This window comes from Thermococcus kodakarensis KOD1 (genome assembly GCF_000009965.1).
Taxonomy (GTDB): Archaea; Methanobacteriota_B; Thermococci; order Thermococcales; family Thermococcaceae; genus Thermococcus; species Thermococcus kodakarensis.
Genome location: NC_006624.1, coordinates 993,877 through 1,049,105 on the forward strand (window position 1 = coordinate 993,877; position 55,229 = coordinate 1,049,105).

57 protein-coding genes and 3 tRNA genes (2 of these 60 only partly in view) are annotated in these 55,229 nt (G+C 52.0%); 30 read left to right on the forward strand and 30 right to left on the reverse strand.

Annotated elements, in window-relative coordinates; genetic code table 11:
* Positions 1-212 carry the 5' portion of a hypothetical protein gene (locus TK_RS05590; RefSeq protein ID WP_232500627.1) on the reverse strand. Its footprint begins 874 nt before the window's first position, so the window shows 212 of its 1,086 coding nt (coding positions 1-212); its start codon is at positions 210-212; its stop codon lies beyond the left edge, outside the window.
* A 97-nt stretch (positions 213-309) separates the two neighbouring features.
* Between TK_RS05590 and surE the strand changes: the two genes are divergently transcribed.
* From surE to TK_RS05610, 4 genes are all read left to right on the forward strand, one after another.
* Positions 310-1,089 carry a 5'/3'-nucleotidase SurE gene (surE, locus tag TK_RS05595; protein WP_011250088.1) on the forward strand — a complete coding sequence of 260 codons (780 nt, stop codon included), beginning with the start codon at positions 310-312 and terminating at the stop codon, positions 1,087-1,089.
* Between the two features lie 106 nt (positions 1,090-1,195).
* Positions 1,196-1,281: transfer RNA gene (locus tag TK_RS05600), tRNA-Ser, on the forward strand.
* A 22-nt stretch (positions 1,282-1,303) separates the two neighbouring features.
* Positions 1,304-1,378, forward strand: a tRNA-Cys gene (locus TK_RS05605).
* 70 nt (positions 1,379-1,448) lie between these two features.
* Positions 1,449-1,913, forward strand: coding sequence for a phosphate-starvation-inducible PsiE family protein (locus TK_RS05610; RefSeq protein ID WP_011250089.1), 465 nt, complete (start codon positions 1,449-1,451; stop codon positions 1,911-1,913).
* A gap of 33 nt (positions 1,914-1,946) precedes the next feature.
* On the opposite strand, the gene TK_RS05615 is transcribed toward TK_RS05610, so the two are convergent.
* A complete protein-coding gene (locus tag TK_RS05615; protein ID WP_011250090.1) occupies positions 1,947-3,053 on the reverse strand; it encodes an ATP-binding protein in 1,107 nt (368 codons plus the stop codon).
* A 112-nt stretch (positions 3,054-3,165) separates the two neighbouring features.
* On the opposite strand from TK_RS05615, the gene serS reads away from it, so the two are divergent.
* Positions 3,166-4,533, forward strand: coding sequence for a serine--tRNA ligase (gene serS / locus TK_RS05620; RefSeq protein WP_011250091.1), 1,368 nt, complete (start codon positions 3,166-3,168; stop codon positions 4,531-4,533).
* Positions 4,534-4,593: 60 nt separating this feature from the next.
* On the opposite strand, the gene nth is transcribed toward serS, so the two are convergent.
* The gene (nth, locus tag TK_RS05625) at positions 4,594-5,334 is read right to left on the reverse strand and encodes an endonuclease III domain-containing protein (protein ID WP_011250092.1); all 741 of its coding nucleotides are present in this window, start codon (positions 5,332-5,334) and stop codon (positions 4,594-4,596) included.
* A complete protein-coding gene (locus tag TK_RS05630; RefSeq protein ID WP_011250093.1) occupies positions 5,303-5,731 on the reverse strand; it encodes an ATPase in 429 nt (142 codons plus the stop codon). Before TK_RS05630 ends, nth begins: the two co-directional genes overlap by 32 nt.
* A 96-nt stretch (positions 5,732-5,827) precedes the next feature.
* Between TK_RS05630 and TK_RS05635 the strand changes: the two genes are divergently transcribed.
* The 3 genes from TK_RS05635 to TK_RS05645 are packed head-to-tail and all read left to right on the forward strand — an operon-like array spanning position 5,828 to position 8,056.
* Positions 5,828-6,298, forward strand: a complete 471-nt coding sequence (locus tag TK_RS05635; RefSeq protein ID WP_011250094.1) for a PadR family transcriptional regulator — start codon at positions 5,828-5,830, stop codon at positions 6,296-6,298.
* Complete coding sequence (locus TK_RS05640) at positions 6,295-7,281, forward strand: ATP-binding cassette domain-containing protein (RefSeq protein ID WP_011250095.1); 987 nt, start codon at positions 6,295-6,297, stop codon at positions 7,279-7,281. Before TK_RS05635 ends, TK_RS05640 begins: the two co-directional genes overlap by 4 nt.
* A 4-nt stretch (positions 7,282-7,285) precedes the next feature.
* Entirely contained in the window at positions 7,286-8,056 is a 771-nt protein-coding gene (locus TK_RS05645; protein ID WP_011250096.1) for an ABC transporter permease, read from the forward strand.
* A gap of 14 nt (positions 8,057-8,070) precedes the next feature.
* On the opposite strand, the gene TK_RS05650 is transcribed toward TK_RS05645, so the two are convergent.
* Positions 8,071-9,306, reverse strand: a complete 1,236-nt coding sequence (locus TK_RS05650; protein ID WP_011250097.1) for a phosphoglycerate kinase — start codon at positions 9,304-9,306, stop codon at positions 8,071-8,073.
* Positions 9,307-9,402: 96 nt separating this feature from the next.
* On the opposite strand from TK_RS05650, the gene TK_RS05655 reads away from it, so the two are divergent.
* Positions 9,403-11,535 (forward strand): restriction endonuclease, encoded by a 2,133-nt coding sequence (locus tag TK_RS05655; RefSeq protein ID WP_011250098.1) that lies wholly within the window; start codon positions 9,403-9,405, stop codon positions 11,533-11,535.
* On the opposite strand, the gene TK_RS05660 is transcribed toward TK_RS05655, so the two are convergent.
* The 5 genes from TK_RS05660 to TK_RS05680 form a co-directional block, all read right to left on the reverse strand.
* Positions 11,536-12,147, reverse strand: a complete 612-nt coding sequence (locus tag TK_RS05660; RefSeq protein ID WP_011250099.1) for a hypothetical protein — start codon at positions 12,145-12,147, stop codon at positions 11,536-11,538.
* 123 nt (positions 12,148-12,270) lie between these two features.
* Positions 12,271-13,959, reverse strand: a complete 1,689-nt coding sequence (locus tag TK_RS05665) for an acyl-CoA mutase large subunit family protein (protein ID WP_011250100.1) — start codon at positions 13,957-13,959, stop codon at positions 12,271-12,273.
* Between the two features lie 88 nt (positions 13,960-14,047).
* Positions 14,048-16,261, reverse strand: coding sequence for a COG1470 family protein (locus tag TK_RS05670; RefSeq protein WP_011250101.1), 2,214 nt, complete (start codon positions 16,259-16,261; stop codon positions 14,048-14,050).
* On the reverse strand, positions 16,258-17,076 hold the full coding sequence (locus tag TK_RS05675) for an ABC transporter permease (RefSeq protein WP_232500628.1): 819 nt from the start codon (positions 17,074-17,076) through the stop codon (positions 16,258-16,260). The genes TK_RS05670 and TK_RS05675 overlap by 4 nt, the downstream gene beginning before the upstream one ends.
* A gap of 3 nt (positions 17,077-17,079) precedes the next feature.
* Positions 17,080-18,018: an ABC transporter ATP-binding protein gene (locus tag TK_RS05680; RefSeq protein WP_011250103.1), complete on the reverse strand. Its 939-nt coding sequence runs from the start codon at positions 18,016-18,018 to the stop codon at positions 17,080-17,082.
* A 63-nt stretch (positions 18,019-18,081) separates the two neighbouring features.
* On the opposite strand from TK_RS05680, the gene TK_RS05685 reads away from it, so the two are divergent.
* The 3 genes from TK_RS05685 (at position 18,082) to TK_RS05695 (ending at position 19,952) form a co-directional block, all read left to right on the forward strand.
* Positions 18,082-18,948: an MBL fold metallo-hydrolase gene (locus TK_RS05685; RefSeq protein ID WP_011250104.1), complete on the forward strand. Its 867-nt coding sequence runs from the start codon at positions 18,082-18,084 to the stop codon at positions 18,946-18,948.
* 117 nt (positions 18,949-19,065) lie between these two features.
* Positions 19,066-19,347 (forward strand): hypothetical protein, encoded by a 282-nt coding sequence (locus tag TK_RS05690; protein ID WP_011250105.1) that lies wholly within the window; start codon positions 19,066-19,068, stop codon positions 19,345-19,347.
* A gap of 119 nt (positions 19,348-19,466) precedes the next feature.
* Entirely contained in the window at positions 19,467-19,952 is a 486-nt protein-coding gene (locus TK_RS05695) for an Hsp20/alpha crystallin family protein (RefSeq protein ID WP_048053707.1), read from the forward strand.
* A 111-nt stretch (positions 19,953-20,063) separates the two neighbouring features.
* On the opposite strand, the gene TK_RS05700 is transcribed toward TK_RS05695, so the two are convergent.
* Entirely contained in the window at positions 20,064-20,480 is a 417-nt protein-coding gene (locus tag TK_RS05700) for a hypothetical protein (RefSeq protein WP_011250107.1), read from the reverse strand.
* Positions 20,481-20,906: 426 nt separating this feature from the next.
* Between TK_RS05700 and TK_RS05705 the strand changes: the two genes are divergently transcribed.
* Positions 20,907-23,297 (forward strand): CDC48 family AAA ATPase, encoded by a 2,391-nt coding sequence (locus TK_RS05705; RefSeq protein ID WP_011250108.1) that lies wholly within the window; start codon positions 20,907-20,909, stop codon positions 23,295-23,297.
* A 102-nt stretch (positions 23,298-23,399) separates the two neighbouring features.
* Entirely contained in the window at positions 23,400-26,780 is a 3,381-nt protein-coding gene (locus TK_RS05710; protein WP_048053708.1) for an Eco57I restriction-modification methylase domain-containing protein, read from the forward strand.
* Between the two features lie 109 nt (positions 26,781-26,889).
* Here the strand turns inward: TK_RS05710 and TK_RS12115 are convergent, their stop codons facing one another.
* On the reverse strand, positions 26,890-27,039 hold the full coding sequence (locus tag TK_RS12115) for a hypothetical protein (RefSeq protein ID WP_011250110.1): 150 nt from the start codon (positions 27,037-27,039) through the stop codon (positions 26,890-26,892).
* Between the two features lie 245 nt (positions 27,040-27,284).
* On the opposite strand from TK_RS12115, the gene TK_RS11915 reads away from it, so the two are divergent.
* On the forward strand, positions 27,285-27,686 hold the full coding sequence (locus TK_RS11915; protein ID WP_011250111.1) for a hypothetical protein: 402 nt from the start codon (positions 27,285-27,287) through the stop codon (positions 27,684-27,686).
* Positions 27,589-28,407 carry a dihydropteroate synthase gene (gene folP, locus TK_RS05715; RefSeq protein WP_011250112.1) on the forward strand — a complete coding sequence of 273 codons (819 nt, stop codon included), beginning with the start codon at positions 27,589-27,591 and terminating at the stop codon, positions 28,405-28,407. The genes TK_RS11915 and folP overlap by 98 nt, the downstream gene beginning before the upstream one ends.
* On the opposite strand, the gene TK_RS05720 is transcribed toward folP, so the two are convergent.
* From TK_RS05720 to sppA, 3 genes are read right to left on the reverse strand one after another with little or no spacing between them, the layout of a single operon-like run.
* Entirely contained in the window at positions 28,388-29,380 is a 993-nt protein-coding gene (locus tag TK_RS05720; RefSeq protein WP_011250113.1) for an AI-2E family transporter, read from the reverse strand. The genes folP and TK_RS05720 overlap by 20 nt on opposite strands.
* Positions 29,370-29,849: a PH1570 family protein gene (locus tag TK_RS05725; protein ID WP_011250114.1), complete on the reverse strand. Its 480-nt coding sequence runs from the start codon at positions 29,847-29,849 to the stop codon at positions 29,370-29,372. Before TK_RS05725 ends, TK_RS05720 begins: the two co-directional genes overlap by 11 nt.
* Entirely contained in the window at positions 29,850-30,854 is a 1,005-nt protein-coding gene (sppA, locus tag TK_RS05730; RefSeq protein WP_011250115.1) for a signal peptide peptidase SppA, read from the reverse strand. It abuts the gene before it with no gap.
* Between the two features lie 100 nt (positions 30,855-30,954).
* Between sppA and TK_RS05735 the strand changes: the two genes are divergently transcribed.
* The gene (locus TK_RS05735; RefSeq protein WP_011250116.1) at positions 30,955-31,761 is read left to right on the forward strand and encodes a sugar phosphate isomerase/epimerase family protein; all 807 of its coding nucleotides are present in this window, start codon (positions 30,955-30,957) and stop codon (positions 31,759-31,761) included.
* Here TK_RS05735 and TK_RS05740 read toward each other — a convergent pair.
* Genes TK_RS05740 through TK_RS05755 form a run of 4 tightly spaced genes read right to left on the reverse strand, consistent with a single transcriptional unit; the run spans position 31,751 to position 33,648 of the window.
* Positions 31,751-32,152, reverse strand: a complete 402-nt coding sequence (locus tag TK_RS05740) for a ribonuclease III family protein (protein WP_011250117.1) — start codon at positions 32,150-32,152, stop codon at positions 31,751-31,753. The genes TK_RS05735 and TK_RS05740 overlap by 11 nt on opposite strands.
* Complete coding sequence (locus tag TK_RS05745; RefSeq protein WP_011250118.1) at positions 32,152-32,436, reverse strand: DNA-directed RNA polymerase subunit L; 285 nt, start codon at positions 32,434-32,436, stop codon at positions 32,152-32,154. Before TK_RS05745 ends, TK_RS05740 begins: the two co-directional genes overlap by 1 nt.
* Entirely contained in the window at positions 32,426-33,055 is a 630-nt protein-coding gene (locus TK_RS05750) for a DUF2067 family protein (protein WP_011250119.1), read from the reverse strand. Before TK_RS05750 ends, TK_RS05745 begins: the two co-directional genes overlap by 11 nt.
* Entirely contained in the window at positions 33,052-33,648 is a 597-nt protein-coding gene (locus tag TK_RS05755; RefSeq protein ID WP_011250120.1) for an exosome complex RNA-binding protein Csl4, read from the reverse strand. The genes TK_RS05750 and TK_RS05755 overlap by 4 nt, the downstream gene beginning before the upstream one ends.
* 98 nt (positions 33,649-33,746) lie before the next feature.
* Between TK_RS05755 and TK_RS05760 the strand changes: the two genes are divergently transcribed.
* Complete coding sequence (locus tag TK_RS05760; RefSeq protein WP_011250121.1) at positions 33,747-35,627, forward strand: threonine--tRNA ligase; 1,881 nt, start codon at positions 33,747-33,749, stop codon at positions 35,625-35,627.
* Here TK_RS05760 and TK_RS05765 read toward each other — a convergent pair.
* The 4 genes from TK_RS05765 to TK_RS05780 all read right to left on the reverse strand — a co-directional run bounded on the left by TK_RS05765 (position 35,586) and on the right by TK_RS05780 (position 38,404).
* On the reverse strand, positions 35,586-36,143 hold the full coding sequence (locus TK_RS05765; RefSeq protein ID WP_232500629.1) for a hypothetical protein: 558 nt from the start codon (positions 36,141-36,143) through the stop codon (positions 35,586-35,588). The genes TK_RS05760 and TK_RS05765 overlap by 42 nt on opposite strands.
* A 201-nt stretch (positions 36,144-36,344) precedes the next feature.
* The gene (locus TK_RS05770; RefSeq protein WP_011250123.1) at positions 36,345-37,019 is read right to left on the reverse strand and encodes a TBP-interacting protein; all 675 of its coding nucleotides are present in this window, start codon (positions 37,017-37,019) and stop codon (positions 36,345-36,347) included.
* Between the two features lie 62 nt (positions 37,020-37,081).
* Complete coding sequence (uppS, locus tag TK_RS05775; protein WP_011250124.1) at positions 37,082-37,876, reverse strand: polyprenyl diphosphate synthase; 795 nt, start codon at positions 37,874-37,876, stop codon at positions 37,082-37,084.
* Positions 37,877-37,882: 6 nt separating this feature from the next.
* On the reverse strand, positions 37,883-38,404 hold the full coding sequence (locus TK_RS05780; protein WP_011250125.1) for a gamma carbonic anhydrase family protein: 522 nt from the start codon (positions 38,402-38,404) through the stop codon (positions 37,883-37,885).
* A gap of 70 nt (positions 38,405-38,474) precedes the next feature.
* Here TK_RS05780 and hjc point away from each other — a divergent pair, with 70 nt between their 5' ends.
* The 6 genes from hjc to TK_RS05810 all read left to right on the forward strand — a co-directional run bounded on the left by hjc (position 38,475) and on the right by TK_RS05810 (position 43,538).
* Complete coding sequence (gene hjc, locus TK_RS05785; protein WP_011250126.1) at positions 38,475-38,861, forward strand: Holliday junction resolvase Hjc; 387 nt, start codon at positions 38,475-38,477, stop codon at positions 38,859-38,861.
* On the forward strand, positions 38,862-40,442 hold the full coding sequence (locus TK_RS05790; RefSeq protein WP_011250127.1) for a COG1470 family protein: 1,581 nt from the start codon (positions 38,862-38,864) through the stop codon (positions 40,440-40,442).
* 84 nt (positions 40,443-40,526) lie between these two features.
* Positions 40,527-41,567 carry a lysyl aminopeptidase gene (locus TK_RS05795; RefSeq protein ID WP_011250128.1) on the forward strand — a complete coding sequence of 347 codons (1,041 nt, stop codon included), beginning with the start codon at positions 40,527-40,529 and terminating at the stop codon, positions 41,565-41,567.
* Between the two features lie 42 nt (positions 41,568-41,609).
* Positions 41,610-42,170, forward strand: a complete 561-nt coding sequence (locus TK_RS05800; protein ID WP_011250129.1) for an archaemetzincin family Zn-dependent metalloprotease — start codon at positions 41,610-41,612, stop codon at positions 42,168-42,170.
* Entirely contained in the window at positions 42,167-42,718 is a 552-nt protein-coding gene (cyaB, locus tag TK_RS05805) for a class IV adenylate cyclase (protein WP_011250130.1), read from the forward strand. The genes TK_RS05800 and cyaB overlap by 4 nt, the downstream gene beginning before the upstream one ends.
* A complete protein-coding gene (locus tag TK_RS05810) occupies positions 42,705-43,538 on the forward strand; it encodes a hypothetical protein (protein WP_011250131.1) in 834 nt (277 codons plus the stop codon). Before cyaB ends, TK_RS05810 begins: the two co-directional genes overlap by 14 nt.
* Here TK_RS05810 and TK_RS05815 read toward each other — a convergent pair.
* A complete protein-coding gene (locus TK_RS05815; protein ID WP_011250132.1) occupies positions 43,459-44,298 on the reverse strand; it encodes an energy-coupling factor ABC transporter ATP-binding protein in 840 nt (279 codons plus the stop codon). The genes TK_RS05810 and TK_RS05815 overlap by 80 nt on opposite strands.
* Positions 44,295-45,773: a TrkH family potassium uptake protein gene (locus tag TK_RS05820; RefSeq protein ID WP_011250133.1), complete on the reverse strand. Its 1,479-nt coding sequence runs from the start codon at positions 45,771-45,773 to the stop codon at positions 44,295-44,297. The genes TK_RS05815 and TK_RS05820 overlap by 4 nt, the downstream gene beginning before the upstream one ends.
* 91 nt (positions 45,774-45,864) lie before the next feature.
* Here TK_RS05820 and map point away from each other — a divergent pair, with 91 nt between their 5' ends.
* The gene (map, locus tag TK_RS05825) at positions 45,865-46,752 is read left to right on the forward strand and encodes a type II methionyl aminopeptidase (protein ID WP_011250134.1); all 888 of its coding nucleotides are present in this window, start codon (positions 45,865-45,867) and stop codon (positions 46,750-46,752) included.
* Positions 46,753-46,900: 148 nt separating this feature from the next.
* Here map and TK_RS05830 read toward each other — a convergent pair.
* Positions 46,901-46,987 (reverse strand) — tRNA-Ser (locus TK_RS05830).
* Positions 46,988-47,701: 714 nt separating this feature from the next.
* Here TK_RS05830 and TK_RS05835 point away from each other — a divergent pair.
* The 3 genes from TK_RS05835 (at position 47,702) to TK_RS05845 (ending at position 49,770) form a co-directional block, all read left to right on the forward strand.
* Complete coding sequence (locus TK_RS05835; RefSeq protein ID WP_011250135.1) at positions 47,702-48,004, forward strand: hypothetical protein; 303 nt, start codon at positions 47,702-47,704, stop codon at positions 48,002-48,004.
* The gene (locus tag TK_RS05840; RefSeq protein ID WP_011250136.1) at positions 47,959-48,453 is read left to right on the forward strand and encodes a putative toxin-antitoxin system toxin component, PIN family; all 495 of its coding nucleotides are present in this window, start codon (positions 47,959-47,961) and stop codon (positions 48,451-48,453) included. The genes TK_RS05835 and TK_RS05840 overlap by 46 nt, the downstream gene beginning before the upstream one ends.
* Before the next feature lie 141 nt (positions 48,454-48,594).
* Positions 48,595-49,770 carry a CBS domain-containing protein gene (locus TK_RS05845; protein WP_011250137.1) on the forward strand — a complete coding sequence of 392 codons (1,176 nt, stop codon included), beginning with the start codon at positions 48,595-48,597 and terminating at the stop codon, positions 49,768-49,770.
* Here the strand turns inward: TK_RS05845 and TK_RS05850 are convergent.
* The 3 genes from TK_RS05850 to TK_RS05860 are packed head-to-tail and all read right to left on the reverse strand — an operon-like array spanning position 49,745 to position 52,907.
* Positions 49,745-50,881 (reverse strand): DUF835 domain-containing protein, encoded by a 1,137-nt coding sequence (locus TK_RS05850; protein WP_011250138.1) that lies wholly within the window; start codon positions 50,879-50,881, stop codon positions 49,745-49,747. The genes TK_RS05845 and TK_RS05850 overlap by 26 nt on opposite strands.
* Positions 50,878-52,137, reverse strand: a complete 1,260-nt coding sequence (gene glmU, locus TK_RS05855; RefSeq protein ID WP_011250139.1) for a bifunctional sugar-1-phosphate nucleotidylyltransferase/acetyltransferase — start codon at positions 52,135-52,137, stop codon at positions 50,878-50,880. Before glmU ends, TK_RS05850 begins: the two co-directional genes overlap by 4 nt.
* Positions 52,134-52,907, reverse strand: coding sequence for an undecaprenyl-diphosphate phosphatase (locus TK_RS05860; RefSeq protein WP_011250140.1), 774 nt, complete (start codon positions 52,905-52,907; stop codon positions 52,134-52,136). Before TK_RS05860 ends, glmU begins: the two co-directional genes overlap by 4 nt.
* Before the next feature lie 177 nt (positions 52,908-53,084).
* Between TK_RS05860 and TK_RS05865 the strand changes: the two genes are divergently transcribed.
* A complete protein-coding gene (locus TK_RS05865) occupies positions 53,085-54,161 on the forward strand; it encodes an NOG1 family protein (protein WP_011250141.1) in 1,077 nt (358 codons plus the stop codon).
* Positions 54,162-54,277: 116 nt separating this feature from the next.
* Here TK_RS05865 and TK_RS05870 read toward each other — a convergent pair whose 3' ends face one another.
* On the reverse strand, positions 54,278-54,670 hold the full coding sequence (locus TK_RS05870) for a 30S ribosomal protein S8e (RefSeq protein ID WP_011250142.1): 393 nt from the start codon (positions 54,668-54,670) through the stop codon (positions 54,278-54,280).
* 116 nt (positions 54,671-54,786) lie between these two features.
* Here TK_RS05870 and TK_RS05875 point away from each other — a divergent pair, with 116 nt between their 5' ends.
* On the forward strand, positions 54,787-55,229 hold the 5' portion of the coding sequence (locus TK_RS05875) for a hypothetical protein (RefSeq protein ID WP_011250143.1). It continues 439 nt past the right edge of the window; the window shows 443 of its 882 coding nt (coding positions 1-443); the start codon lies at positions 54,787-54,789; its stop codon lies beyond the right edge, outside the window.

A 55,229-nucleotide genomic window follows, 5' to 3' on the forward strand; every position in this document is an offset into this window, starting at 1 on the left:
AGGGCCTCTAGTTTGTCTAGGGAGTAGATCGAGACGTTTCTAATTACCTCGGGCAACTCAAAATTGGCTGATACTGGCTGTCCGTTCGAGAACAGCACGGGTTTTATGTTCTCAGAGACAACAAGAATGAATCCACTAGCACTATTAACATAACTTAAAAGTTCATTTTTAGTCATCAGTGGTCTTGATTTCAGTAGCTCCACGTATATCACCCTCAGTGAACATTACCAAGTGGGAGTATAAAAATGTTGCTTTTCTCCTTCTACCACTTGGGCAAGACTAAAAAGGACAAAGAGCAGATACTCAACCATGCGAATCCTCGTAACAAACGACGACGGGATATATTCAAACGGCATTCGTGCTGCCGTAAAAGCGCTCTCAAGTCTTGGAGAAGTCTATGTGGTTGCCCCGCTCTTCCAGAGAAGCGCCAGTGGAAGGGCCATGACTCTCCACAGGCCTATAAGAGCAAGGCTCGTGGACGTCCCTGGGGCAAAGGTTGCCTACGGGATAGACGGAACTCCCACGGACAGCGTTATATTTGCCCTGGCCAGGTTTGGGGACTTTGATTTAGCTGTCAGCGGTATAAACCTTGGCGAGAACCTCAGCACCGAGATAACGGTTTCAGGGACTGCATCGGCAGCTATCGAAGCGGCAACCCATGAGGTCCCAAGTATAGCTATAAGCCTTGAGGTAGACTGGAAAAAGACCCTCGGGGAAGGAGAGGGCATTGACTTCTCAGTTGCTTCACATTTCCTTAAAAGGATAACAAGGGCAGTACTTGAGAAGGGTCTCCCAGAGGGAGTCGACATGCTTAACGTCAACGTACCAAGCAACGCAACTCCAGAGACGGAAATTGCAATAACCCGCCTAGCAAGGAAGCGCTACTGTCCAACGATTGAAGAAAGGGTAGATCCCAGAGGGCATCCCTACTACTGGATAGTTGGACAGAAGAGGGAAGAGTTTGAGCCCGGAACCGACGCTTACGCTCTTAAGATCGAGAGAAAGGTCAGCGTAACACCGATAAACATTGATATGACTGCCAGGGTGAATTTCGAGGAAGTAAGAAAGGTGCTGTTTGCACAACCGTGAACGTTGCCAACATATGGGGGGGCCCGATGGGGTTAATATGGAGCATGGTCAGAGCGGCCAAAAAACTTAAAAACCCTCCCTGGCTCATATAAGCTGGGCGTCGAATGCCGCGGTAGCCTAGCCTGGTAGGGCGCCGGCCTGCTAAGCCGGTGGGCGGTGCCCACCGGGGTTCAAATCCCCGCCGCGGCGCCAGCTTACTTTCTTCGGGTTCAATGCCGGGATAGCCTAGAGGCGAGGCGAGGGACTGCAGATCCCTTTCACCCGGGTTCAAATCCCGGTCCCGGCTCCAATCTTCTTCATAACCTTTTCCCACAGGAAAACGATATAAGGTTCAGGATACAAATCGTTAGGGTGGTCTAATGTCAATAGTACCGAGACAGAAGAAAGAGCTCACACCCCTTGAGAACACCGCACTCAAGTGGATGAACTTCGCCTTCGACCTAGTTGTGATAGTCCTAGCCCTCCTTACGATGGCATACGTTCTCTACGCCATCTACGATCTGGCTGAAATCATGCTCCAGGGATTTGACATTGAAGAAACCCTTCATGAGTTCCTGCTCGTGATCATACTCCTAGAGCTGTTTGAACTCCTAACCCTCTATATAAAGGAGCACCACGTAAGTATGCGCCGCGTTGCAGAACTTGGCGTCGTGGCACTGGTTAGGAAACTCGTTATTACCATAGATTACAAAGCTTTGGGCTGGGAACTGCTGATCGGAATGGCCGCCCTCATCTTCGTCTTGGGCTGGATATACGTTCAGGAAAGGCGGAGAATTTCCGAGGAGGAAAAGTTCATCATCGAGCGCGGACTGAACACGCAATAACTGCAACTCCCAACATTAAAATCACCGATCTGGCTAATACGATCCATATTCCCGAGCCCACATCTCGTACTTTTTGATTAATGCAGGCGTAATTGGACTCTTTATTCTCCGCAATCCGTATCTAAAATCTTCCATCTCAATTGGGCGTACAGTGAGCTCCTTCCCTACTAGAGATGGGATAAGCTGAGGCTCCGAAAGTTCGGGGTTCATGTCACTCAGCATTTTGGTTATGGCCAGTCTGGCAAGGTTTGCGAGATCCCTTCCCGAGTATCTCCGTCTCACGGCTTCCTTAGCTACGGCTCTCAGATTAGCCTTAACCCTAAAGCCGGATAAATGTATCCTCAGTATTTCAACCGCGGAACTTTCGTCGGGGAGCGGTACGTATACCCTAAGAGGAAACCTGGAAAGGATGGCATCATCAAGATCCCACGGCCGATTCGTTGCCGCGAGGGTAACAACACGCTCATTGGTGTCTGAACGCTTAAAACCGTCAATCTCAACGAGAAAAGTCGAAAGAACCCTTCTGGCAGCATCCTCGAGGGAGGAGCGCTTCATGGCCAGCGCATCGAACTCATCTATAAAGACTATGCTAGGACTTTTCTCCCTGGCGAGGTGGTAAATGGAGGCAACAAGCTTGGACGACTCTCCGAAATATTTACTCAGAACGTCGCTGACCTTAACGTTCAGAAACGTCGCCCCGAGGCTTCCCGCCACTGCACTCGCCAGAAGGCTTTTGCCAGTGCCGGGTGGCCCGAACAAGAGAATACCCTTCCAGGGTTCGAACTTCCCAGGAACCCTGGCGAGGTGAAGACCTATAGTCCTCGATAGTACTTTTTTTGCTTCCCATAGCCCACCTACATCGTCCCAGGCAACCCTCGATGTCTGCACAACGTTGGGCAGATTAACGGACTTTCTCTGGGAATATCTATGGCCGTTCTCCAGCTCCCCCGCTCTTTTCTCCCATTGCTTGGCCATCTCCAGGTAGTAGTCGGAGAACTCCAGGTTTAGAGAAGCGAGTTCTCGGAACAAGCCGGCGCATTTAATAGCAAGTACCCTTGCCCTTGAAAATTCTCCCCTCTCCACAGCGTCCCAATACGCTCTCTCGTATTTTGAAATCAATATCTCATGGGATCTCTGCATCTTATTCTGATTCTCGCGGCTTCTTATAGGAATTTTGTGTAGGTGGTTATGTATGTGGTATCACCCAAAAACCTTTTTTATAGGTAGACCCTTCTCAGTTGAGGTGGAGAACATGCTTGACATAAAGCTCATCCGCGAAAACCCAGAGATAGTAAAGAGGGATTTGATAAAGCGCGGTGAAACCGAAAAGCTGAAGTGGATAGATGAAATCCTCGAACTCGACAAGAAGTGGCGCGAGAACCTGAAGAAGATCAACCAGCTCAGGAAGGAGCGCAACCAGCTGGCGGTGCAGATAGGCAAGAGGAAGAAGGCCGGAGAGCCGATAGACGACCTCCTGAAGAGGAGCAACGAGATAGTGAAGCAGATAGAGGAGCTGGAGAAGGAGAACGAGGAGCTGAAGAAGAAGATCGACTACTACCTCTGGCGCTTGCCCAACATCACCCACGAGAGCGTCCCCGTTGGTGAGAGCGACGAGGACAACGTCCCGATAAGGTTCTGGGGCAAGGCCAAGGTCTGGGAGGGCTTCCTCGAAACCTTCAAGGAGCAGAGCCTTGGGAAGATGGAATACGAGGTTCTCAGCTGGAGACCGAGGCTCCACGTTGACATGCTCGAACTCCTCCGCGGTGCTGACCTCGAGAGGGCCGCTAAGGTGAGCGGTGCCAGGTTCTACTACCTCCTCAACGAGCTCGTTATCCTTGACCTTGCCTTGATACGCTTCGCTCTGGATAAGCTCATCGAGAAGGGCTTTACTCCAGTAATCCCCCCATACATGGTTAGGCGTTTCGTTGAAGAAGGTGCAACCACCTTCGATGACTTCGAAGACGTTATCTACAAGGTCGAGGGTGAGGACCTTTACCTCATCCCGACCGCTGAGCACCCGCTCGCTGGCATGCACGCCAACGAAATCCTTGACGGAAAGGACTTACCGCTCCTCTACGTCGGCGTAAGCCCGTGCTTCAGGAAGGAGGCAGGAACTGCAGGAAAGGACACGAAGGGAATCTTCCGCGTACATCAGTTCCACAAGGTCGAGCAGTTCGTTTATTCAAGGCCGGAGGAGAGCTGGGAGTGGCATGAAAGGATCATTGCCAACGCCGAGGAGATATTCCAGGCACTTGAGATTCCCTACCGCGTCGTGAACATTTGTACTGGAGATCTAGGCTACGTAGCAGCCAAGAAGTACGACATAGAGGCCTGGATGGCTGGCCAGGGCAAGTTCAGGGAAGTGGTTTCGGCGAGCAACTGTACCGACTGGCAGGCGAGAAGGCTTAACATCCGCTTCCGCGACAAGACCCACGAGAAGCCCAGGTTCGTCCACACGCTCAACTCAACTGCCATAGCAACCTCAAGAGCCATCGTTGCTATCCTCGAAAACCACCAGACGGAAGAAGGTGTAGTAAAGCTCCCGAAGGCCCTCTGGAAGTACACTGGCTTCAAGGAGATACTGCCAGCACACATGAAAGAGAAATGTTGTCAGGACTGAGGGTATCTCTTCTATTTCCTCTTTGAAGATTAAAGAAGAGACCAAAGGAAAACCTCAATATCATCTCCTTGTGGGCTTTCTAGCATTCCCTTTGATATCCTCGTCAGTTACAAGGCCCTTCGCGTAGGGGCAGAACTCTCTCAGCGGACATTCTTCGCACTTGGGGTTTATCGGCCGGCAGATACTCCTTCCGTGGTCAACCATGGCGTGGTTGACGTATATCCACTTCTCCTTCGGGATGAGTGCAGTTAGGTACTCTTCGACCTTTTCAGGGGCAACCCTCGGCGGTGCCAGGCCCAACCTTTTGCTTATCCTGTTAACATGCGTATCCACTGGGATAGCCTGTTTTCCAAAGCCGTATGCCAGAACGATGTTCGCACACTTCCTCCCGATTCCCGGGAGCTTCATAAGCTCGTGAATGTCATCCGGGACTTTTCCCCCGTACCTCTCAAGGATTATCTTGGAGGCCTTAACTATCCACTCGCCCTTCGTCTTCCAGAGGCCAACTCCCTGCTTTCTTAGAAACTCCTGCATCTCCTCGACGGGGGTGTTCGCTATTGTCTCAATGTCCTTATACTTCTTAAACAGCTCTTCCCAGACGCGGTAGGTTACCTCATCGCGCATCCTTTGGGAGATTATGCAGTGGACGAGCGTTCGGTAGGGGTCGCCGATTAGGAGCTTTTCCCTCGGGTGGGTCTTCATGAGGATTTCAACTATCTTCTCGGCCCGCTTTTTCTTTTCCTCCCAGCTCTCCTCAAAGGTGAAGCCCTCAAGGCTCAATGACCGTGACTTTGCTTCCATGGACTACCACCACCTTCCCTTCTGCCACCCTAACTTCTTTCAGTTCCTCGAACTCCCTGCTATAAATCTTTTGCCCGCTCCAGTTGTAGATTCGAACTTCGTTTTCGAGGACGATGACGAGACCTTTTGAGAAGGGGAGCACCTCCCGAACTTCTTCATCGAATTCGAGAGTTATCTCCTTCACCTCGCTTCTCGTTATCTCGATTCGGGTGTTTTTCGAGACCTTCATCGGGCTTGGATCGGCGAGGACAACTTTGTAGGCCAAAGGCCTCCCGAGGAGGTCTATCTCAACCGTCTCGCCAGTTTTTACTTCTCTGCCCACTAATTTCGAACGGATAATCTCCTCAAAGCCAGCCGGGAGCTCAGCGTCGAAGAGGGGTTTGAGTACTATCTTCATAGTCCCCACCTAACCGTGAGTTAGGGCGGAGGGTAATAAGCGTTCCTAAGAAAGCTTTATAAACTCGACATATCAAACGATATATCGGTGAAAGAAATGGAGAAGCCGAAGTTCAGGGGACACCTCAAACTCCTCGTTTTGAAACTCCTTGAGGAAGGTCCGCTCCACGGGTACGGCGTAATGGCGGAGCTTGAGAAGAGGTACGGCATGCCCCAGCCGAGCCCTGGGGCTATATACCCCATCCTAGCCTCCCTGAAGAGGTCAGGCCTCATTGAGGTCGCAGGTGAGGGAAAAAGGGAGAAGAAGCTCTACCGCATAACCGAGAAGGGAAGAGAGTACCTCAAAGAGCATGAATACGAGGTGAATGAAGCCATTGAGACCGCAGAGCGCTTTAGGGAGTTCGCCCGTCTCGGCGGCAGGGAGCTGGCGGAGGTTCTCAAAGAGACATTCAACTCGATCAACGAATTGGGTGAAGAGCAGAGAAGGGCCCTCGCGAAGGAATTTGCAGAGTTCACGAAGAGGGTTAGGTTAATTCTTTTGGGTGAGATAAAGGAGGGAACGGAATGAGCGAAGCATTAGTTGTTGAGAACCTCGTTAAGAAGTACGGGGACTTTGAGGCCGTTAAAGGGGTCTCCTTTAAGGTTAAGAGGGGAGAGATATTCGCCTTCCTCGGGCCGAACGGGGCAGGGAAAACAACCACCGTGCACGTTCTCACGACGCTTTTGAGGCCGACCTCGGGAAGGGCGATCGTCGCTGGCCACGACGTGGTTGAGGAGCCGATGGAGGTGAGGAAGAGGATAGGCATAGTCTTTCAGGATCCGAGCCTCGACAGGGAGCTTACCGCGTGGGAGAACATGTACATCCACGGGAGAATATACGGGCTGAAGGGGAGCGAACTGAGGGAGAAGATAGAGCGCCTCCTCAAGTTCGTCGAGCTCTGGGAGTTCAAGGACAAACCAGTCAAGACCTTCAGCGGCGGGATGCAGAGGAGGCTTGAGATAGCGCGCTCTCTCCTCCACGAGCCCGAGGTTCTCTTCCTTGATGAACCCACGATAGGCCTCGATCCGCAGACGAGGGCGCACATCTGGGACTACATTCGCGCCATGAAGGAGGAGCACAATATGACGATTTTCCTCACGACTCACTACATGGACGAGGCGGAGATGTTAGCGGACAGGATAGCCATCATAGACCACGGAAAGATAATTGCCGAGGGCACCGCGGAGAAGCTCAAAAAGCTCGTCGGAAACGACGTGATCTATTTTAAACTCGACGCTCCCGAAGAGCTCAAGTGCCTCGAAAGTGGCTTCATCAGGGGCTGTAAGGTTCTTCCCGACGGCAGGGTGGCGCTTGAGGTGGAAAACGCTGCCGAAGCGCTCCCGGGACTCTTCGAGCTCGCAAATGAGAGGGGCATCAGAATCCTCGAGGTCACCTACCACAGACCCACGCTCAACGACGTCTTCCTCCACCTGACTGGCAGGGAGATAAGGGACGAAGGGCCGGAGAACCCGATGGCTTCCTTCGTGAGAATGAGGATGAGGAGGAGGTGAGAGGATGGAGGCACTAACCACAATGGCCTACAGGCAGCTCAAGAGGTTCAGCAGGGCGAGGTCGAGGGTAATCGGGATGATAATCAACCCGCTCATCTGGCTCGTCTTCTTCGGCCTCGGGTGGAGCAAGGTCTTCGACAACCCCATGACGAAGATGATCTTTGGGGGAGTGGACTACTTAACGTTCCTCGCGCCAGGTATCTTTGCCATGACGGTCTTCAACATGAGCTTCATAGCAGGAGTAAGCGTTATCTGGGACAAGCAGTTCGGCTTTCTCAAGGAAGTCCTTGTTGCTCCCGCATCGAGGAGGGGGAGCATCCTGGGGAGGATAATCGGTGACTCACTCGTGACGCTCGCTCAGGGAACGATAATCCTCACCCTCACCTACCCGCTCGCGGAGAGCCTCAAGCTGAGCGGATTCCTTCCGGCCCTCGGAGTCGGCTTCCTGCTCTCGATGGCCTTCTCGGGCTTTGGCGTCAGCCTGGCTTTGAAGATGGAGAGCATGGAGGGCTTCCAGATGGTGATGATGGTCCTCATGCTCCCGCTGACCTTCCTGAGCGGCGCGATATACCCAATAGACACCATGCCAGGCTGGATGAAGGCCTTAGCTTACATCAACCCGTTAACTTACGCCGTTGACGGCGCGAGGCACTTCCTCGTGGGGGCCAACGTTGCCAAGTTCTCGCTCGCCGTTGATTTAGGTGTTCTGACCGTCCTGGCGGCCCTCCTGGTGGGGCTGGCCATGGTTGAGTTCGAGAGGGCAACGATAGGTTGAAGGGGAGGGCTCCCTCATTCTTTTACCCTGTCTTTGAACCTTTCGTAGCTTATCTTCAGCGCCTTCAGGACGGGGAGTTCCTCTCCCGCGAAGAAGCTCAGCATGGCCCCACCGCCCGTTGATATATGGCTTATTCCAGTGATGTTGTACCTGTAGATGCTTGCTATTGAATGGCCACCGCCCACCACCGAGAAGGCGGGGCTTTCGCCGATGGCCCTGAAAACACCGACCGTACCAACCGCAAATTCTTCCCTCTCAAAGACGCCCATCGGGCCGTTAGCCACTATTATCTTTGCACCTATCAGTATCTCGCGGTACTTCTCCACGGTCCTTGAGCCTATGTCAAGGATGGGATACTGGTCAAACAGCCTCTTTTCGCCGCCCAGGAGATCAACCTCAAGGCGCTCGCCTTTGTAATCAATGGCAAAGTCCACAGGCGTTCTGACATAGGGATAGAACTCGTCGAGTATCTTCTCCGCCCAGTCCACAAGCTCAAGGAGACCTTTCCTGTGAAGGAACTCTATGTTGGCATCCCCGAGGTCAAAGCCCTTAGCGAGCGTGAATATCTGCCCGACGAGACCACCAGTGAGGATGAGATCCGCTTTCCCCTTCCGCAGGACGTTCTCGGCAACGCGGAGGGAGTCATCTACCTTTGCACCGCCCAGGACGTAAACTCTCGGCCTCTCCTCGCTCTCGTAAGCTTTGCTCAGTGCATCAACCTCCGTCTCCATAAGCTTCCCCATTATCATCGGCTTAAGGCGGGCGAAGCCGACGAGGGAGGGCTGGCTCCTGTGGGCAGTTGCAAAGGCATCGTTAACGACGTAGTCTATTAACGGCGCAAGCTTTCTCACGAAGAACGTCTTTTCGCACTCCTCAATTGACCTGTTGAATACCTCTTCAGCTGAGAAGCGGAGGTTTTCGAGAATTATAGCCTCCCCTGGCTTCAGGGAGCTTATTCTCTCCCTGGCGTATTTCCCAAAGATGTCCTCGACGTATTCAACTTCCTGGCCGAGAAGTCTGCTCAGGATTTGGGCGTGCTCCTCGGTGGTTATGTAGTCCCCCTTGTAGGGTCTGCTCTGGTGGGTCGCTATCACGAGTTTCGCCCCGTTGTCGAGGAGGTGTTGAATCGTTGGTAAAACCGCCCGAAAGCGGGCGTCGCTCGTTATCCGTCCTTTTTCAACGGGGGAGTTAAGGTCAGCCCTCAGAAAAACGGTCTTTCCCTCGTAGGTGAAATCTGTGATTCTGAACATCACATCACCGAGAAAGTGTTAAATAGAGGTTTTAATAAAAGTTTATTTGAACACTCTTGGTGGTTACAATCCAGAGTACATGAGGACGGTGAGAGGATGCCTTGGACTCAGGACATCGTGAGGATGCTGTCCCGCGAGGATATCATTGAGTACTTAGCAGAAGTCCTTGATAAGATGGGATTCAGAAACCATGAGAAGGTTGCAGATCGGAGCAGGTGGGGTGTTGACATAGTAGCGGTAAGGGATGATCCGTTGGCGGGCACCGAAAAGCTTCTGATAAAGGTTCATACCGGATCGCTGGCATCTTCTAAAGAAGTTAGCGTTTTTGGCGATCTTATTGACAGATACAAAGCCGATAGAGGGATTCTTATATCTCCCCTGGGATTTACAAAGGACGCGAGAACAGTTGTTGCTAAAGAGTATAGGGCGAGGATTATACTCTGGGACGCCGAAAAGCTCGCGAAAACGTTTTCCAACTACGGGATCAAAGTTCCCGAAATCAAACCCCAAGAATCCGAGGAAAAAGCGGAAGAAACTCCCCTCACCAAGTTTGAGCTGGACGCGCCTCTCCTGTTTGAGTTTTCGCCAGAAGGGGTCCTCAAAGCCATAGCCAGGGAAGCCAGCAGAAAATATCCCATAAAGCCCGAGGACATAAAGATCTCCTTCCTCAAAGTGTATCTCTCGACGGCATACATAATTTCCTGGTCAGCGAGAGAGGGGGAGAGCGAAGAAAAGGGAAAAGCCCTGGTGTTCTCGGAAGAAAAAATAGTTTCCCAAGCTCAGTCAGACCCCAAACTGGCAACACCCGTTAAAAAAGCCCTTCTAAACGACAGGTCTGAGATATACGCAACTGAGAGAGAAATTGAATCCTCCCTCAGTCCCAGCGAATCCGTTCTTGTGCTTAAGAACACCCTTTCGGAGAAGCTCGGCGTTCCAGAGAGCAATATAACGATCCACGAGCGGAAAAAAGTGTACGTGCCCACAAAAGCGGAGGCCGAGCTTAAGGTGGGTGCCAACAGGGCGAGGGCTGTGGTGGATCCGAATACCAACGAAGTCCAGCTTGATGTGTCCGAATTGCCCGACGAGTACTTCCTGCAGACCGTTACAGAAATTCTCATGGATAGAATCGGCGAGGAGCCCCTGGAGTCAAAGATTGAAAGGAACAACGGGAAGGTGAAGGTTTTTGGCAAAACCGAGCGCTTCAACTTCGAGTTCAAGTTCAACGGGTATACCGGTGCCGTGGTATATGAAGAATCCCTTATCACCGATGAGGCCCTCAGGGAGCTCATAAGCAACAAGTATCCAGCCGGAACCATTTTGGACATCGAGAAGGGCAAGAAGGTTGCGATTGTTGAGGTTGGGCTCAAAGAGGGCATAGTAATCCTCGAGGTCAACCTTGAGAACGGAGAGTTGAAAGAGATTACCACGCTTCCTTCGCCGGAGGAGGCCTTCAAAAAGGCAAAGCCGATAATAGAGAACAACTTCCCAGTGAAGAACCTGAAGCTGGTCTCCAGCAGAGTCCTCGAACACAAGTTCTTAGAGATAACAATGGAAGGAGAAGGTGGAAAGGCGACCGCAAAAATAGACGGGGATACAAAGGACGTCCTTGACTACTTCGTCGAGATTACACCTCAGAAGGCAGAAGAGCTTGTACTCGCCAAATATCCAGGCTACAGAACACTTGGCGTATCAGAATCGGACGAGGTTTACACGGTAGAAATAGAAAACGACAAGCATAAAGTTACCGTGAAGGCAACCAAGGACGGGAAGATCCTCGAAGAGGCAGACAGGGTTCTGAAAAAAGAAGTCGCCGAGAAAATAGCGGAGGAGAAAGTTAAGGACATAGACGAAACCGCAGAGATAAAGGGGATAAGGCTAGACGGAGATTGGGTCGTTGAGTTCCAGGGAGGCAGCAAGGTCGGAAAGCTCGTACTCGACAGAAAAACGGGTGAGGTAAAGGAAGAAAACGTCAGGTTTACAGAGCTGGCGCTTGAAGAGGCTTTCCACGAACACCTGAAGAAGCTTTACGGAGAGACCGAGTTGAAGACGGAGAGGCTCACGCACTACAAGGAGGAAGGGTACATCCACATAAAGGTCGCAGGAAAGAACAGCCTTTACTATGCGAGAATAGACACGAAAACCGGGAAAATACTGAGCGAGGACAGAGCGCCGATAAAAGGAATAACTGCAAAGCTGAAGCAGCTCCAGCTGGAGAGCAAGTACAAGTGACTAGGCCATCAGCATGTTCTCTATCATTTTTATTGCTTCCACTATCTTCCTCTCGGGCTTCTCCTCGTTCTTTGGTATCTCAAGGTTTATGACGAGCCTCTCTTCCTTGCTGTCCTCGAAGTCGTAGATTTCAAGCTCCTCGACCTCAACGTCCTCGAAGATGCTCTCCAGTTCGGGGCTAAGCACCTTTTTGTCGTTGCCGTAAACCTCAACGCGGACTATATCGTCAGTCGTTGAGGCCACAACAACTATCTCGTAGGGGCCAACCTTCTTGGTGAAGCGGAAAGCGTTTCCATAGCCCTCAACGTCCTCTTTAAACCCAAGCTGAAGCATCGTGCTCCTTATGGCTTCGGTCTTGCTCTTTATCCTGTTTAAAACTCTCTCACGGAGCTTGTAGCTCTCCTCAAGGGCCTTCTTTATACCCTCACCCGCTTTCTCAACCGGGCCTTCCCATATGCCGATGATCTTGATACCTGAAGAAGTCGGCTTAAGCTCAATCTTAAGGGAATCAACGTCAAAGTCTCGCAGGTCGTCTATCTTAAGCTCGCCGAGGGTGAGTATATCAAACTCAATCCTCACGACGTTTCCAAAGGCTTTACCTTTGAACTTCACCCCCATCACCAAGAGCGGCTTGAAGCGTCGGTTTAAAAACCTTCTGTGTGATGAGGGCGAAAAATTTTCACAAATGTGGTGGCCTGCAAAAGTCGTAGAAATTGAGGGAGAAAAAGAAAGCCTTCAGAATATCAGCGGAGCCCTGTACTCGCCCCAGACTTCCCTAAGGACGTCAGTGACCTCACCGAGCGTGGCAAGGTGTCTGTGGGCCTCGATGATGTAGGGCATGAGGTTCTCGTCTTCGGTTTCGGCTGCCTTCCTGAGCTTGTCGAGGGACTCCTCAACTTTCTTGCTGTCCCTCGTTGAGCGGAGCTTCTTGAGCCTCTCGATCTGCTTGTCCCTGATGCTCGGGTCGACTTTGAGTATCTCAACATCAAGGGGCTCGTCAACGACGAACTCGTTCACACCGACTATGATGCGCTTCTTCTCCTCGACTTCCTTCTGGTACTTGTATGCCGAGTCAGCTATCTCCTTCTGGATGTAGCCGCGCTCGATTGCCCTCATCATGCCTCCCATCTTCTGAATCTTCTCGATGTACTTGAGGGCCTCTTCGTAGATGTGGTCTGTGAGCCACTCGATGTAGTAGGCGCCTCCGAGCGGGTCAACGGTGTCAACGACGCCGCTCTCGTAGGCTATTATCTGCTGGGTTCTCAGGGCTATCCTCACGCTCTTCTCGGTCGGGAGTGAGAGCGCCTCGTCGTATGAGTTGGTGTGGAGGGACTGTGTACCGCCGAGAACGGCCGCGAGGGCCTGAATCGCAACACGGACTATGTTGTTCTCGGGCTGCTGGGCGGTGAGGGTTGAGCCGGCGGTCTGGGTGTGGAAGCGAAGCATCATTGAGCGCGGGTTCTTTGCGTGGAACCACTCCTTCATGATGTATGCCCAGAGCCTTCTAGCGGCTCTAAACTTTGCTATCTCCTCGAGGAAGTTGTTGTGGGCGTTGAAGAAGAAGCTCAGCCTCGGGGCGAACTTGTCAACGTCCATGCCCCTCTCTATGACTGCCTTAACGTACTCGATACCGTCAGCGAGTGTGAAAGCGACCTCTTGAACGGCGTTTGCTCCAGCCTCCCTGATGTGGTAGCCGCTTATCGAAATTGAATTCCACTTCGGCACGTTCTCAGCACAGTACATGATGATGTCCGTGGTGAGCCTCATGCTCGGCTGGGGCGGGAAGATGTAGGTACCCCTCGCTATGTACTCCTTCAGGATGTCGTTCTGGACTGTTCCTCTCAGAACGTTCTGCGGGACGCCCTGCTTTTCAGCCACGAGGATGTACATGGCCAGAAGGTTGGCCGCGGTGGCGTTGATTGTCATGCTCGTTGAGACCTTGTCGAGCGGGATTCCATCGAAGAGTATCTCCATGTCCCAGAGGGAGTCTATAGCTACACCGACCTTTCCGACCTCGCCCTCGGCCATCGGGTGGTCGCTGTCGTAACCCATCTGGGTCGGCAGGTCAAAGGCGACGCTCAAACCAGTCTGTCCCTGGCTGAGGAGGTACTTGTAGCGCTTGTTACTCTCCTCGGCCGTTCCAAAGCCGGCGTACTGCCTCATCGTCCAGAAGCGGCCGCGGTACATGGTGGCGTAAACGCCGCGGGTAAATGGATACTCACCAGGGAAGCCGAGCTTCTCAAGGTAGTCCCAGTCCTCGCCGAGGTCAGCGGGAGTGTAGAGGCGCTTTATCTCGAAGCCGTCATCAGTCATGAACTTCTCCTTTCTCTCGGGAGCCTTCTCGAGGAACTTCTTAACGGTGGTCTCGTTCCAGCGCTCCTCTTCCTCGCGGATCTTCTTGAGCTTTTCCTTATCGAACGTCATTCCTGATCACCTGACCCTAATTGGGCACTGGAGTATAAAAACCTTTTACATAGCTCAAGTTTCACCTTGCTATTGGATAAATTGTCCATCAGCCGAGGCGCCGTTCGAGAGCAATGACCACCACCAACAGGAGGGCCAGGAGAGCCACTGTTAGCTCGCCGGAGTACTTCCCAATGCCGCTCACTGAAACGGGAACTTCCTTCGCTGTCATAGTTAGAGAAACGTTCCCTGTGCCAATTATGGATATGGCTACGAAATCCTCGTATGGCCTTAGAGGAACTTCTCCCGACACATGCTCCCCTTTACCTCTGAAAGCCCCCTTGAAATCAGCGGAGAGCGGGTCAAAGTCTTCCCTCTCCCTGTTGAGGGTGAAGTAATAGACCCTAACCTCAACCGGCCGATCAGCGTTAACATCAAGGGCAAGCTTCTTCCCGCGGAGCGATGTAGCGTTTAGGATGAACGTCTTAATTCCCTCTCCGAACTGCTTTGGAAGGAGCTCAAAGCTGATGTTCTCAGGCTTCCTGAGGTAATCCGCAACAAGAAGAACGGCGTCGAACCTGTCGCCCTCGAGCATAAGCATGAAATCAGACTCGTTGAACACTACAAAATCTGGCCTTCCCTTCCCCTGGCTTGAGGAGTGCAGAATCTCCCCACTCGAAGAGAGAACGTGAAGGGTGATGTCCAGCCCTGAGCGGACGTAATTGCCGTATGAGAAGGCTATCTTCTCCCCAGGATAGTGTTCGAACTGAATCGGTGGGGTCAGAGACTTAGCGGCGACTCGGTATGGAATTCCTACAAAGTGCGTCTCGGCGGTAAAGTTCATCTTCGCCAGCCAGTTGTCGCCGTAAACGGGCAGGAACGCCAGACCGTATGCCTCGAACTCCAGAGGGATTACATGCAGGTTTCCATTCTCGTCCCTGACTGTTACGTTGAATCCGACTGGCACACCAACGGAGAATCCCCTGGGCAGAGAGGGCACGTCAATAACCAGAACCACCTGGGCCGAGCCGTCCACGTTAAGCTCCTCGACCTCGCTTTCCCCGGAGTAGAACTTCCAGCCAACCGACTCCGGAAGGCCTTCGACGCCAAGCTTCACCCTGCCCGAACCGGAGAGAACGAGTGCATAGCTGCCCTTTCCACCGAGGGGGACTTTTATACTCGTTGAGAGCGCCTCGACCGAGATGCCGGAAGCGCCAGCCTCGGCCGTGAAGGAGAAAGTTCCCGAGTCGGAGGAAGCTAGGATGGTTGGATACCTAACCTCCTCGGGAACCTTGAAGGTCAGCGAGACGCTCTCCCCTGGCCCTATGGAGACCTCTGAATATGTTGGACTTCCCACCACAACGCCGTTTTGGGTCACGCTGACGAAACCCCTGAAAGGAGACTCCCCCGTGTTTTTGAGGACAACCCTGAGATGCTCCCCCTCCCTGGAGATGTTTTCGAGAACCAGAAGCGCCGGCCTGAAGTAGAAGGTCTGCTGGATTACTTTTCCGTAATCAACCACTACCGCTCCCTGGTTTATAAAGTTGGAGAACTCCACCCAGCTGGTTCCCCGCTGGAGCAGGATTTTCTTCGACTCCAAAACCATGTTACTGCTGTAAAGGAGGCTGAAGGTGGCGTTAACCGGGTCGCCTTTGTTAAGAACCTTTACCTTAACACCTTTACTGCCCGTTATTTCCTCGATTTCAACCTGAGGCTCTAAGGTTCCAAGGAAAACATCCTTTGAGATGCCCTTCTCCTTTAGACTAAAGACCAGCGTCTGGCCCGGGTTTGGAACCTTGAAAACTATCTCTTCGCCTGGTGCAAGGTTCAGCTCCACTTCCTTTAGGACAGTGCTTGAGGAAATGGGAAAAGCGCCTTGAGAAGACGACGAAACAGAAAGAGTGTCGTTGAGCGGATAAAAGCCCGTGTTTTTAATCTTTACCTTGGCGTAGGTGTCGAAGGCTTCTATGACCTCAACACCGAAGTCGTACTTCTTCATAACTCTCACGCTTGTATAGTTGCCGAGTATGTGAGCGGTGAGCCTCTGGTTCTGGCGGTCGTATGAGCCGATGACGTAAGTCACGTTGCCCACTGTGATGTTTTCGCCGAAAGCGAGAACGGAATACGTTTCTTCTCCATGACTCGAAACGCTCACGAGGAACCTGTCCCCGCTCTGGCCGGGGTCAAAGGTAAAGACCTGGCCGTCCACTATGAGGACTTCATCGATTCCTACTTCAATGGAAAGAGCTGTAGCCTGCCCGGCCAGCAGGATGAGGAGGAAGACCGCGAAAGTGAGGGTTTTCACGCGCGCCATCGTTCTCATCCCCTGTACTCCCTTCTGTAAAGCCCGAGGATCGCAAGCATCAGGCTCAGGAGCATGACCGATGCGAAGAACACCAGCGTCGTTGACGGGTCGCCCTTGTAGACGTCAAGCCCCGTGTGGAGCGTGAACCTGTCCCTCAAGAGAACTCCGAGCTGGTAGTTGAGCGTGAACCTCTCGGGGTCGTCGAAGAAAGGCAACTGCGGGAGGATGAACTGGGCGACGAATATCACTCCAAAGCTCGCCAGAGAGGCGTAGAGGGGCCTCGAAAGAACCACTGAGAGGGCCATTGCGAACGCTCCTAGAGAGCCGAGCAGGAGGATGGTCACCTCAAGGGAGTAGAGCAGGTCACCGAACGTCGCCCTAAGGCCGGTGAAACCTTGCTTGTAAAGCAGAACCATATAAATCTGCATGACCAGGTAGGGCAGTCCGAAGACCACCAACATTCCCGTAAGCCCGCCGAGGAACTTTCCGATGACGAGTTCGCTCTTTCTAACGGGTTTCGTCAGGAGAACCCTTATCGTACCCTTGTCTATCTCGCTTCCAAGGAGTTCGCTCATCAGGATTATGACCACGAGCTGGCCTATGACGCTCGCCCAGAAGTTGACGAGGTAAGTGGAGAAGTTAACCTGGAAGGATATCCTGAGCGCGCGCGTGCTGTACTCGGTGATCTCTTCGTGGGTGAAGAAGTAGACGACAACTGGGAGGAACATCAGGAGGGTCATGAGCTTGAGGCGGCGGGAGCGCAGTAACCTTTTCACTTCCATCCCGTATATTATCCCGAGCCGCGATTCAAAGGAAAAGTGAGAATCTTTCAAACTTCACACCTCCTCGCCCACTCCAAACTTCTCCATCAGGATTCTCTCAAGCGGACTCGTGTGCGGCCTGAAGAGCTTCAGTCTGATGCCGTTTTCCACGAGGTACTTCGGAAAGGCCAGGAAGAACTCGTCAAGAAAGCGCGGATCAACTTTGACCCTGAGGATTCCCTCCTCTTCCCAGGCCTCACGGATGTAGGGCTTCTCACGCAGGAACGCCATCGCCTTTCCATTGTCGCTGGTCAGAACGTCGTAGTCGTCCTCCTCAATGCTCGCAAGCTCCCTGACCCTGCCCTGGGCGAGCATCGTACCGCGGTTTATCAGCCCGACGTAGTTGCACATTTTCTCGACCTCGCTGACTATGTGGGAGCTTATGAAGATCGTCTTGCCTGCCTTGGCGAGCTGGATGACCTTCCCAATAAACTCCATTCTCCCGAGGGGGTCGAGGTTCGCTGTTGGTTCATCCAGTATGAGGAGCTCTGGGTTTCCCATCAGCGCCGCGGCGAAGCTCGCCCTCTGCTTCTGACCGGAGGAAAGCTCCCCAATCCTGTTCATGGCCAGCTTACCAATTCCAGCGTACTCCATAAGCTCCTTCGCCTGCTCCATGGCGTCTTCCTTCTTCATACCAGCCAGGCGGCCCATATAGACCAGAAACTCGAAAATCGTCATGTCTTCATAAGCTATCGGCACCTCGGGCATGTATCCGACCCGCTTCATGATCTCAACCCTGTCGTTGGGCATCCTCAGGCCAAAAATCCGTATCTCGCCGTAGGTAGGCCTCAGTGCCCCGGTCAGCATCTTTATAGTGGTCGTTTTTCCCGCACCGTTTGGCCCGAGGAAGCCGTAAACGACCCCCTTAGGCACTTTGAGGTTGAGGTGGTACACTACGTTCCTCTTGCCGAAGAACTTGGTGAGCTTGTTTGTTTCTATGACGTAAGTTCCCATCTCAACACCCAAAGGAACATCGAAACGAAATTAGTTAAAGGTTTCGGCATTACTCTCTAACCGATGATGCTTAGAAACATCGGTCTGGACAGTTCGGCACGGTTTGCCTTTCAGAGCCACGCCCACACGGATCACTTTGTCAGCGGTGAAGTTATCTTCGCAACAAAGGCGACCAAATATCTCAGTCATCTCAGGAAGGGGGGCTTCTATCGGGAAGTGGAGTTTGCAAAAACTTTCTACATCGGCGATTTCAAAGCGAAGCTCTATCCAGCGGGCCACATGCTCGGCTCGGCCGGAATAAAGCTCTGGCTCGAAAACGGGACGCTGTTCTACACTGGAGATACCAAGTGGTTCAAGCTGAGAACGGCGGAGAAAAGCCGCTTTCCCAAAGCCGACGTTCTCATAATCGAGGCCACCTTCGGCGTTCCGAGCTTCACGTTTCCATCCCCCAGGGAAGCTGAGAAAAAACTGGTCGCATTCGTTGAAGAGGCTCTTGACAGGGGAAAGCGCCCAACCCTCTATGTGAACCAGATGGGGAAGGCGCAGGAAGTTATGAAAATCCTGGACGTTCACGGGATCACGGTGAGGCCAAGCAGAGAGATGCTGAAAGTGGCGAGGGTTTATTCAAAATTTGGGGTCAAATTTGGAAACATCACCCATGAAGGGGACGTAGTTTTAAGGTCGTACCGCTCCCCCAAGGTCGAAAACTCACTCTCTCCCTGGGAGCTTACCGTTTCCGGCTTTGGAAGGCTCAAGCTGAGCAACCACGCGGACTTTTGGGAGCTGATGAAAATCATAGAGAAGGTAAAGCCCGAAAGGATCTTCACGGTGTACGGCTTCTCCAGGGAATTTTCCAGGATTTTGACCGGGCTTGGATACGAAGCCCATCCAATTGACAAGGACTCCGATATATACGGACTACTTTTTTGAACAACTGTTAAACAGACTGCCAAAAACCTAATAAACTTCTAAAATTGAAGGTTATTTTCGAACAAGCTTCACATATTCGAAGTGCTGTTTAGTTATTTTGAACACGGAGGTGGTGGAATGCAGAGGCTGAGGAAGAAACCGAAGTGGGTGACAGGACTCAGGCCCAGACTTGAGACACTCTTCAGTGAAAGGGCCATCGGGGAGGGACTGTTGGTAGGTCGAGGAACGATAAGAGGCGACATGGTGGAGGTTACCCAGCTCAAGTTCTCCGGCGGGCGGGTTAAAAAGCCGATAGTTGAAGTCGAGGGCAACGAGCTGAGGTTCATATACCCGATCAAGAACGGTGAGAGCCTTGAGGGGATATACTACTCTCTAATGGGCTTTCTGAGCAGGGTTTGAGTTTTTCAGAGTTCTCAAACCCCAAACTTTTTGCCATTTTGGTAACTTTCGGAGAGAAAAATTTTTAAAGGGCTATTCTTTAATAACAATTGGTGAGAAAAAGGCGGGGGGTGAGAAAGATGGTCTGGAGGAGGGACCGCTACTGGGACCCGTTCGACATCATGAGGGAAATCCAGGAGGAGATTGATGCAATATTCCGCGACTTCATGCGCGGCCCGAGGCTCTGGAGCTACCGCGAGCCAGGTGAGAGAATAGAGGTCAGCGAGACCTGGAGGGAGCCGTTCGCAGACATCTTCGACAGGGGCGACCGCTTTGTTATCACCGTCGAGCTCCCAGGTGTTAGGAAGGAGGACATCAAGCTCCGCGTTACAGAGGACACCGTTTACATCGAGGCCCAGATGAGGCGCGAGAAGGAGCTCGAGCAGGAGGGTGCCATAAGGATCGAGCGCTACTACAGCGGCTACAGGAGGGTCATCAGGCTTCCAGAGGAGGTCATCCCGGAGAAGGCCAAGGCCCGCTACAACAACGGCGTCCTAGAGATCGAGATTCCGAAGAAGAAGCCCACCAAACCCGAGAAGGAGGGCGTTGAGGTCAAGATCGAGTGATTTTGAGTTTTTCTGATTTTTCTGCTTTACTCTCTGCAACAGCCGGATTCTGCCAATTGGATGGGGCTTGAATGGGTACCTAGCAGAGTATTGCCGGTTCTTAGTTTGAAATCACCTGCTGCTCGCAAAGTGCTTTTTCAGATCCTTCATCAGGTCGTACACTATGTTTAAGAACAGCTCCATGTCGTTGCCGAACAGCCTGCGGGTGTCGGCGATGACCTCCGGGTATGTCTTCAGCCCATAGGGCTTGCCGTCTATGATTGCCACGAGGTCACCGTCTATGAGGTACGCCTCGTGAAGGTCGAGGTAGTGTAGGAGTTGCTTGAGCTTCTGCCTGACCCACTCAAAGGGCAACGGCTCGGCATAGGTTTCGAAGAGGGCAAAGGCGACCCGGTTGAGATCTTCAGGAAAGCTGGCGAGAATCTCACTTTCGCCGTCCTTGGGCCTGATGACGTAGAACCCCTTCGGGCCGAGCGCTACCACAACCGGCATCACGTCGGAGAGAGTTGTTTGGGCTTTTCCTACCATTTGGTACCACCTCCAGAGTTCTTAAAATTGGAAAAACGAAAATTTCCCGGGACAAAAACGGTTTTTGTACGGTAGTGTTGGCGGTACTTTTGGCATCAGCAAAAAAGCAACAGGAAGTTGGTGTTTTGGTGGTGTTGGTGGGTGTTGGTTGTGGTGTTTGGGTTTGGGGTAGTAGTGGTGTCTCCATACATAAGAAAACCATAAACAAAAATGCAAAATTTTTGCAAGCACATTTTTGTACTCCAAAAACATTGACTCATTGATCCAGCCCAATCTCTTCTTAGTCTATTCTGCCTCTACGCACGCCTTTCATTACCGCGATGCAGGGGCCACATTTTGGTAACCTCACTTAAGAAAAATCGAAAAGTTTATAAAGGGTTTGTCCTTTAGTAACTTACGGTAACCAAAAACTAAGAGGTGATGCTCATGAGTGAGAGGAGAGAGGTCAAGCTCAAGGTTGCCTCTGCCTACCAGAGGGACGTTGGCAGGGGGATCGTGAGGATTGACAGGAAAGCCATGCGCGAGCTTGGCGTCCAGTCAGGTGACATAGTCGAGATCATAGGTACCAAGAACACCGCTGCAGTTGTCTGGCCAGCCTATCCAGAGGACGAGGGGCTTGGCATCATAAGGATGGACGGTACGATCAGGAAGAACGCCGGTGTTGGTCTCGGCGACGAGGTCACCGTGAGAAAGGCCGACGTCAAGGAGGCAAAGAAGGTCATAGTCGCTCCGACTGAGCCGATACGCTTCGGCGCTGACTTCGTCGAGTGGCTCCACAGCAGGCTCGTCGGAAGGCCCGTAGTCAGGGGAGACTACATCAAGATCGGCATACTCGGCCAGGAGCTGACATTCGTAGTTACCGCCACAACTCCAGCGGGGATCGTTCAGATAACCGAGTTCACCGACTTCCAGGTGAGCGAGAAGCCAGTTAAGGAGGTCAGCAAGGCAACCGCCCTCGGAGTGACCTACGAGGACATAGGTGGCCTCAAGGACGTCATCCAGAAGGTTAGGGAGATGATAGAGCTCCCGCTCAAGCACCCGGAGCTCTTCGAGAAGCTCGGCATTGAGCCGCCTAAGGGTGTGCTCCTCTACGGACCACCGGGAACGGGTAAGACACTCCTGGCTAAGGCCGTTGCCAACGAAGCCAACGCTCACTTCATAGCCATCAACGGACCGGAAATAATGAGCAAGTACTACGGCGAGAGCGAGGAGAGGCTTAGGGAGGTCTTCAAGGAGGCTGAGGAGAACGCGCCGGCGATAATCTTCATTGACGAGATCGACAGCATTGCGCCGAAGAGAGAGGAGACCCACGGTGAGGTCGAGAAGAGGGTTGTCAGCCAGCTGCTAACGCTAATGGACGGCCTCAAGAGCCGCGGAAAGGTCATAGTCATCGGTGCCACCAACAGGCCGGACGCGATTGACCCGGCCCTGAGGAGGCCTGGAAGGTTCGACAGGGAAATTGAGGTCGGCGTTCCCGACAAGCAGGGCAGAAAGGAGATACTCCAGATCCACACCAGAGGAATGCCGATCGAGCCCGAGTTCAGGAGGGACAAGGTAATCGAGATACTCGAGGAGCTTGAGAAGAACGACACCTACCGCGAGGCCGCTGAGAGGGCTATCATGAAGGTCAAGAAGGCCAAAGACGAAGAGGAGATCAGGAGGATCCTCAGGGAGACCGACGAGAAGCTCTACGAGGAGGTCAGGGCGAAGCTTATCGATGCACTCCTCGACGAGCTGGCTGAGGTTACGCACGGCTTCGTCGGTGCCGACCTGGCAGCACTCGCCAGGGAGGCTGCAATGGCAGCTCTCAGGAGGCTCATCAACGAGGGCAAGATCGACTTCGAGGCCGAGTACATACCGAAGGAAGTCCTCGACGAGCTCAAGGTCACGAGGAGGGACTTCTACGAGGCCCTCAAGATGGTCGAGCCGTCAGCTCTCAGAGAGGTGCTCCTGGAGGTTCCAAACGTCCGCTGGGACGACATCGGCGGCCTTGAAGATGTCAAGCAGGAGCTCAGAGAGGCAGTCGAGTGGCCTCTCAAGTATCCCGAGGCATTCATGGGTCTCGGCATAACACCGCCGAAGGGAATACTCCTCTACGGTCCGCCGGGAACCGGTAAGACTCTCCTCGCCAAGGCAGTCGCCAACGAGAGCGAGGCCAACTTCATAGCAATCAAGGGTCCAGAGGTGCTCAGTAAGTGGGTCGGTGAGAGCGAGAAGAACATCCGCGAGATCTTCAGGAAGGCTCGCCAGGCCGCACCAACCGTGATATTCATCGACGAGATTGACGCCATCGCCCCGAGAAGAGGAACCGACGTGAACAGGGTCACTGACAGGTTGATCAACCAGCTGCTCACTGAGATGGACGGAATCCAGGAGAACAGTGGCGTGGTCGTCATTGGTGCCACCAACAGGCCGGACATTATCGATCCAGCACTCCTCAGGCCAGGAAGGTTCGACAGGCTGATACTTGTACCAGCTCCAGACGAGAAGGCCAGGCTCGAAATATTCAAAGTCCACACCAGAAGAGTACCGCTTGCAGGTGATGTTGACCTTAGGGAGCTCGCCAAGAAGACCGAAGGCTACACCGGCGCAGACATAGCGGCAGTGGTCAGGGAGGCTGCGATGCTCGCCATGAGGAGGGCCCTGCAGGAGGGCATCATAAGACCCGGCATGAAGGCCGACGAGATAAGGGGGAAGGTCAAGGTCACCATGAAGGACTTCGAGGAGGCCCTCAAGAAGATCGGGCCGTCAGTGAGCAAGGAGACCATGGAGTACTACAGGAAGATCCAGGAGCAGTTCAAACAGGCTCGCGGATGATCCAGGGGTCGTAACCCCCATCCCCTAATTTATCTCTTTTTGAGCTCTTTTGAACTCGACCGTGGAGATAACATTTTAAGCCTTCCAGTTGAAACCTTTGCGGTGGTGCTTTTGGAGAACCTGGAACAGGTTTATGAGAGGATAAAACTGGCCGCTAAACAGGCCTCAAATGAGGAGGAACTGCGGCACAACGTTTCTAAGGTTCTTGATGAGATTGCGAGAGAATTTGGAGTATCTGGCAGGCTGGAGAAGTCAACTCAGCTCCTTGAATCAAAGAAGGTCTTTAGGGGCAGGATAGACGCCCTCTATGGCGGTGTTATTATAGAGTACAAGTCTCCAGGAAAACTGAAGGAAAAGCAGGCATTTAACTCCGCCCTCGACCAGGTCATAAACTACATCAAATCAGAGGCCAAAAGCGAGGAGTTTTATCCGTATTACCTTGGAGTGCTCTTCGACGGTTCAACGATAGCGTTTGTTAGGTACTGGGGAGGCAGTTTCAAGGTCAACGGCCCGCTTCCGTTCACGTTTGAGGCCTTTGAGCACCTCGTTGATGCCCTCAGGGGCCTGACGAGGAAGCCCCTCGATGCGGAGATGCTTTTGAGGGACTTTGGGCCAAAAAGCCGGATAACGGAAGAAGTCCTCAGAGCGTTCTATAGCGCCCTTGAGTCGCCAAAATCGGATAGAACTGAGATGCTCTTTGAGGACTGGAGGAGGATATTCTCCCAGGTCTGCTCCTACACCCCGGAGAAGCTGAAGAAGCTGGCCGAGTTCTACGGGTTCAAGGAGGCCGACCCCGAGAGGCTGACCTTCGCACTGCACACCTACTACACCCTTCTGATGAAGCTCATCGTCAGCGAGATAGTCAGCGTCCTCTCGGAGGGCCTGACTGGTTCCGTACTGGCGAGGCTCAACGAGAGCTACCTGAGCGATGTTGAGTCCTTCAGGTTCGTGCTCACCGAGCTTGAGGACGGGGGACTGTTCAGACAGCTGGGCATAAGGAACTTCCTGGAAGCGGACTACTTCGCCTGGTACCTTGAGGAGTGGAGCGGAGAGGTGGCTAGGGCAGTTTATGAAATCACTAAGGCACTCATGGACTACGAACCCGCGACAGTTGAACAAACCCCTGAGAGGGTGGAAGACCTCTTCAAGAGGCTCTACCAGAACCTCGTCCCGAGGGAGATAAGGCACAGCCTCGGGGAGTACTTTACGCCCGACTGGCTCGCGGAGCTGACGCTGGACGAAGCTGGTTACGATGGAAACCCCGAAAAGAGGGTTCTCGACCCGGCCTGCGGCTCCGGGACTTTCCTCGTGCTGGCGATAAAGAGGGCGAAGGAGTGGGGGCTGAGGCACTGGGGAACCTCTGCCGATGCCCAGCTCCGGCTCCTTGAGTCAATAACGAGCAACATAGTCGGGATAGACCTCAACCCGCTGGCAGTCCTGGCGGCGAGGGGCAACTATCTCATCGCCCTCGGGAAGCTCATACGCTACAGGGTTGACGACATCACGATACCAGTTTATCTAGCCGACTCGATAACAGTAAGTACGAAAACATCAGCCAGGGGAGGCAAGAGGATAGCCCTCAAGACGGTTGCCGGTGAGTTCGAGGTTCCCAAGGAGGTCATAGACTCAAAGCTGATGGACAAGGTTTTCCAGGCCATAGAGGACGGCCTGAGGCGGAACATGAAGAAGGGGCAGTTCATCGTTTACCTTCACATGAAGCTCGGCGGAAAGAGGCTTAGCGACGATACCATTGATGCCATCTCCGTTCTGTACGAGAAACTGTGGAAGCTTGAGCAGGAGGGCAAGGATAGGATATGGACGAGGGTTCTGAGGAACGCCTTCGCACCGCTCACGATAGGGAACTTCGACTTCGTGATCGGGAACCCGCCGTGGATAAACTGGGAGAGCCTGCCAGAGAACTATCGAGAGCTGACGAAACCGCTCTGGGAGTACTACGGGCTTGAAAAAGGCTCGGGTAAGGGTATGGGCAGGGTAAAGAGGGACATGAGCATGCTCTTCGTCGCGAGGACATTCGACCGCTACCTCAAGCCCGGCGGGAGGCTGGCCTTTCTTGTTCCCTTCACGCTCTTCAAAACGCAGGCGGGAGCGGGATTCAGAAGGTTCCTCACCTACGGAAGAAGACGGGAGCCGAGGATACCCGTTAAGCTCCTGAAGGTTCACGACCTCGTTACACTTTACCCCTTCGAGGGGGCCACCACGAGGACTGGCCTATTGGTCATCGAGAAGACCGAGAAGACCGAGTTCCCGGTTCCGTTGATTGTCTGGAACTGGCCGGACACCAGGGGGGCGGACGTTGAGGCAACCCTTGAAGAAGTGAAGGAAAAGGCGGCGATTCACCAGCTCGTCTTCATGCCGATCGAGGAGGGGAAGCCAGAGAGCCCGTGGATGATGACGACGGTGAAGGCCTACGAGGGGCTTAAGAAAGCTTTGGGGAGCTCGGAGTATAGGGCCTATGCTGGAGTTTTTACAGGATTAGATGGAGCTTACTGGGTTGAAATTATTCGTGAAGTTGCCCCAGGGAGAGTACTAATTCAGAATGTCGGTAAAACCATGAAAAAGTCTATCAAAAGAGTCCAGAAAGTTGTAGAAACAGATCTTATATTTCCAGTTCTACGCGGAAAGAATGCAAAAAAATGGTACTGCAACCCAGAAGGGTGGATACTCCTGCCAATAGACAAAAACGGTGATATCATTCCACCTTCAGAGCTCAAACTCAAGTATCCACTGACATATGATTTCTTTACAGCGCTCCTAGATGAACTCATAAGCAGAAATGCAGAACCCTTTAAAACAAAGTTAAGAATTTACAAGGAAAAGCCAATTGAAATAGCAGAAAGATCAGGAATGCCTTTCTATGCAGTCCTTAACTCACAAGTCTCAATAGCTCCATACAAAGTTGGTTGGAAACATATATCCGGAGCTATAAGCGGAAAAGCCCAATTGGATGTTTTCGTGATACCAACTTTACAGGACAAACCAATGATTCCAACTCATGGCATTATGCACATTCCCACATCCTCAGAAGACGAAGCCCACTACATCGCCTCGATACTCAACTCCACAATAGCCCGCTTTATCGTTGCCAGCTATGGCCTCGAGGTCCACATAACAACTGACGTTCCAAAGAGAATTTACATTCCGACCTTCGACCCATCTAACCAACTCCACCTCGAACTCGCGGAGCTTTCAAAGAAGGCGCACGAAATAGCGAAGGAAAAGTACGAACTCCTTGACCGGATAAAGTCCCTCAAGAAGTCCCTGAAGGGCACCAGAGGCGAGGAGAGGAAGAGAATAAAGGACGAGATTAGGGAACTCGAAGAAGAACTCGCCGAGGTTGAGAAGAAGCTTGGGGAAGTCGAGAAGGAGATAGACGAGAAAGTCGCCGAGCTGTACGGCATAACCTGGGAGGAGCTTGAGGAGATAGAGCGGCTCTACACCGTGCTCATGAACGCCGAACCCTGATAAATAGGGCAGAGAGCAGCGAAGCCGAGAAAAACAGTATGAAAACCGGAAACTAGCGACTGCCTTTTTCTTTTGTTCTGATTTGAGCAATCGGAGGAGGGGAGGAGCGTCAGGCGACCCACTCAACCTCATAATCAACTGCCCTAAAGTCCCTCATCTTCTTTCTTGCTATTTCCTCTGCCTTCCCAGGGTCGTTGGTCACGACTATGACTTCCTCGGGGAGGGAATCGGTTCTGTAGTAAACGATCCTCGCGAGCATGATATCACCTCCAGTTAATCACTCCGAGTGAAAAGCATCAGTTTCAATTTAAAAGCCTTACTGAATAATAAAAGACATCAATGAACGAAAATTTTGCTGATTTTGGCAGGATGGATGTACATAAATGTAGTAATGGCTCAAGATGCACATCAGAAGAATCGAAGTAAAAACGTAATGATGCATAAATTAAAGAGCTTATGCAAAAATTTTTAAATTCTTCGATTTCTACTGAAAGACGTGGTACTATGAAAAATAAGAACAATGACCTAGAAATAATACTGAGCATGATAAACGTACTAATTGGAGCCTTTGGAATCATAACCATTCCTGCAATGGTCTCGCAGCTTTACCTGTATTATGTGCTAGAGAAAGGAGGAAGAGAGTTCACAAGAGAGGGCGTCCTCGGCGGATTTATAGCGCTCAACGGACTGCTGGCATTGGCGGTACGCTCGAATGATGGGATGTTCTCAGAGGTGGCAATCCTCGCGACTGCGATGGCAACCATCGCGTTTTTATTGTACGCGGTGCATCTTGAAGTGGTGTGGAACCATGAAGTTCGCGGGGATCAGCCTCAACGAGCCGAGGATAATGGGAGTGATAAACATCTCTCCAGAGAGCTTCTACAAGGGAAGCGTCAGAAACGATGAAGAAAAGCTGATAGAAACTGCTCTGAGAATGGTGGAAGAGGGAGCGAGCTTCATTGACATTGGGGCAAAGTCCACGGCTCCCTATCTAGAGACCCAGATACCGGTTGAAGAAGAGATTAGAAGGGCGGTCTGGGCAGTGAAAACGATCCGCAACCACGTTGACGTTCCCATAAGCATTGACACAACAAACGCGAAGGTCGCGGAAGAGGCCATAAAAGCTGGCGCTGATATAATCAACGACGTAACTGGCCTGAAAGGGGATCCCGAGATGCCCAAAGTCGCCGCTGACTACGGTACCCCCGTTGTCCTCTGCGCCCACGGTGAGGTAAGGAACCTCAGCGATCCGGTTCGCACCGTCATGGACTTCCTTCAGGAAAGCCTCAGGATAGCCGAAAGACACGGGATTGAAGACGTTGCAGTTGATCCTGCCATCGGCTTTCTACGCCCCGAATGGCCGCCGTGGTACGTCTGGGACTCAAAGGTCATAGCCAACCTCAACCTGCTTAAGTCCCTTGGGAAGCCAATTCTGGTAGGTGTCTCGAGAAAGTCTTTCATCGGTGCAATAACAGGAAGGCAAGACCCCTCGGAGAGACTGGCAGGTAGTCTATCTGCAACGGCCATAGCGGTGCTGAAAGGGGCAGACATAATACGCACCCATGATGTCAAGGAGACAATAGATACAGTTAAGGTCGCCAGCTTCATCAGGAAGTTCTCTCCTTGATTTCCTTCCACTCTTCTACGAGGGTCTTCAGAAGGCCGAGTGAGACGGGACCGATTATTATCCCAACGAACCCAAAGGCTATGTATCCGCCGATGAAACCCAGGAGGCTTATGATAGCGTTTACTCCCCACTTCAAACGGCTTATCTTATCCCTCAGCAGGATATCAGGAAGGGGCGAAACAAGGGAGAACCCAAGAACCGCCAGAAGGACACCTGAAAGGATGTGGCCCTGATTGATCAGATAGGCAACACCACCAACCCAAACGATCCAGCCGCCAACGACGGGAAGAAGCTCGATTACCACCGTTAGGATTCCAGCGGCAACGGCACCACCCACGTCAGAGATTCCGAAGACCCTGAAAAACAGGGCCATTAATATGCCCTTCCCAACACCGACGAGCAGCCAGCCCCTAAGAACTATGTGGAGCGTTTCTGCCCCACTGTCTATCAGTTTTCTGGCAAGGTCCCTGTTGGTTGGGGGAATTAAAGAGTAAACCTCCTGTTTTATGGCGTCGGCGTTCACAAGGATGCCGTAGAACGAGAACACAGTAACGATAACCTGCAGAAGCAGTGTGGGGAGTGAGTAGGTGTACCCAAGGACGTAGCTGTTAAACCTCTGGGAGATGCCGAGTGAAATTCTCTGGAGGACTTCGTAGGCGGATGGGGGCAGGTTTAAGCCAAGAAGCCAGCCAACAAAGGTGTCAACGTAGTTCGCCAGGGAGTATTTAACGTCGTTTATGAGGAGGGCGAAGCCAAAGACAAACAGAAGGGAAACCACTGTCAAAATCCCCGTTAGGGTAAGTGCCGACCACCGTCCCCCAATTTTTCCTTCAAGGCGCTCATGGACGGGATAGAGGATGTAGGCTGTAGTCGCGGCTATTATAATTGGTGAGAGAATTGGGCTGATCGTTTCCCACGTCAGGTAAAGAACCCCGAGGGAGACGGCAACCCACACTGCAGTTTCAACTCTCATCAAGCATCCCCATGTATTTCAGTATCAGTTCTCTTACCGAGGGCTTGTTGAAAATGAACAGGTAACCCCGCTCATCGAGTATGAAGTTCTTCCCAAGGGCGAGGAGGCCCTTTCCAAGCTTTGCAACCTCGGCCTTTTCAAAGTCTATGAGCTCTTTAACCTCCGCAGGAGCATCTATCTCAGAGAGGACTTTTTCGAGCCTGTTGAGGATGCTCTGGTTAAGGAACTTCACGGGGGCAAGGCGAGGTTCTTCACCGCGTATCTCCGAGGCATCCATATAGATTCCCCAGAACTCCTTGGCACATTCAAAGGGATAGACGTAGTCTTCTCCGTAGTCAGGGAGATAGAGCTCGCGTATAACTGCGAGGAGAAGCCTCCTGGCGTCCTTTCCATAGTACTCTATCCTGAGGTTGAACTTCCCGTCCTCAAAGCCGTTTTCAAACACCTCAAGCTTCTCCTCGCACAGCATTCAACCACCCCCAATGAGGGGAGTGAGGTAGCGAGGGTCTATGTAGAGGGCAGTGCTCCCGTAGACCCCAAACTCCTCGGGGGTCTCAAGGTCCTTGTACACCACAACCTTTGCACCGCTAACGTTCATTAACTTTTCGAGGACATCTATGGCAGTGTCCATACCCCCAAGCTCGTCGACGAGGGCTCCAGTAACGTTCTCAGCGAACCACGTCTCTCCTGTTGAGAAGTTTTTGACTTCATCAATGGTCATGTTGCGCCCCTCGCTCACTGCGCTGATAAACGCCTGGAAGTAAGTGTTCACCATCTCCGTTATCTTCTCGCGTTCTTCTGGCGTTAAATCTCTCCACTCGGCCCCCATGTCCTTGTGTTTACCAGTTTTGAATACATTTACCTTTATCCCATTCATCTCGTAGTTCTTCTCCAGGTCGTAGTGAACGTAGATAACTCCGATGCTTCCGACCTCAGCCAGCGGGCTGGCCACTATCTTCTGAGCCCCAACTGCTATGTAGTATCCCCCTGATGCTATGATATCCCCGCTGTAAGCGACGACTGGTTTAACTAAAGACAACTTTTTGATTTCGGAGTGTATGTTAATAACAGGCCCAACTACGCCACCGGGACTTTCAATCCAGAGGAGAACCCCACCAACGGACTCGTTCATGGCCAGGTTCCTCAAAAGCGGGATGACCTGGAGGGCCGTGTAGTCGTCTATGATTCCAAATATTGGAACCACGGCGATGGTTGTGCCGCCCTGGTTAGATGAAACGAGTCTCTGCAGGAAAGCGATTTGATCCCTCAGCTCGGCAACTTCGGTGCTGGTAGTGTTAACACTGCCTTCACACACGAGCGTAAAGTTTGAGGGAGTTTCTATGACAAAGCCCGTTTGATTGGCAGGAACAGCGGGGGGATTGACCTGGTAGTAGAGAACCGCGACGCTCACGATTGATAGGGCCAGCAGAAGCGTTAGAACGGCCGAGACGTACTTCCATATCCGATCGTCCATTTTCCCACCCTCAAGTTGTGCACGCGTGAACTTTTAAACCTGTCCCAGAACGGACAAACTTTTATATCCATTCTGGCGACTTCAGAGTTAGGTGATACCCGTGGAGATAGGAGTGACCATCTACCCGCACTTCATCACAAAGGACAAGAGCCTCGCATCGATTCTGGCGGACATAAAAATCAAGGACTACGACTTCGTTTCACTGTTCCCGCACACTCTAGGCCTGATAAAGAACGGTGTTGTAGTTGAGAAGAAGCTCCGCAGCCTTGAAACCACCCTCAAAGGAGTGGGAATAAACTACATCATCAGGATGCCCACCTCAATGAACCTCAGGGACCACGTCTACCACAGCAGGCACTTCAGGGTGGCAAGGGCGGTTGCAGACGTAGCCATAAAGCTCGGTGCAAAGGTCATCGTCATGCAGAGCGGAAAAACTGGAAGGCTGGACCTCGAAATAGAGGCCCTTCAGAGCCTCGCCGACATGCTGAAGCCCTTCGACATCAAGATAGCCCTTGAGAACACCTTCAGCGTCAAGGACACGCTCTACGTCGTCGAAAACGTGAACAGGGACAACGTTGGCTTTGCCCTTGATGTTGCCCACGCATTCTTGAGCGCCCAGGGCAACGAGGAGAAGCTCCTCGACGACGTCAAGCTCGGAACGGACAAAACGATAATCCTCATGGTGCACGACAACTTTGGAAAGCTCTTCCCGCAGGTCGAGCCGGAGGATGCCCTGGCGTACGGAGTCGGTGACCTCCACCTCCTTCCTGGAGAAGGCAAGATACCCTTCGGAAAGGTTCTGAAGCTCTTCGGCGACGTGCCGATACTCCTGAAGGTCAAAGACCCCGAGAAGTTCCCGAAGATACCGACGAAGCAGGGTCTCATAGACCTGCTCCTCAGTCTTTGAGTCCAAGTCTCTTTCCTATTTCTTCGTACAGGACGGCAAAGGCCTTTCCTATTGTCTCTTTCTTTCTCGTGAAGTGCGTGACGTCATCATCGAGGTTCTGGCTGAGTATCTCAACTGCCTCCTCGATTGTTATCTTCTTCTCCAGCCAGGCGTAGGCAAAGAGGGCCTCGGCAATGTCTCCCTTGCCGTGTTTGTCCGTTCTGGGGGGTATGATGTGCCTGAGTCCTGCCATCTCAAGCGCGATGGCGAGGGATGCGTTTGGAACCCGCTCTCCCGTGGGCTTACCGAGGTACTCACTTAAGGCAAGAGAAAAGACGAGGTTGATGAGGGAGTCGCCGAGCTTGGCGAGCCCCTTGTCGGTGAAGTCCCTCGTGTAGGAGATCAACTCCATCACTCTATAGCCGCTTTCCAGGCCTCAAGGACTTCTCTGGCCCTGTCAAATATCTTCTGCGCCGCCTCTTCGAGGGCCTTCTCGGGCGTTATTTTTCCGTCGGTAACGACCTTGAAGCGCGGCTTCCTGGCCATCGTTATCGGGTGCTCGATGGTGTATCCTGCAAAGGTAACGTGCTCGTTCTCGTGGAGGGTCTCGGTGAGCAGGTTGGCAAAGGTGTGATCCTCTCCCTCAAGATAGAACTCAAGGAGGTTCTCTTCACGCCTTATGACCTCAATCCTCATTCTCATCACCTTCAAGGGCTTTCAGCAACTCTTCAAGCGCCTGCTCCTTGTTCTTCACGAGTTCGTATTTAAACTTATCTTCCTTCCACTCGGCCAGACCCAGCTCAACGAGCCTCTCAAGAACTTCCTCGGGGTCAAGGTCGTAGGCTATTGCAACGGGCAGGACGACCTCCCTTATCTGCCTGGTCGTCTGAAGGGCTATCTCCGCTAAAGCCTCTCCGAGGCGGGAAGTTACTTCCACAGCCTCCTCCCAGGGCATTGAGGTAACAATCTCGTCGTCCTTTAGCTCAACCCTTTCGCCTAAGAGCTCAAGGGTTTTGACGATTATGGGAGTTGAGACGCTGGTTCCAGCCTCCCGGAGCAGGTCGTCCACCTTGTAGCGGTAGAGACCCATTCTGTCGGGATAGAGCTTTGCCCTGACCCTCGTGTGGATTTCTCGTATCTTCTGAATGGCCTCCCTGATCTCGTCCTTCGTGCCCTGGACGTTTATCTTGAGCGAGTCCAGCTTGCCGTGAACGTAGATGAACGCTGGAAGACGGAGCCTCTGGAGTTCCCTCATGAACTCCTCCTTCTCCCTGTCGTCCCTAACGTGGATCGTTATAACCCTCTTGGCCCTCATAGAGACACCTTCAGTTTTCTATACAGTGATGAAAGCTTTCTCGTCTCGACGTTTCCACAGCGCGGGCAGATAAGCTTGTCGCCGCGCCTTATCAGCGGCGTCCTGCAGCGGGAGCAGAGGGCATAGACGACACCCAGATCAGGACCCTTCGTACTCAGCTGTATCGGACTCTTCTCGTTGGCGATTACCCTCGCCCTTATTACGTCCCCAATCTTAAACTCCTTGGTGATGTCCTCGACGAAGCCCTCCTTTATCTCGGAGATGTGTATCCCTGCTAGCTTTGAAGTGGCTATCTCCCTGTCGTTCTCCCTGCCCTCAATGCTGATGATCTGGACTATTACGGCCTGAGGCTTCACCTCAACGACCCTACCTATGACCACGTCTCCAACCCTGGGAAGCGGCGGGACGTCGGTTACGGGTTCAACGCTTATCTCCATTTTGTCGGAGTCTATTCTTACTTTACCAGCCCTAGTGGCGTAAAGCTCACCGTTCTCCTCCCTGACACCATCTCCAGGAAGGAACTCCTCGATAACACCAAGATAATCCCCGGGCAGTACGAGGTCGCCGTTCTTCACGGTCTTTTTCTCATCCATCCTCCCACCTCCGAAAAGTTTCCAGCGAGGATTTTTTAAGCCTTCCCTTTGGGAAAACTTTTAGTAATCTGCCGACGATGTCTTGGTGGTGGTTAAGAATGAGAATGCTCCTTATACACTCGGACTACCTCGAGTACGAGGTCAAGGACAAGGCCCTGAAGAACCCAGAGCCTATAAGCGACGAGCAGAAGACGGGAAGGCTCGACGAGGTTCTGGCGGTCTTTATCAGCGTTGAGAAGGTTGATGAGACAAACCCCGACGAAGTTGTCGAGAAGGCCGTTAAGGAGATAGAGGACGTTGCTTCCCAGATAAAGGCCGAAAGGATATTCGTCTATCCATTTGCCCACCTCAGCAGTGAGCTCGCCAAGCCTGACGTAGCCCTCGAAGTTCTCCGCAAGATCGAGGAAAAACTGAGGGAGAAGGGCTACGAGGTCAAGCGCGCTCCCTTCGGCTACTACAAGGCCTTCAAGTTAAGCTGCAAGGGACACCCGCTTGCTGAGCTCAGCAGGACGATAGTTCCGGAGAAAGCGGTAAGCAAGGAGGAGCGCAACATAGCCCTCGAAAAGGAGGAGAAGGAGCTCAAGAGCTACTGGTACATCCTCACGCCCGAAGGCGAGCTGATTGACGTTGACAAGTTCGATTTCACCGGCCACGAGAACCTGAAGAAGTTCGTGAACTACGAGATAGCCAAGAACAGGGTCGCCGATAGGGAGCCGCCCCACGTCAGGCTCATGCTTGAGCAGGAGCTTGTGGACTACGAGCCGGGAAGCGACGCCGGAAACCTCCGCTACTATCCAAAGGGCAGGCTCATAAAATCACTCCTGGAGCAGTACGTCACCGAGAAGGTCATCGAGTACGGTGCTATGGAAGTCGAGACGCCGATCATGTACGACTTCGAGCACCCTGCGCTTGAGAAGTACCTGAATCGCTTCCCCGCCAGGCAGTACGTCGTCAAGAGCGGGGACAAGAAGTTCTTCCTCAGGTTTGCGGCCTGCTTCGGCCAGTTCCTCATAAAGAAGGACGCCACGATAAGCTACCGCAACCTCCCGCTGAGGATGTACGAGCTGACGAGGTACTCCTTCAGGCGCGAGAAGAGCGGTGAGCTTTCTGGCCTCAGGAGGCTCAGGGCCTTCACGATGCCCGATATGCACACGGTAGCTAGAGACCTCAAGCAGGCCATGGACGAGTTCAAGAAGCAGTACAAGCTCAGCATGGAAGTCCTCAAGGGCGTTGGACTAACTCCAGAGGATTACGAGGTTGCAATAAGGTTCACGCGCGACTTCTGGGAGCAGAACAGGGACTTCATCGTCGAGCTGGCCAAGATAATAGGCAAGCCCGTCCTCATCGAGATGTGGGACCAGAGGTTCTTCTACTTCATCCTCAAGTTCGAGTTCAACTTCGTTGACAACCTCGACAAGGCTGCAGCTCTGAGCACCGTCCAGATAGACGTCGAGAACGCCGAGCGCTTCGGCATAAAGTACTACGACGAGGAGGGCAAGGAGAGAACCCCGCTCATACTCCACTGCTCGCCTAGCGGAGCAATCGAGAGGGTCATGTACGCTATCCTCGAGAAGCAGGCCAAGCTCCAGGAGAAGGGCATCAAACCGATGTACCCGCTCTGGCTCAGCCCGATACAGGTTCGCGTTATCCCGGTCAGCGACGAGGTAATGGACTACGCCCTCTACGTGGCAGGTAAGCTCGAGGGCGCCAAGATAAGGGTTGACGTGGACGACACGGGCGACAGGCTCAACAAGAAGATAAGGAAGGCGGAGAAGGAGTGGATTCCGTACATCATCGTCGTTGGAAGGAACGAGAAGGAGCAGAACACCGTCACCGTCAGAAGGAGGAGCGACGGAAGGCAGGTCGAGATGCAGCTCGAAGACCTGATCAGGGAGATAAAGGGGCAGACAGAGGGGTTCCCGTACAAGCCGAGGCCCCTACCACTGCTCCTCAGCAGAAGGCCGAAGTTCAGAGGTTGAGAGCTTTTCGAGGTGTATCCTTTCTTCTCCCTTTCTGATTTCCAGGGAGTACACGCCCGGTTCAAAGTCAATGTTCACGGATTTAACCGTATAGAGGAGTTCTCTTATGCCCTCTTCCGTGACTTTGGAGGAGACAAAAATAGCGTAGTCACTAAGGCTAACTGTCCATGCCAGGAAGCTCCTGCTCACCACGTCCGAGTTCAGGGCTATCAATAGCACGGACTCGGGAGTTGTAACGCTCTTCTCGGCTATTGTCTGGTTCAGCAACTTTATTGTCCTGCCCTCGTCAAACATTACGGCCACACCATCGAGGGTGTATATCATCCTGAACAGTCTCGGGCCTTTCTCCTCCACGAGCTTTGAGTAGATTGCATCTATTTTTGGATTAATGGTCTCCGGCTCGGCACTGTCCAAGTAGAAAACCCCAGGAAGCTCTACATGAACCGGTGAGTACCTGGAACCGAAGACATCAATCACGGCCATTCTACCTTTTTTTAGCTCCTTCATCATGTCCAAGCCAACGCTCCTGGCTCGGCGGACGAGGCCGCTGAAAGAACTGCTGTAGTTGGAGATTACCGGAAAATAACCCATTTCGAGAGAATGCCTCAAAAAGGAGAAAGGGGATCTGCCAAGCGGAGGAGTATGTGTCGTATATTACCGATACCACGGAGCCGGCGAGAGTTTCTGCGTTGAGGGCGTCTAGTATGGCCCTCATGATTATCCTCCCTGGTGTCCTCCGGAGAGGACTTCCTTTATGAACTCCCTGGCCTCGCTGCTGAACTTATCCATGGGCACTTCCCCGCCGAACTTATCGAAGACCTTGCCCTCCCTGAAGTTCAGCTCAAAGACCTCATAGTGTTCCTCGCTCTTCTCGTGGAGCTTGATGCCGTGTTCCCTGAGGTGGGCTTCAAGGTTCTCGATGTCAACGTACTTTCCGCACTCCTCGCACTTGTAGAACTGCCAGAAGATGTAGTCCTGACCGGCGAGGGCGTTGTTCTTTATGTGGTTCACGAGCGCGGCGCCGAGATACTCATAAACGTCCTCCTGGACGAGCTTCCCGTTATCTTCAACGACCTTAAAGCCGCTCCAGACTATGTGGTCGTTTATATCAGCGAGAGTGGCCTTGAGGTAGCGGTATGTGAGGACAAAGCTGCCGTTCTTGATGTAGAAAACTCCGTTGTCTGGAATAGCCACGATGTGAATTCCATTGACGTCCTTTCCTGCGAGTGAGTCTGCCTCCTCCCTGTTCTTTGCGACGTCTATGACTACCTTAACGTTGCTCTTCTTGTGAATCCCGGTTATCGTGCTCCCCTCTATCTCCCAGTGGTAGTCGTCGAGATAGCGAACCTGCGTGTACACCTTCTTGGTTCCTGGACTCAGCTCAGCGTACATTCTCTCACCACCGGAGAAGGTTTGCTTCGAAGTTAATAAGCTTTAGCGGAAAAATTTAAAAACTACCTTCCAAAGCGCCGCTGTCTCTTCTGGAACTCACGGATTATCCTAAGAAAGTCTATCTTCCTGAACTCGGGAAAGTAAACGTCAACGAAGAAAAGCTCGCTGTAGGCGATCTGATAGAGGAGGAAGTTGCTTATTCTCACCTCGCCGCCAGTCCTGATGACGATGTCGGGATCGGGCATGTTGGGATAGTAGAGGTAGCGCTTTATGGCCTCCTCATCGATGTCCTCCGGCTTAATCTTTCCTTCAAGGACGTCCCTAACTATTTCCCTGACGGCGTCCGCTATCTCGCTCCTACCGCCGTATGCGAGGGCTATGTTGAGGTTGTAGTTGGAGTACTTTCTCGTTGCTCTCTCCGCCTCTTCAGCGGCCTTTCTCACGTTTTCGGGAAGCATGTCCTTCCTGCCGAGGACGTTCACCCTGATGCCGTAGCGATGAACCCTTTCATCCTGAACGAGTTCCTTGAACTTCTCCTCGAAGAGGTTCATGAGGGCCTCAACTTCCTCCTTTGAGCGCTTGAAGTTCTCGGTTGAGAAGGCATAGACAGTAAGCGTCCTTATGTTTAGCTCCCTGCACCACTCAAGGATTTCTTCGAGCTTCTTTGATCCGAATAGGTGGCCGTACCAGGGGGGCTTTTCAAGCTTCCTGGCCCACCTTCTGTTGCCGTCCATTATTATGGCAACGTGCTTAGGGATGTTCCCAGATTTAACCTTCTCCAGGAGGTAGCTTTCATAAGCGTCATAGACCGGCTTAAAAAGAATGTGAGGGATGTGGGAGACCAATCTGTATAGCATTTGCCCTCACTCTATCTTCTTCCTCTTGAGGTGCTTCTCCGCCAGCTCCATGTATATCTCGGCGTTTTTCTTCGTCCACTCAATTTCCTCCTCGCTGAGCTGCCTGACGACCTTTCCGGGAACGCCGACGACGAGGCTGTAGTCGGGTATCTCCTTGCCCGGCGGGACGAGGGCACCTGCACCGATTATGACGTGCTTTCCAATCTTCGCACCGTCGAGGATTATCGCACCCATACCTATTATCGTGTAGTCGTCAACGGTGGCACCGTGAACGACGGCGTTGTGGCCGATGGTGACGTACTTCCCTATCTTCGTCGGAAGGCCGTGAGATGTATGAATGCTGACGTTGTCCTGGACGTTGGAGCAGCAGCCGATGTATATCTGCTCTATGTCCCCGCGAAGAACGGCGGAGGGCCAAACGCTCGTTTTTTCCTCAAGAACAACGTCTCCAATTATTGAGGCGGTTTCATCAACAAAAGCCGTCGGGTGTATCTTGGGCTTTTTACCCTCTATCTCGTAAACCGGCATGAGTATCACCGAGTTATCCTCCCGGGGAGAGCTTATAAATGTAACCAGAGAATATCTGTGAGGGTGCGCAATGAGGTACAGACGCGGCGCCAGTGCGGAGAGGGAGCTTGTAAAGCTCCTCGAAAGTAAAGGATTCGCAGTCCTCCGTTCAGCGGGGAGCCACAAAATAGACCTGGTGGCCGGAAACGGGAAGGAATACCTCTGCATAGAGGTCAAGAGCACGAGGAGCAGGAAGCTCTACCTTCCCATCGAGGACGTTGAAAAGCTTGTTGAGTTTGCCGGACGTTTTGGCGGTAGGCCCGTCCTTGCGGTTAAATTCGTGAACGTAGGGTGGCGCTTTTACGGCCCCAATAGATTGGAGCACGGGGAGAAGAGCTATAAGATCGACCTCGAAACGCCTTTCATGACTCTTGATGGGCTCTTGGGGAAACAGAGAACCCTTGAGGGGGTGCTGTAGTTGAGGAAAAAGCCTGTTTTAGGACTGCTAATTTTACTAGTCATTCTGATGGGGATCAAACCTGTCTCCTCCGAAGGGAATGTGGGAGGGATTTCCCTCTCGATAACCGTTCTGAACAATGAGTTCACTGCCCTTCCAGGCGACACCCTTGTGATTCCATTTTCAATAAAGAACACGGGTAACACGACGATAACCAACATGACAGTCTACATAACGGGCCCCACGACTGGATTTCAATACAGCGGAAAGGCCATTCGGATACCCCTTCTTCCAAACGATACCTACAACGATACCCTAATTCTGAAAGTTCTGAACCAGGAACCTGGGCAGTATCTCCTTCGCATTATAGCTCGCGTTGGGGACCAGTACTTTGAGGCCCCGGTTATAGTTACCGTCAAGGCGCTCATCGACTACGACCTGACTATAACGGCCCAGGATAGATACATCTACGGCAGGTCAGTGGAAATCTACCTGACCCTGACTTCAAAGTCAAACACTGTGATATCTGGGAGAATAGGATACTACCTAGTTGGGAACAGGACAATAATTAACCAGACCACGATAACTTATGTAAAGCCCGACTCCCCCTGGGAAAAGAAGCTGGAGTTCAAAACACTGCCGCTCGGAAACTACACTGTGGTGCTCTGGGCGAACATGAGCGGAGTCTACAAGGAAGTTTCAAAGAATTTTGAAGTCTATAGGAGGGCGCTAAACTACTCAATCAGCTTTGAGCACGGTGCAATCCGGATTTTTGTCTACGACCGTTCCGGAAGGGGAGTTCCAGATATCACTGTCACTGTAAACGGAGTAGAACTAAAAACTGACCCCAACGGTGCGGTGACATACTCCGTGAGCACGCCTGGAGTATATCGGGTCACATTGAACCTTGATGGAAAAATCGTTTCAAAAGAACTGGTCGTAAAGTCCCTCCACATAAGCAGCATCCAGGAAGGGGAGAGGCTGATAGTTCAGGTCACCGATGGAAAGAAAGAGGTTCCCAACGTCACGGTAACTGTGGAGGGCCCCAAAGGGAAGGACTTTGGAATAACGAACTCCACTGGCTTTGCACTCTTCAACCTTTCAAAGGTTGGCTATGGGACACTAATTGTGAAGGCTGAAAGCGCATCGTATCTTCCCGCCGAGACAATCATCACCACTGTCAGCCCTCCCTCACCAACGAAAACATCAACCACGACGCCCAAAACCTCAAACACGATGACAACTATTCCAACCACTACGACTACCCAGTATCCCCCAACCAGCTCAGAACCCTCCAAAAAGTCGGGAATTAGTACAGAGACGGCCTTAATTCTCGTAATATCAGGCATTCTGCTAGCTGCGACCTCTTACTTCGCGCTTGCAATGCCCACAGTCCACGAGGAGACCCTCGACAGGTACTACTTCGTAAAAGTCCGTGCACCGCGCCTTAGACCCCTAAAGGACTACAAACTCGAGAGGCCTGTGAAAGCGGTAGAGGTTCGGGTCACTAAGGGTAAAGCGACGCTGAATGACGACGGAATAACCTGGGAGCTTGACCTTGAACCCGGGGAGGAGGCCTATCTTCAGGCCATTCTGGGCTGAAATTTTCTTTTCCCTATTTTTGGCAGCAAAGCTTATTAAGAAATTCGAAAACATTTAGACGGACATCTAAAGGAGGCGATTGAGATGGTTGACATAGAGTTGCTCAAGAGGGTTGTTGAAGCCCCTGGCGTTTCTGGATTTGAGTTCCTCGGCATAAGGGACGTCGTAATAGAGGCACTGAAGGACTACGTGGACGAGATAAAGGTCGACAAGCTCGGCAACGTCATAGCCCACAAGAAGGGGAACGGGCCAAAGGTCATGGTAGCGGCCCATATGGACAAGATCGGCCTCATGGTAAACCACATTGACAATGAAGGCTACCTCCACGTCGTCCCGATAGGGGGAGTTGACCCGAGGACGCTCGTGGCCCAGAGGATAAGGTTCTTCACCGACAAGGGCGAGCGCTACGGTGTCGTCGGACACATCCCACCCCACCTCCAGAAGCCTGAGGACAGAAAGAAGGCCGCCGACTGGGACACCATAGTGGTTGATGTCGGTGCAGACAGCAAGGAAGAGGCAGAGGAAATGGGCTTCCGCGTTGGAACCGTCGGCGAGTTCGCACCAGCCTTCACCAAGCTCACCGAGAACAGGATAGCCACCCCCTACCTTGACGACCGCGTCTGCCTCTACGCCATGATCGAGGCTGCCAGGGCACTTGAGAACCACGAGGCGGACATATACTTCGTCGCATCAGTCCAGGAGGAGGTCGGGCTGAGGGGAGCGCGCGTCGCTAGCTACGCAATAGACCCGGAGATCGGCATAGCGATGGACGTAACCTTCGCCAAGCAGGTCGGCGACAAGGGCAAGATCGTTCCAAAGCTCGGCGGCGGGCCAGTTATGGACGAGGTCGGCCCCAACATCCACCCCAAGGTCAGGCGCTTCGCCGATGAAGTCGCCAAGAAGTACGACATCCCGCTCCAGGTCGAGGCAAGCCCGAGGCCGACGGGAACCGACGCCAACATAATGCAGATCAACAGGGAGGGCGTGGCAACTGCAGTTCTCAGCATACCGATAAGGTACATGCACAGCCAGGTCGAAACGGCCGACCTCAGGGACATCGACCTTACCATAAAGTTCGCCAAGCACTTCCTCGAGGAGCTCAGGCCGATGGACCTAACCCCATGAGCAAAAGGTTTATTTCAACCTTTTCTTAATCTCTTTTTGGGTGTGCGCGTGATACTCATAGTCCCCATCGGCTACATCCCGGAATGGCTCATAAAGGATGTGGCTGAATTCGTGGATTCCTACTACTCACGAAGGGGAGTTTCCGTTAAAGCTGGCGATTCCCTAAGCGAGAGCCTGTTTCTATCAGCGTATCATCCATTCCGGCGTCAGTTCCTAGGTGGTGCGTTTCTACCCACGCTTTCCGAGATTGGAAGGAGAGCAGGAGCGCTGGCCACAGTGGGCATCACAAAGGTTGACCTCTACGAAAAGGGCATGAACTTCGTCTTTGGTGTAGCCAGTGAAAAGTTGAGGAGTGCCGTTGTTTCAATCCACCGGCTAAGGCCCGAGTTCTATGGAAGGCCAAGCAACGACGAGCTCCTCATAGAGAGGACTGTAAAGGAAGTCATGCACGAGCTCGGCCACGTTTTTGGGCTTTCTCACTGTCCAAACGTCCGCTGTGTTATGCACTTCTCAAACTCGGTCGATGATACGGATATCAAACTCCCCTACTACTGCCCAAACTGTGAGCGGAAACTCTTGAGGAATCTGGAGGTGGTTTTGTGATAGAGGTAGAACTGAAGGGATACGCCAGTGATGAAATCTTCCAGAGGGTACGGGACGAGTTCGAGTTCATAAGGAAGGAGTACCACGAGGATACCTACTATCAGCACCCGTGCAGGGACTTTTCGGAGACCGATGAGGCACTTAGAATCAGAATAAGGCGGTTTAACGGCCACTTTGAGGCCTTTATGACATACAAGGGTCCAAAAATTGATGAGCATTCAAAAACACGGAAGGAAATCGAAGTCCCGCTCAGCGATCCCGACAAACACGCTGAGATATTAGAAAGCCTTGGATTCGTGGAGGTTCTCACGGTTTCCAAGGTGAGGGAGAAGTACTACGTCGAGAAAGGGATAATAATAGCCCTGGACGAGGTTGAGGGGCTTGGGAAGTTTATAGAGATAGAGGCGATGACGGAGAGAAATGAAGACGTTCCACAGCTTATAGACAAGTTGAGGGCAATACTGACTGAACTCGGCGTTGAGAGGTTCGAACGCAGATCCTATCTGGAACTTCTGCTGGAAAAGGAGGGAGCAAATGGGGAAGCTTGACGAGTTCTTTGGTTCTTTTATTGGTGGACGGCCAGACACGGAGGTACTCACGGAGATAGAAGACAGGCTCCTAGTGGACGACATACCCGGGGCAATTGCCCTTCTTGAAGAACTAAAGAAAGAGCAGAACCTTGTCATAGCGGTACGGCTGATTTTAAGAAAGATAACCCAGATGCTGGAGAAAGGAGATGGTCAATCATTCAGGGCACTTCCCCTCATAAAACAGCTCCTCCCTCACATCAACGGGATAAAAAATGAGCGCTACCGCGCCCTCCTTCTAGGGGAGATTTCCATTGGGTTTTACCTCGCTGGCTCCGAGCTTGAAGGGGATTTCACATTAAAGACCGCGATAAACCTTGCCCTTCAGCATCCAGACATACTGAGGGACATTCTCTTTTCCCTGATTAAGGCAGGTCTTCTCCAAAAGGCTGCCTACGCAATGAAATTCGTAAAAGACCCGGAAAAGCTAGACGTTGTCCTGTCATATCTGGCGGAGGTGTTCTACGAGAGGGGAGACATCGAAAAGGCGCTTGCAATAATAAGCCACATAACGAGCAACTTCCACAGGGCCGTTGCGCTGATGCACCTGGCACAGCTTGAGGAGAACCGCGATAGGGGGAAAGCGCTCCAGTTCATAGAGTCAGCGATAAAGATAGCGGAAAGAATAGAAGATCCTGAAACCAGATTTGAGCTGATGCTGAAGCTTCACGACCTTAAACACGAGATAATGGGCGAACCGCTCAGCGTTGGTGAGTTACTCTCGGCTGAAACTCCTCTGGAGAAAGAAGCGGCGGAAGGCCAAGACGGTGGGAGAGTATAAGGGAGTGCGGCAGTTTAATTCCAAGCCCCAAAAGTTCCCCGACCCTTCTGGCGACTTCCCTAGGCGTGCCCTCTAAAAACACTCTTCCGTCCTTGAGCACAACTATTCTGTCTGCGTTTCTGAAGAGGAAGCGGTAATCGTGTTCGACGATTATTACCGTTACCCCCTCTTTTCTCAGCCTAAGTATCACGTTCTCGACTTCTTTCTTACCCCCAGGATCGACCTGAGAAGTTGTCTCGTCCATGACGATAATCGTCGTCTTCATGCCCAGAACTGATGCTATGCCCAACCTCTGTTTCTCCCCACCGCTGAGGTTTGGCGGGAACTCCTCCCGCTTTCCTTCCAGACCGACGACCCTCAGCGCCCAGCTGACCCTCTCTTCTATCTCTTCCCTTGGAAGGCCCAGGTTTTCAAGGGCGAAGGCCACTTCATCCTCCACCGTCATATTGAACAGCTGGCTTTCGGGGTTCTGGAGCACGAGACCCACCACTGTGGAGAGCTTAGAAACTGGTGTTTCCAGAGTTCTCAATTCCTCTCCAGTCGAGGGATTTCTGACCAGAACCTCCCCAGAGAAATCGCCCCTGATGGAGTGGGGGATTACCCCGTTGAACGTCAGAACAAGGGTCGATTTTCCGCTTCCGCTCGGCCCGATTATCCCAACCATCTCCCCCCTTCTAACTGACAGATTCACACCATTGAGGGCCGGCTTTTTCGAGCGCGGGTACTGGAAGCGCAGGTTCCTGACCTCCAGAACGTTCACCTTCTCAGCCCCCTAGGGAGAAGGAAGAACACGCTTATTATGAACACGAGCGTCGAGAATATCTCAAGCCTGCCTATCCACATGAGGAGTATGTAGACGAACTTAAGGTCAGCTGGCATCGCCGGGGATGTTATACCAACGCTGAGACCGACGTTGCCCTGGGCGGAGGCCACCTCAAAGAGAGCATCCGCGAGGTTGGCGTGGACTCTAAGCATTGTGTAGAGGACTCCCGCAAGCAAGAACGCGACGTACGTCATCGTAAAGCTCATTACCTCCTGTATATCCTCCTCACTGAAGACGTAGTTTCCGACCTTTCTCTTGATAACGGCGCCCTTCGGGAGTATGGCGCTTTCGATCGTCCACTTGAGGCTCTCGTACATCAGGGTTATCCTTATCAGCTTTATTCCGCCCGCAGTGCTTCCGGCACCGCCGCCGATAACCATCAGCACCGCCAGGAGAAACTTTCCAACCTCCGGATACTTGGAGAGGTCGGATATCTGGAATCCAGTACAGCTTATAGCTGAAACCGCATGGAAAACAGCGTCCTGGAGCGCCTGGGCGAGGGAATCCCCAACCTGGACTAGTCCATAGGCGATGAGGGAAACCGCAGGGATTAGGAAGAAGAACATGTACCTGACCTGAATGTCCGCGAAGAACGGTTTGAGAGACCTGTCCTTGAAGACCCTGTAGTGGACTGTGAAATTAACGGCACCCATTATCATGAGGAAGATCGTCACGGCGTTTATAGCCGGACTGTGGAAGAACCCTATGCTCTCGTCGTGGGTGCTCATACCACCTGTGCCAAGACCTGTCATGGAGTGTGTGAGCGCATCAAAGAGGCCCATCCCGTTGATGTAGTACAGGTAGACACCAACAAGCGTCAGGACGAGGTATATTTCAAATATGACCTTGGCCGTGTTCACCAGGTTTGGAAGGATTCTCTCGCTCCTTGCCTCAGCCCTGTAGAGCCTGGCCGCGGCAACACCTGGCCGAATAAGGACGGTGAGGGCAACCAGTACTATACCAATTCCACCTAACCACTGCATCCAGGCCCTCCAGAACAGCAGCATCTTGGGATAGCTCTGCAGGTTGCTCATCATGGTGAGACCAGTGCCTGTCCAAGCGCTCATACATTCAAAATAGGAATCCAGCAGGGGCATGTGAGCGATCTTCACAAAGGGGACAACGCTGACGAGTGAAGCGAGGAGCCAGGTAAATGCAGCAGCAACCATCGCCTGTCTGAGGTTTACATCCTCAATCTTGCTGGAGTGTCTGCTGAGCCAGGCCCCGAACAGGATTGAGGCCATTCCGGGCAGGGCGAAGTATGGCACATATTTTATCTCCTCGGGATAGACCCACACCAGCAGCGCGGGAACAAGGTAAGCTACCCCCACACCCTCAAGTATTGATCCAGTGAGGTTTCTAACGACGAAGAAGTCATCGGAGACGTTGATGTGCTTCCTGAAGTCTAACATTCCCTCACCTTCCTGGACTATGGGGGTGGAAATAAAAGGTTTTTCGTAAGGTTTAAGGGCAGCCTAACACTAAGGAAGTTGGTGGTCAAAAGTGGACGAGAGAGAAGCACTCATAAAGGCAGGAGAGATCGCAAGACAGGTCAAGAAAGAGGTAGTCGATCTGATAAAACCCGGTGCAAAGCTCTACGACATAGCGGAGTTCGTGGAGAGAAGGATAGTTGAGCTGGGCGGTAAACCTGCTTTCCCGTGCAACCTCTCAATAAACGAGATTGCCGCACACTATACCCCCTACAAAGGAGACGGGACGGTTCTAAAGGAAGGGGACTACCTGAAGCTCGACATTGGCGTTCACGTTGATGGGTACATCGCGGACACTGCCGTCACTTTTAGGGTGGGAATGGAAGAGGATGAGCTTATGGAAGCGGCAAGGGAAGCACTTGAAAACGCGATAGCAACGGTTAGAGCAGGGGTAATGATAAGGGACGTCGCCAGAGCCATTGAGGAGACCATCCGGGGGAAGGGCTTTAACCCAATAGTGAACCTGAGCGGCCACAAGGTTGAGCGCTACAAGCTCCACGCGGGCGTCAGCGTGCCCAATGTCTACAGGGAGGCCGACACCTACGTCCTCCAGGAGGGCGACGTCTTCGCAATAGAGCCCTTCGCGACAACTGGAGCCGGGCAGGTCATCGAGGTTCCGCCCGCGCTCATCTTCATGTACCTCCGCGATAGACCCGTGAGGATGCTCCAGGCTAGGAGGCTTTTGATGCACATAAAGAAGAACTACAAGACCTTACCCTTCGCCTACCGCTGGCTCCAGGACTTTTTACCTGAGGGACAGCTCAAACTCGCCCTGGCCCAGCTTGAGAAGGCCGGCGCCATCTATGCCTACCCGATCCTCAGGGAAGTCCGGGGTGGGATGGTTGCCCAGTTCGAGCACACCGTCATAGTAGAAAAGGAGGGTGCTTACATAACTACATAATTCACCTTTTCTGTTTTCATATTTTGTTTCATGCAGGATTAAACAAACCAAACTGAGGAGAGCCTGCCCTGTGAAAGTTTACCCTCAGAAGAGCCATTGGTGAATTTAAGGATAGAGGAGGAAAGACCCGGAGGGCCAGGCCCTTGAATGGCGCCGGGGCAGGGATTTGAACCCTGGTGGGCGGACGCCCACGGGATCTCGAGTCCCGCGCCTTCCCAGGCTAGGCTACCCCGGCGCTCTTAACCATCAACACTCCCCGCGAGAGACTTTATAAATTTTTTTAGTCCCTTATCTCTGAAAGAAGAACCGCCACACAAAATCTGGATCAATGGACGATGAAATTAGGACATACTTAGTTGGTTTTAGTCTCGTCAGGTTTAAGAGTTGAACTCATAGTTGGGGTTAATCTTAAGAGAAAGAAGACGAAGGTAAAGAGGGTGGGAAAAGTGGTCATAAAAAGTACTGATGACAAGACCAATGGACTCAGAATTCGTGGGGCACTTGAAATCCGGCTCTCGCCGGAGATTTAGTGGATTTGGTGAAATCTGGTGAGATAGATATCAGTAAGATTGAGCAGAGGCCTCTTAAACTTAAGCGATACCAGAAGTTTGACTATTGACCAAACAGATACTACCAAAGTTTGGATTATAACTGTGGAGTCGATCACAGCCTTTCTGTAAAAACGTCTTGTTTGCGGCTCTTTTTTAGTCATTGAGCCGAAAGGTATATTTTCTCCAAAATCCACAATCTCAAGCTCCCCGCCTTTCTTTTTCTCTTTTGAAAACCCTGCCCTTTAGGATAGAAGGAGTCAGCTTTCTCAACTTCAAGAGACTATAGAAACACCACTCAAACCTACTAGAGGATTTAAATGGCATTGAGTTAGAAGGGAGGAAGCATATGAAAGAAAAGTTAATAATCCAGATTTCCCAAACATCTCAAGGTGTTAAGTATGGCCGTGAGTGTGAAGAATTCGGAGGGAATAAAACTTCTCATTGAGGAGGTTGCGAAGGCCGTTGGTGTTTCACCAAAAGAGCTTATCGAGTATTATGAGTGGAAGGCTAACCGGGAGAAGCTAAAGAAAATGAAACCCACGAGGATGACTAAAAAGGAGGCTAAAAACTTCATACTCTCCCAGAAGGGAAAGAGGAAGATAAGCGAGGAAGAGGCCATTAAACTCTATTATGAAGCTGAGGAGGAGATCAAGAAATGGGAGAAAATCGAAAGAAAACTAAAGAAACTCGGCTTAGAGTAGTTATTGATACTTCAGTATTATTCTCTGGTGCAATCTCCACTCGAGGTTATGCTTTTGAGGTTCTCGAACTCTTAGCTACGGGGAAAATAACAAACTACATTTCCTCAAAAACTCTCAAGGAATATGAAGAGAAGCTTTATTCAAAAAAGGCGCTGAGGTATATTTCCCTTGAGGAAGCTAAGGGGTATATTCAATCAATGAAGGCATTATCAAAAAGGGTTCAAATTAAGCGTTCATTCCAGAAGTCTAAAACTATTCTTGAGAAAGTCCGTGATCCGAAGGATATTCCGTTTCTGGACGTTGTGTATAACGCTAAGGCCGACGTGCTGATAACCTATGACCGTAAGCATTTGTTGAGAATCAGGAACAAAGAGAAGAAGTTTAAGCTCGGAAGACATGAGTTCTATATCCTCACGCCGAAAGAGTTCATAGAATTCTACAAAAAGTAATAATTCCATGATAAAATTTTAGCTCTTCACTGGGCGCTGGGCGAAAGATTTATTAACCTAACGTTACTTAAATTCTGACGGGGCCTAGCAAAGGTTTATATCATATGCCGCCCTAATAATAACTGAAAAGGAGGTGACAGCATGGTCGGAATCCAGGTGCAAGAGGTAATGACCGACAACTTCCAGAAGATCGACATCAATGCCCCGCTTTCTGAGGCCATAGGAATCTTCGAGAAGGAAGACCCCGATCTCATTCTCGTGTTCGATGGGAACCTGTACAAGGGTGTATTGACCCAGGACTTGATCATACGCTCCCACCTCAAGTGGGATCCAACCAAGGCCAAGGTTAGGGACGTTTACAAGCCCGCTCCCGTTATCAAGCCCGATGAGGATCTGAGCAAGGCCGCCAAACTCATGATTGAGGTTGATCTCCGCTCGCTCCCAGTTGGGGAGAGCAAGGCCGAGATAATCGGCGTTGTAAACGATATGGCCGTCCTTGAGAGAGTTGCCCAGGAGAAGTTCGGCAAAGGTAAAGTTGAGGAGTACATGACCAAGGACGTCATAACACTCAAGCCGAGCGACACCGTCGCCAAAGCCCTGGCTGTAATGCGCGACCACGCGATTTCAAGGATACCCATAGTCAACGACGAGGGCAAGCTTGAGGGACTGGTTACCCTCCACGACCTCATAATCAGGTTCATCAAGCCGCGCTTCAGGGCCCAGGCTGGAGAGGTTGCGGGCGAGAAGATACCGCCCTTCAGCATGCCCCTCAGGGACGTCATGATAAGGGGAGTCATAACCATACTGCCCGACGCAACCGTAAGGGAAGCCGTCGCAACCATGAAGGACAACGACATCGACGGCCTTGTCGTTGTCAACGAGGACAACAAGGTAGTCGGAATCCTCACGGTCAAGGACCTCCTCCTGCCGATATCAAAAATGACCGAGAAGGAGGCAAGGTTCTACCTCCAGCTCGGCGGTGATGCTTCAATACTCAGCGACTTCACGAGGGAGCGCATAATACAGGACATAAAACGCTTCGTTGATGGATACGAGGATCTCCTTGGACAGGAGGGCATCATCTACCTCTACATCCGCCGCTTCCCTGAGAAGCTCAGGGGAGTTCACCTCTACCAGGCCAGGATGAGGGTCGTCACCGACAGGGGAACCTTTGTGGCCACGGGCGAGACCTGGGGTGCCATCCAGGCAGTTCACGACGCCCTCAGGGCCATTGAGAGACAGCTCCTCCAGAAGGCCGAGCTTGAAAAAGATGTAAGGTACGCGAAACGCTTCATCGAGAAGCTTGGCCTTGCCTGAAGGTCTCGAACTCCCTTTCTATCATTCCTTTCTGTTTTTCATCTAGCGTTTCTTCGTTGATCACGAGTATCATAAGGCCATTGGCGTTTAGCGTCATATCCTTAAGGTTTAGGAGAAACTTCATGGTCCGCTCAAAGCCGTTCTCAATGATGAGATACTCAACCGAGTCAATGTAAACTGTTCTGTATCCTTTTCGAAGGGCATTTGCCACGAGGTCCGTCAGTATGTCTATGCTGGTTGGACTCACGGCATAAACCTGGGGAGTCTCGGAGATGACGCCCTCTTTTGCCCGGGTCACCCAGAACACCAGCGATCCAGGGTGAATCTTACTCATAACGTCCATGATGTTTTCCCTGGTGATAATAACGGTACCCGGCCTTGACCACACATCCCCAATGGCCTGAACTACCTCTTCCTTGCCCTTGAACATAAAGGAGCCCTTGATTGGTTCGCTCGCACCAGAGACTGAAACTGCCCTCATAGGATAAAAGACGTACTTAACCGCACCGACCGCAGCCATAAACCTGAACAGCGCCCCCAGGAGGAAACCTATGGGTGCAAACCAGTCAATAAACCGGGTCACAGGATACGTGAGGTTGAGGGCTCCCAGAAGGATTAGGCCGTAGGGGAAGAGCCTCTCGATTGACTTTGGCATTGTTGCCTCTAAAAGAACGTATCCAAAGTATATCATGGACAACCCAAAGATCAGATAGGGAAGGGAATATGCCACTGTGAGATTCTCAAAGAGCTTAATGTCAGACGCAACTAGGAATATCCATATGTAAGATACTACGACAAAGATTGCCACGTACGCAACATCTTTGAAGTCGGTCTTCCCATACTTTATATGAAGCGCTCCCCACAAGAACAGTATCGCCACGGCAAAGGTTGAAACAACTGATGCAACTAGATAAGCATTCTCCTTGAAAGTTATCCCAAGTGGGTCGAGCACATAGCTCTCCATGTCCAAAGCATCTATCAAAAAGGCAGCCGACAGCAGTACCCAGCCTTTCTCCCGGGTCTTTTTGGCCTGGTATGTGGAGGCTATAAACAGCGCCCATCGCGAGATAAAATTGAGGATTGGGATAATAAGGTCATAAAGAGCGTTCATAACTCCTTCACCACCTTTTCCTGTTTTACAACTACGAGAGTCCTCGGAGGTACGTTCTTATCAACTATAACTCCCGGCCCAATAAGGGAGCCGCTCCCTATCTTCCTGCCCGGGTAGATTGTAACGTTTATGCCCGTCTTGACGTTGTGGCCGATGATTGCTCCGAGCTTGTGCCTGCCACTGTCTTCAAGCTTTCCCTTTATTTCCACCTTGATGTTGCCCCTGTCGTGTCTCAGGTTGGCGGTTATGGTTCCCGCTCCGAGGTTGCAGTTTTCCCCTATAATTGAGTCCCCAACGTAGTTCAGGTGCGGCGCGTTGGAGTTGTCCATTATTATGGAATTCTTCACCTCGACGGCGTTTCCCACGTGGCAGTTGTCGCCAATGCTAGTGTAGGGCCTTATGAAGCAGTTCGGCCCGATGCGTGAGTTCTTCCCAATCTTCACAGGCCCAATTATATAGGCACCGCTCCTTATGACTGTACCCTCACCTATCTCAACGGGCGGTATGAGGACCGCGCCCTCTTCAACGGTGCCCCTGACTTCGTGCTTCAGCTTGGTCTTTAGGAGGTACTCGTTCAGCTCAAGGAGGTTCCAGGGTCTTCCAATGTCGTTCCAGTAGCCGGAATAAGCGGCGTAGGCAACCTTCTTTCCGGCTTCAATCATTAGGTTTATGGTATCCGTAATCTCGTACTCACCCCTCTCGCTCAGGGGAGTGCGTTCAATGAACCCGAAAACTTCCGGCTTAAAGATATACACTCCGAGGTTTGCATAACCGGGGACTTTTCCGGGCTTTTCGGTAACCCTCTTGACGAGACTTCCCTCAACCTCGATCTTTCCAAAGTGGCTTAGGTCTTCAAAATGCTTAACGAGAAGAGCCGCATCGGCCTTTTCTCTCCTAAAAACAGCAACAAGCTCCCTAACACCCTCTTCCTCGAAGTATATGTCCCCGTTGGCCACTATGAACTCCTCATCTCCAACGTGCTCCCTCGCGCTCTCTATAGCCTTTGCGGTCCCATCCCCAGGAAGCTGTTCAACGTACGTTATTGGCTTGCCGTTGAACTCATCGCCGAGAACCTCGATCAGCTTCTCCTTCTGATACCTGACTATTATCACGAACTCATCCACAAACGGGTCGAGATTCTCAAGCACGTACTCTATTATCGGCCTGTTTGCCACTTTTAGAACGACCTTTGGCCTGTCATCAGTCAGCGGCCTCAGTCTTTCCCCTTTACCAGCGGCGAGTATTACACCCTTCATATCAGCACCCCCAGATTTAACAACACCCCTATTAGTCCAAAGAGCGTTAAAAACCTCCTCGTTCCAAGATGTTGTGCTGTCCTTACCAAAACTTCCATAATCCCAAGGCTAACAAAAAACGCCGTAACAGCAGTGATAAAGCCCAAGAGAGTGTCTCCCTCGTAGGCACCAAGGTAAAGCAGCCTTATTAGGTGGTAAGCAGGAGCAATCAAAAACCCCCATTCAAGCACGTTCTCCGCTTTGTGTCCAGGAAGGACGAGAGCCAGTGTCACGAGTCCTGTCCTTGAGGCTCCACCTGTGGAGGAGAAACTCTGGAACACTCCAGCAAGCACTGCATCAAGAAAACTCGGTTTGGAGGGTATCCTGTCCTCCGCACCTTTAAGAACGGTAAGTCCTGGCCATGTCAAGCCGAAGAATGTTATTAAGAACGCCAAGATCAAATTGAAGACATCGAAGGCAGCATTATGAGCCGTTAACGGCTTCGCCAAGGGAAGGCCAAGCAGGAGGGTTAAGAGAAACCCGAGTACAAAGTACTGGAGCTCCGATGTCTCAGCGCCCCGAAGGGCCATCAATGGCTCCTTGGATAGCCTTTCCCTATAGCGGTAGAGCACAGAGAACATAATGCCAGCATAAGCGGGCACAAGAAAGGCAGTATAACTAATCACACCGTCTATAAGGCGACCAAAGCTTCCCTCTGGGGACATGGGAAGCCACGACGTAAGTGCTGCCAGGATTCCCGAAAGCAGTGCGTCCGCTATACCCTGAAACATAGCCATACACCCGAAGGACATTCAAGGATATTTTAGACACTTTGTACCTATGAACCTTACGGTTAGAGGCGGAGTACCCAGCCCCAAACTGAATCTGAAAATATACTTCCAGGTCAGGCACCTTTTTAAACCCAGCCGAAAACTCTTCTCCCGCGAGAAATACGTTGAGGTGAGACCATGAAGAACCCGTTTGAGAAGATGCCAACAGTCCTTACCGCTGATGAACTCATCGACAAGGCCTTCAGGAGGGCCGAGAAGGCCGCTTCTGCATTCACCCCTCAGGGAGGGAAAGTTGCCAAAGCCCGTCAGAGGGAGGAGCTGAGAGTCAGAACCGTCTCCAACGTGGTAAGGGACAACCTCAGGAAGATACTCGACAGAACACCTGGAGTATCCACCCTGCCGAAGTTCTACCGGGAGCTCGTTGATACCCTTGTCGACCGCGACCAGTTCCACCGCTCGCTGGCGAGGGTCAACTGGGCCATAAAGACGATAAGAAACCTAGAGCAGAGGTACGTGGAGAAGATACGCTACGAGAGAGACCCAATCGAGATAGCCAAGCTCAGGAGGCAGTTCTACGGCAGAGTGGCGGACATACTTAAGGACATTGGCGACGACCTTGAGTACCTCAACAGGGCAAGGGACGTTCTGAAGGAGCTTCCCGTGGTTGACCTTGAGCTTCCAACTGTGGTTATAGCCGGCCATCCCAACGTCGGCAAGAGCACCCTTTTGAGGGCGCTGACAAATGCGAAGCCAGAGGTGGCAAGCTATCCGTTCACCACCAAGGGAATAAACGTCGGCCAGTTCGAGGAGCACTACCTCAAGTACCAGGTAATAGATACGCCGGGACTACTTGACAGACCTCTAAGCGAAAGGAACGAGGTTGAAAAGCAGGCAATCCTCGCTTTGAAACATCTCGGAGACGTTATCGTCTACATCTTCGACCCGAGTGAGTACTGTGGCTTCCCGATAGAGGAGCAGATGCATCTGTTCGAGGAGATATACTCAGAGTTCGGAGAGTTCCCGTTCATCGTCGTCCTCAACAAGGCCGACATAGCCGACGAGGAGAAGATGAAAACGATCGAGGAGTTTGTTAAATCCAAGGGACTTGAACCCCTCAGGATATCCGCCCTTACAGGCGAAGGTCTCGACGAGCTCAAGAAGAGGGTCATCGAGATAGTGAAGCCCAAGGCTGAAGAGTTCGCCAGAAAGATCATGGAAAAGGAGCTGAGAAAGTTCAGAGAGGAAGCGTTTTAGTTTCCTTTCATCAGTTTCTTTAGTTTTTTGATTCACGAATTCTTTTCACGACAGCCAACAACAGATGCAAACAGAAAACACGAAAGCCTCAGAATACAGAGGGAAGAAAAAAGAGTTCAGGCGTTCTCTTCCTTGATGAGGACGGCGTTAACGACCCCGTCCTGGCCCGGCCTGCTGGTAACGATGGCCTTTCCAATCTCAGTCTCTATTATTGCACCCTTGGTGATGATGTTTCTCCTCGCGTACTGCCTGTTGGCCGGGTTCTCGACGACGTTGAGTATCTTGACCTTCTTGCCCTTTCCACCCTCGAAGACGTTGGCGTAGAGGGCCTCAACGAGGCGAACCTTCCTGTTGCCGCCGTAAGTCCTGATGATCTTCCTCTTCTCCCTGTCCTCGCCGACCTTGGTGTTGGCCGGCTCCCTTCCGAGCTCCCTCTTCCTCTTCTTCCTCGCGAGGATGATCCTACCACCTGAGGGTTTCTTGAGTGATCTTCCCTGCCAGATAGCCATTACACTCACCTCAATTAGCTTATGAACCCAACGCCACTTCGGGTAGTTCGTTTATAAGCTTTTCTGGGTCTTCAAAAGATTTTTAAGTCTTCTCTATTACTCCCATCGGTGGTGGTATGGGCGCATTTGAGGCATTCTCCAGAACGATCACTCTCATCACGCGCGCGAAGAAGCTCTACATCCTAGCTCTCCTTCTGGCCCTGCTGGCCGCTCCATTTCAGGCCTATCTGGCACCAGCGGACTTCAGCGTTCTCGAAAACCAAACATCCACAACCCAGGGAAACGTCATAATGGAGGAGCACGGACTTTCAGAGGAACAGGTCTCGGATATAATGGGTTCAATGGAGAACCTTGGAAAGCTCTTCGTTATTCTCCTGCTCCTCGGCTCTCTGTTCCAGTATGGAATCGTCAAAGGCGCCCTCGTGTATGGAGAAGGAAGCGAGGTAAGTCTGGTAGAGCTTATCAGGGAGAGCATACTGCACTTCCCAGGCGTACTCTTGATAAACCTCTTCTACGGGTTCATCGGGCTGGTTTTCATCGTCGTTTCAATGATACCAAT

What these genes read in the sequence shown, in the direction of transcription:
- surE (WP_011250088.1), top strand. Translation starts at nt 310, where the DNA reads ATGCGAATCCTCGTAACAAACGACGACGGGATATATTCAAACGGCATT.
- TK_RS05610 (WP_011250089.1), top strand. Translation starts at nt 1,449, where the DNA reads ATGTCAATAGTACCGAGACAGAAGAAAGAGCTCACACCCCTTGAGAAC.
- TK_RS05615 (WP_011250090.1), bottom strand. Translation starts at nt 3,053, where the DNA reads ATGCAGAGATCCCATGAGATATTGATTTCAAAATACGAGAGAGCGTAT.
- serS (WP_011250091.1), top strand. Translation starts at nt 3,166, where the DNA reads ATGCTTGACATAAAGCTCATCCGCGAAAACCCAGAGATAGTAAAGAGG.
- nth (WP_011250092.1), bottom strand. Translation starts at nt 5,334, where the DNA reads ATGGAAGCAAAGTCACGGTCATTGAGCCTTGAGGGCTTCACCTTTGAG.
- TK_RS05630 (WP_011250093.1), bottom strand. Translation starts at nt 5,731, where the DNA reads ATGAAGATAGTACTCAAACCCCTCTTCGACGCTGAGCTCCCGGCTGGC.
- TK_RS05635 (WP_011250094.1), top strand. Translation starts at nt 5,828, where the DNA reads ATGGAGAAGCCGAAGTTCAGGGGACACCTCAAACTCCTCGTTTTGAAA.
- TK_RS05640 (WP_011250095.1), top strand. Translation starts at nt 6,295, where the DNA reads ATGAGCGAAGCATTAGTTGTTGAGAACCTCGTTAAGAAGTACGGGGAC.
- TK_RS05645 (WP_011250096.1), top strand. Translation starts at nt 7,286, where the DNA reads ATGGAGGCACTAACCACAATGGCCTACAGGCAGCTCAAGAGGTTCAGC.
- TK_RS05650 (WP_011250097.1), bottom strand. Translation starts at nt 9,306, where the DNA reads ATGTTCAGAATCACAGATTTCACCTACGAGGGAAAGACCGTTTTTCTG.
- TK_RS05655 (WP_011250098.1), top strand. Translation starts at nt 9,403, where the DNA reads ATGCCTTGGACTCAGGACATCGTGAGGATGCTGTCCCGCGAGGATATC.
- TK_RS05665 (WP_011250100.1), bottom strand. Translation starts at nt 13,959, where the DNA reads ATGACGTTCGATAAGGAAAAGCTCAAGAAGATCCGCGAGGAAGAGGAG.
- TK_RS05670 (WP_011250101.1), bottom strand. Translation starts at nt 16,261, where the DNA reads ATGAGAACGATGGCGCGCGTGAAAACCCTCACTTTCGCGGTCTTCCTC.
- TK_RS05680 (WP_011250103.1), bottom strand. Translation starts at nt 18,018, where the DNA reads ATGGGAACTTACGTCATAGAAACAAACAAGCTCACCAAGTTCTTCGGC.
- TK_RS05685 (WP_011250104.1), top strand. Translation starts at nt 18,082, where the DNA reads ATGATGCTTAGAAACATCGGTCTGGACAGTTCGGCACGGTTTGCCTTT.
- TK_RS05690 (WP_011250105.1), top strand. Translation starts at nt 19,066, where the DNA reads ATGCAGAGGCTGAGGAAGAAACCGAAGTGGGTGACAGGACTCAGGCCC.
- TK_RS05695 (WP_048053707.1), top strand. Translation starts at nt 19,467, where the DNA reads ATGGTCTGGAGGAGGGACCGCTACTGGGACCCGTTCGACATCATGAGG.
- TK_RS05700 (WP_011250107.1), bottom strand. Translation starts at nt 20,480, where the DNA reads ATGGTAGGAAAAGCCCAAACAACTCTCTCCGACGTGATGCCGGTTGTG.
- TK_RS05705 (WP_011250108.1), top strand. Translation starts at nt 20,907, where the DNA reads ATGAGTGAGAGGAGAGAGGTCAAGCTCAAGGTTGCCTCTGCCTACCAG.
- TK_RS12115 (WP_011250110.1), bottom strand. Translation starts at nt 27,039, where the DNA reads ATGCTCGCGAGGATCGTTTACTACAGAACCGATTCCCTCCCCGAGGAA.
- TK_RS11915 (WP_011250111.1), top strand. Translation starts at nt 27,285, where the DNA reads ATGAAAAATAAGAACAATGACCTAGAAATAATACTGAGCATGATAAAC.
- folP (WP_011250112.1), top strand. Translation starts at nt 27,589, where the DNA reads ATGAAGTTCGCGGGGATCAGCCTCAACGAGCCGAGGATAATGGGAGTG.
- TK_RS05720 (WP_011250113.1), bottom strand. Translation starts at nt 29,380, where the DNA reads ATGAGAGTTGAAACTGCAGTGTGGGTTGCCGTCTCCCTCGGGGTTCTT.
- TK_RS05725 (WP_011250114.1), bottom strand. Translation starts at nt 29,849, where the DNA reads ATGCTGTGCGAGGAGAAGCTTGAGGTGTTTGAAAACGGCTTTGAGGAC.
- sppA (WP_011250115.1), bottom strand. Translation starts at nt 30,854, where the DNA reads ATGGACGATCGGATATGGAAGTACGTCTCGGCCGTTCTAACGCTTCTG.
- TK_RS05740 (WP_011250117.1), bottom strand. Translation starts at nt 32,152, where the DNA reads ATGGAGTTGATCTCCTACACGAGGGACTTCACCGACAAGGGGCTCGCC.
- TK_RS05745 (WP_011250118.1), bottom strand. Translation starts at nt 32,436, where the DNA reads ATGAGGATTGAGGTCATAAGGCGTGAAGAGAACCTCCTTGAGTTCTAT.
- TK_RS05750 (WP_011250119.1), bottom strand. Translation starts at nt 33,055, where the DNA reads ATGAGGGCCAAGAGGGTTATAACGATCCACGTTAGGGACGACAGGGAG.
- TK_RS05755 (WP_011250120.1), bottom strand. Translation starts at nt 33,648, where the DNA reads ATGGATGAGAAAAAGACCGTGAAGAACGGCGACCTCGTACTGCCCGGG.
- TK_RS05760 (WP_011250121.1), top strand. Translation starts at nt 33,747, where the DNA reads ATGAGAATGCTCCTTATACACTCGGACTACCTCGAGTACGAGGTCAAG.
- TK_RS05770 (WP_011250123.1), bottom strand. Translation starts at nt 37,019, where the DNA reads ATGTACGCTGAGCTGAGTCCAGGAACCAAGAAGGTGTACACGCAGGTT.
- uppS (WP_011250124.1), bottom strand. Translation starts at nt 37,876, where the DNA reads ATGCTATACAGATTGGTCTCCCACATCCCTCACATTCTTTTTAAGCCG.
- TK_RS05780 (WP_011250125.1), bottom strand. Translation starts at nt 38,404, where the DNA reads ATGCCGGTTTACGAGATAGAGGGTAAAAAGCCCAAGATACACCCGACG.
- hjc (WP_011250126.1), top strand. Translation starts at nt 38,475, where the DNA reads ATGAGGTACAGACGCGGCGCCAGTGCGGAGAGGGAGCTTGTAAAGCTC.
- TK_RS05795 (WP_011250128.1), top strand. Translation starts at nt 40,527, where the DNA reads ATGGTTGACATAGAGTTGCTCAAGAGGGTTGTTGAAGCCCCTGGCGTT.
- TK_RS05810 (WP_011250131.1), top strand. Translation starts at nt 42,705, where the DNA reads ATGGGGAAGCTTGACGAGTTCTTTGGTTCTTTTATTGGTGGACGGCCA.
- TK_RS05820 (WP_011250133.1), bottom strand. Translation starts at nt 45,773, where the DNA reads ATGTTAGACTTCAGGAAGCACATCAACGTCTCCGATGACTTCTTCGTC.
- TK_RS05835 (WP_011250135.1), top strand. Translation starts at nt 47,702, where the DNA reads ATGGCCGTGAGTGTGAAGAATTCGGAGGGAATAAAACTTCTCATTGAG.
- TK_RS05840 (WP_011250136.1), top strand. Translation starts at nt 47,959, where the DNA reads ATGGGAGAAAATCGAAAGAAAACTAAAGAAACTCGGCTTAGAGTAGTT.
- TK_RS05845 (WP_011250137.1), top strand. Translation starts at nt 48,595, where the DNA reads ATGGTCGGAATCCAGGTGCAAGAGGTAATGACCGACAACTTCCAGAAG.
- TK_RS05850 (WP_011250138.1), bottom strand. Translation starts at nt 50,881, where the DNA reads ATGAACGCTCTTTATGACCTTATTATCCCAATCCTCAATTTTATCTCG.
- glmU (WP_011250139.1), bottom strand. Translation starts at nt 52,137, where the DNA reads ATGAAGGGTGTAATACTCGCCGCTGGTAAAGGGGAAAGACTGAGGCCG.
- TK_RS05860 (WP_011250140.1), bottom strand. Translation starts at nt 52,907, where the DNA reads ATGTTTCAGGGTATAGCGGACGCACTGCTTTCGGGAATCCTGGCAGCA.
- TK_RS05865 (WP_011250141.1), top strand. Translation starts at nt 53,085, where the DNA reads ATGAAGAACCCGTTTGAGAAGATGCCAACAGTCCTTACCGCTGATGAA.
- TK_RS05870 (WP_011250142.1), bottom strand. Translation starts at nt 54,670, where the DNA reads ATGGCTATCTGGCAGGGAAGATCACTCAAGAAACCCTCAGGTGGTAGG.